This window comes from Jiangella aurantiaca (genome assembly GCF_004349105.1).
In the GTDB taxonomy this organism is placed as follows: Bacteria; Actinomycetota; Actinomycetes; order Jiangellales; family Jiangellaceae; genus Jiangella; species Jiangella aurantiaca.
Map to the genome: position 1 here is coordinate 1 of NZ_SMLB01000027.1, position 56,066 is coordinate 56,066.

Genomic DNA, 56,066 nt, shown 5'->3' on the forward strand with positions numbered 1-56,066 from the left:
CGGGGGTACTACGCGGGGGTGGCGGCGCTGATCGAGGGCCAAGGCGACCGGCTCACCGTCGACGCGCCGATCCTCATCCGCACCGCCTACCTGGAGTTGGACGGGACGGTGCGGGTTCCCGTCGGCGCGACGCTGGTGCGGCACTCCGTCGCCGGTCACGAGGTCGCCGAGACGCATGCGAAGGCGGCCGGGGTGCTCACGGCGCTCGCTGGGGAGAGCCGGATGCGACCGTCGCCGTCGTTTGCCGAGGACCCCGCGATCGCCGCCGCGCTGACCGCGCGCAACCGCACGCTGGCGCCGTTCTGGCTGCGCCCGCAGGGTGCGGACGCGGCGCGGCCGGCGCTGGCGGGGCGGTCGGTGCTGATCGTCGACGCCGAGGACCGGTGGACCGCGATGCTCGCCCACCTGCTGCGCCGGCTCGGCATGCGGGCGGAGGTCCAGCGCTGGGACGAGGCCGGTCCGGCGGCCGGCGACGTGTACGACCTGCTGCTGGCCGGACCCGGCCCCGGCGACCCACGCGACGTCGCCGACCCGCGCATCGCCCGGCTGCACGACGTCGTCCGCGCCCGGCTGGCCGCGCAGCGGCCGCTGCTCGCCGTCTGCCTCAGCCATCAGGTGCTCGCCGGCCAGCTCGGGCTGCCGGTCGGGCCGCTACCGCGGCCGTACCAGGGCACGCAGCGGCCGGTGCCGCTGTTCGGCCGCGAGACGCGGGTCGGGTTCTACAACACGTACGCCGCCCGGCTCGCCGACGTCCCGCCGGGCGTCGAGGCCGCTGCGCAGCCGGACACCGGCGAGGTGTTCGCACTGCGCGGTGCGGGGTTCGCGTCGGTGCAGTTCCACCTGGAGTCGATCCTGTCCACCGTAGGGATCGACCTGCTGGCGGACCTGGTGACGGACGTGCTCGCGCCGGTCCCCGATGGACGGGCGGTCCGCACCTGACCGATCTGGCCTAGGATCCGGGCATGGACGTCCCTGTCGTGACCGAAGAGCTGGTACGGCAGTTGCGGGACGGTTATCCCCACGCCGCCCTCGTCTACGCCGGCGGCGGCGTGCTGCGGGTCCGCCGGCCCCACGGCGGTGTCGTCGAGGGTGAGCACCTGTACAGCTCGCAGCGGCTGGACACCTGGCGGCCCGCCGCCGGCGGGGCGGCGCTGTCCGACAGCGAACATGCTGCGCGGTTGACCGAGCAGCTGACGCCGGTCATCGAGGAACTGGTCGCCCGCGAGCGGGCCGAGGTCATCCTCGGCCTGCTCAACTCGTACGTCGGGACGGACATCTGGGCCGACGTGATCGAGCAGCTGCCCGACCTCGACCGCCGCATCCCTCCCGAGTACCCGAGCTACGTCCGGTCCGCCTACGACCAGCGGCACCATGACGCCAACGCCACGACCGCCGAGTTCGTCGCCCTCGGCGAGCGGGTGACGTTCTCGCTGGACCGCCGCGAGAACCGCTGGCAGGCGGCCTACACCAAGCGCGGCTGACCCGCCTCAGCCCGGCGCCGAGCCCAGCCGCCGCTGCACCTCATCCTCACTGAGGTTCTCGGTCTGCTGCGAGACGATCCACTGGATGCCGAACGGGTCGCGGAGCCGGCCCTGGCGCAGGCCGTACGGCTGGTCGTCGACCGGGAAGACGACGGACGCACCGGCCTGCTCCAGGGCGGCCCCGACGGCGTACGCGTCGGCGACCTCCAGCGTGAACAGGGCGCCGGCGGCCGCGTCGTGCTCGTCGGCGTCCTTGATCGACAGCGTGCTGGCGCCGATCCGGAACTCGGCGTAGGCGACGTTGCCATGCGGTGCGGCGTGCCGGACGCCGGGTTCGGCGCCGAGCGCGCGGCGGTAGAAGTCGATCGCGGCATCGGCGCCGTCGACGACGAGCTTCGGGGTCACGGTGATCTCTCTCATGACCTCATGTGTACCCACCCTGGCGGTCGGCGATTGGTGATGCCGACGGTGGCGGACATGACCGTGATCGTGAGGGAGTTTTCCTGCTGTGACGGGCCTTCGGATCTGGCGATCGCGGGCCAGATCGCGTGATCGGCGCGGCGGTGCGTGGTCACGCCGTCGGCCGGGCAGCCCAGCCCGCCCGGCATCGTCGGTACGCGCCCGCACGACACCTCACCCGGGTGAGGGCCGTGACGGGGACCCATCGACGCGCCATATGGCGTTCAGGCGGGTGAGGTGTCCGCGCAGCGGGTGAGGACACCGGCGGGTGCCCGCGGTGGCCGCCCGGTCGGCGGCATGGTTGACGACGAGCTGCCCGGCGCGCCGGCCGGCGGAACAGCACGTCAGTCGTGCCGCCCCGTGACCGCCACTCGCGCGCCCAGCCCGATCATGGCGACGCCGCCGACGGCGCTGAAGTGGCCCAGCCGTCCCGGCGACCGGGCGAACCAGTCGCGCGCGGTGCCGGCGCCGACCGCCCAGCAGCTGTCCATGAGGAACGCCATCACCGTGAAGACGGCGCCGAACAGCAGCATCTGCACGCTCGGGTGCGCGCCGGCGGGGTCGACGAACTGCGGGAGGACGGCCGCGAAGAACACGATCACCTTGGGGTTCGTCAGTCCGACGACGAACGCCTCGCGCGCGGCGCGGCGGGCGCTGGTGAGGCGGACGGCGCCGGCCGCCGCGTCGGCGAACGACTTGCGGTGCCGGATCGCCTGAACACCCAGATAGACGAGGTACGCGGCGCCGGCGAACTTGAGCATGGTGAAGACGACGACGGACCGCTCGACGATCGCGCCGAGGCCGAACGCGACGGCGAGCGCCTGCAGGAGCGCGCCGACGGCGTTGCCGGCCGCCGACGCGACGCCACCGCGCCGGCCGAGCACCAGGGCCCGGCCGACGGTGAACAGCACGCTCGGGCCGGGGATCGCGATGAGGACGAACGAGCTGATGACGAACGCCAGCAGGTGCGTCGTCGAAATCATCGCGATCCCCTTCCCGTCAGCACGGGGGCGGCGGCGTCAGCGCGCGGCCGTGCCCTCGGTGTAGTCGTCGTCGCTGGACTTGACCCAGCTCATGAGCTTACGAAGCTCGCGGCCGGTGGCCTCGATCGGGTGCGCCTCGCCCTGGGCCCGCAGCCGCTTGAAGTCCGGCGCGCCGGCGTCCTGGTCGGCGATGAAGCCGGCCGCCCACGACCCGTCCTGGATCGCCGTCAGGGCGTCCTTCATGCGCTCCTTCACCGACGCGTCGATGATCTTCGGGCCGGTGGTGTAATCGCCGTACTCGGCGGTGTCGGAGACGCTCCAGCGCTGCTTGGCGATGCCGCCCTCGTACATGAGGTCGACGATCAGCTTGAGCTCGTGCAGCACCTCGAAGTAGGCGACCTCCGGCTGGTACCCGGCCTCGGTCATGACCTCGAAACCGGCCTGCACCAGGTGCGACACGCCGCCGCAGAGCACCGTCTGCTCACCGAACAGGTCGGTCTCCGTCTCCTCGGCGAACGTCGTCTTGATGCCGCCGGCGCGCAGCCCGCCGATGCCCTTCGCGTACGCGAGCGCCAGCGCCCACGCCGAGCCCGAAGCGTCCTGCTCGACCGCGACCAGCACCGGCACGCCGCGGCCGTCGGCGAACTCGCGCCGCACCAGGTGACCCGGGCCCTTCGGCGCGACCATGGCGACGTCGACGTTGGCCGGCGGCTTGATGTAGCCGAACCGGATGTTGAAGCCGTGGCCGAAGAAGAGCGCGTCACCCTCCTGCAGGTTCGGCTCGATGTCGTGGGCGTAGATGTGCCGCTGCACGTGGTCGGGCGCCAGGATCATGATGAGGTCCGCCTCGGCGGCCGCCTCGGCCGGCGTCACGACGCGCAGGCCCTCGGCCTCGGCCTTGGCGCGGCTCTTCGAGCCCTCCTGCAGGCCGACGCGGACGTCCACGCCGGAGTCGCGCAGGCTCAGCGCGTGCGCGTGGCCCTGGCTTCCATAGCCGATGACGGCGACGACCCGTCCCTGGATGACCGAGAGGTCGGCGTCGTCGTCGTAGTACATCTCTGCCACGAGGGCTTCTCCTTCTGAGTGCTGTGCGTACTTGTGGGCTCTACTATGCGACGCGGTCGACGGGGCGCAGCGCGCGGTCGGTGATGGAGCGCGATCCGCGTCCCACCGCCACCACGCCGGACTGCACGAGCTCGCGGATGCCGTACGGTTCCAGCACCTTGAGCAGCGCGCTCAGCTTGTCTGACGAGCCGGTCGCCTCGATGGTCACGGCGTCGGTGGCGACGTCGACGACCTTGGCGCGGAACAGCTCGACCGTCTGCAACACGTGCGGCCGGGTCTCGGGGTCGGTGCGCACCTTCACCAGCACCAGCTCCCGCTGGACCGACTGCCCGGGGTCGAGCTCGACGATCTTGAGGACGTTGACCAGCTTGTTGAGCTGCTTGGTGACCTGCTCCAGCGGCGAGTCCTCGACGTCGACGACGACGGTCATGCGGGACACCGCGGGGTGCTCCGTCGGCCCGACGGCGAGCGAGTCGATGTTGAACCCGCGGCGCGAGAACAGCGCTGCGATGCGCGCCAGCACGCCGGGTTTGTTTTCGACCAGCACCGACAGCGTGTGCTTACTCATCGTGTCCCCTCAGTCCTCGGATCGATCCCACTCGGGGGCCATGCCCCGGGCGATCTGGATCTCGTCGTTGCTGGTGCCGGCGGCGACCATCGGCCACACCATGGCGTCGCGGTGCACGCCGAAGTCGACAACGACCGGGCGGTCGTCGACGGCCATCGCCTTCTCGATGGTGGCGTCGACGTCTTCGGCGGTGTCGCAGCGCAGCCCGACGCAGCCGTAGGCCTCGGCCAGCTTGGCGAAGTCGGGGATGCGGCGGCTGCCGAGGTCGGTGTTGGAGTAGCGGCCGTCGTAGAACAGTGTCTGCCACTGCCGGACCATTCCGAGGCTCTCGTTGTTGATGACCGCGACCTTGATCGGGATGCCCTCGATGGCGCAGGTGGCCAGCTCCTGGTTGGTCATCTGGAAGCAGCCGTCGCCGTCGATGGCCCAGACGGTGGCGTCCGGGCGGCCGGCCTTCGCGCCCATCGCGGCCGGGACGGCGTACCCCATGGTTCCGGCGCCGCCGGAGTTCAGCCAGGTGTTCGGGTTCTCGTACGAGATGAACTGCGAGGCCCACATCTGGTGCTGGCCCACGCCGGCGACGTAGATGGCGTCGCTGCCGACGAGCTTGCCCAGCCGCTCGATCACGTACTGCGGCATCAACTCGCCGTTGTCGGCCGGCGTGTAGCCCAGCGGGAAGTTCTCGCGCCACTGGTCCAGCTGCCGCCACCAGCCGGTGAGGTCGGCCCGGGTGCCGGCGGCGAACTCGGCCTCGATGGCCGGGATCAGCTCGCCGATGACCTCCTTGCAGTCACCCACGATCGGGACGTCGGCGACGCGGTTCTTGGAGATCTCGGCGGGGTCGATGTCGGCGTGGATCACCGCGGCGTTCGGCGCGAACGACGACAGCTTGCCGGTGACGCGGTCGTCGAACCGGGCGCCCAGCGCGATCAGCAGGTCGGCCTTCTGCAGCGCCGTCACCGCCGCGACGGCGCCGTGCATGCCGGGCATGCCCAGGTGCTGCGGGTGGCTGTCCGGGAACGCGCCGCGCGCCGTCAGCGTCGTGACGACGGGGAACCCGGTCAATTTCGCCAGTTCCGACAGTTCTCTCCAAGCACGGGCGCGCAGGACGCCGCCACCGACGTAGAGCACCGGGCGCTTGGCCGACGCCATGAGCCGTGCCGCCTCGCGAACCTGCTTGGCGTGCGGACGGGTCACCGGGCGGTAGCCGGGCAGGTCCAGCTCGACCGGCCAGCGGAACGTCGTCATCGCCTGCATGGCGTCCTTGGCGACGTCGACGAGGACCGGCCCCGGCCGCCCCGTCGTCGCGATGTGGAACGCCTCGGCGATGGTCCGCGGGATCTCCGCCGGGTCGGTGACCAGGAAGTTGTGCTTGGTGATCGGCATCGTGATGCCGCGGATGTCGGCTTCCTGGAACGCGTCGGTGCCGATGGCCGCCGACGCGACCTGGCCGGTCACCGCGACCATCGGGACGGAGTCCATGTGCGCGTCGGCGATCGGCGTGACCAGGTTCGTCGCGCCCGGTCCCGACGTCGCCATGCAGACGCCCGGCTTCCCCGTCGCCAGCGCGTACCCCTCGGCCGCGTGCCCGGCGCCCTGCTCGTGCCGGACCAGGATGTGCCGGATCTGCTGGGAGTCGAACATCGGGTCATAGGCCGGGAGAATGGCGCCACCGGGAATGCCGAATACGGTGTCGACGCCGACCGCCTCGAGCGAGCGGATGAGGCTCGCGGCGCCCGTCATCGTCGTCCCGTTGTCCCTGGTGGGCTGTCCCTGCGGCATGGCCGGACCCTTCTGCTGAGAGCGTGCGGCCTGTGGGAGGCCGTCCGCTTCTGGTCGTTTCGTCCGCCTCGAGCTGTCCCGTGCAACAAAAAACCCCTCGGCCCTGGTGGGCTGACGAGGGGTAGCGCGTCGGCGAGGAACCGCCTACGCGCTAATGAAGTACGAGAATGCCGAAACGCACGAATGCACCGTCCCCCACCCGGAGGGCGCGCGTCAAGGCGGATGCCCGGATGTCTCACCATCCGGTACGGACGTCCGCATCCCGGTCGTGGCGGTGCTGGCCGCCAGATGCAGCCTGCCGACGCTAACCTGCGGCGATGACCGCCTATGCGGATCTGATCGATCGGGCCCAGGCCCTCCTCAACCGTCGCGAGGTCGACGGCCGCCTCAAGGGCGACGTGGCCGCGACCCTGGTCACCGACCGGGGCCAGACGTACTCCGGCGTCTGCCTCGACACGCCCTGCGGCACGGAGTTCTGCGCCGAGCAGGCCGCCGTCGCCGCAATGATCACTGCGGGCGAGTACCGAGTCGCCGCCATCGTGGCGGTCTGCCGGAGCAGCGCGGGCGAGCTGTTCGTCGTGCCGCCGTGCGGCCGTTGCCGAGAACTCCTCCGCCAGGTCGACGAGGGGAACCTCACCTCCGCCGTCGTGGTGGATGGCGAGCGGTCCATGCCATTGCGCGAGCTGCCCCCCTCCACGAATGGCCCGCGCCGATCCGCTGACGCCGCCCTCCGCCGGCACCTGATACGCCGCCTCTGTGCCGTCACCGACGTTGGCAGACTTTGCCAACACCACTAGCGTAGTGACATGAGCACCATGAATATCTCGCTGCCGGAACCGCTCAAGGCTTTCGTCGAGCAGCAGGTGGCCGAGCGTGGCTACGGCACCAGCAGCGAATACGTGCGCGAGCTGATCCGCAGGGACCAGGACCGCCAGCACCTGCGGGCTCTAATCGTGGAGGGCGCAGAGTCGGCACCGGCCGACGTCGCCGATGCCGCCTATTTCGAGCGGCTCCGTGCCCTGGCCCGTCAACCGGTGGACGAGTGAGCGACCGGCCGGTCCGCCTGCGCGAACGGGCGCGGTGGGACATCGAGGACGCGATCTCCTACTACCGGAAGGAGCACGCCCAGCAGAGCGCACTCGACTTCATCGACGCCCTCGAACGCGTCTACGCGATGATCGGTCGCCACCCGGGCGCCGGCTCCACGCGCTACGGCCACGAGCTGGGCCTTCCGGGACTCCGCACAGCTCCGGTCGAGCGCTTCCCCTACCTGGTCTTCTACGTCGAGCGCGAGGACCACCTCGATGTGTGGCGCGTTCTCCACACGAAACGGGACATCCCCGCGTCGTTCGGTGTTCACACCGGGTCGTAGTCGAACGCCGGGAGGCCGTCGAGGCTGGTGCGGTTCTTCTTCCGCCGGTACGCCTGCTGACCCTCGACGCCCTTGCGGTCCATGTGCGGCGGCAGCAGGTCGCGCTCGCCGGCGTAGTCCATGAGCGGGACGCCGTAGCCACAGGAGTCCGACACCCGGTGTACGTCGACGACGATGACGGCGCGGGCGCCGCGCTGCTCGGGGAAGTATCGGATGAACTCGGCAAATTCCTCCGAGTACAGCGTGACGAACCGGCCGGTCCCGTGCAGGCGGACGATGTTCGGCGGGCCGGTGAACGCGCAGAACATCAGTGTGATGCGGCCATTCTCGCGCAGGTGGGCGATGGTCTCGGCGCCGCTGGCGGTGTAGTCGAGATAGGCGACGGTGTGCTCGTCGAGCACGACGAACGACCCGCCGATGCCCTTCGGCGACACGTTGACGTGGCCGTCCGGTCCGGCCGGGGCCGTGGCGACGAAGAAGAGGTGCTGTGCCTCGATGAACTCCCGAAGCCGGCCGCTGATCGATTCATGAACCTTGCCCACGGTCGCACCTTACCGACCATGCCGGGGCAACGCAGCGACCGCGATCACAGACCGAGAACACTTCGCCTGACCAACGCGCTCCCGGTCAGCTCCGCCGCCGATCCGGACGCGACGATCCGGCCCTCCGCGAGCACGTAGCCGCGCGCCGACACCTCCAGCGCCCGCTCGACGTCCTGCTCGACCAGCAGCACGCTGACGCCGTCGGCGTTGATGGTGCGGATGGCGTCGAACACCTCGTCGACGACGACCGGCGCGAGGCCGAGCGACGGCTCGTCCATGAGCAGCAACCTCGGCTGCGCGAGCAGCGCCCGGCCGATCGCCAGCATCTGCTGCTCACCGCCGCTCAGGCTGCCGGCGAGCTGCGCCGACCGCTCGGCCAGCCGCGGGAACAGCTCGTGCACCCGGGCGAGCCCCGCGTCCAGACCGGAACGGGCACCCCGCCGGTAAGCCCCGAGCACGAGGTTGTCGTGCACGGACATCCGGGCGAACACCCTGCGCCCCTCGGGCACCAGAGCAACGCCGTGGTCACCAACGCGGTGGGCGGCAACCCGGGCGACGTCCACGCCGTCGACGGCGATGGTGCCGCGGGTCGACCGGTGTAACCCGGCGATCGCCTTGACCAGCGTCGACTTCCCCGCCCCGTTCGGGCCGACCAGGCAGACGACCTCACCGTCGGCCACGGAGAGGTCCACGCCCCACAGCGCCTGCGCCTGTAGGTACCAGGCCTCCAGGTCACGAACCTCGAGCATGGGCGTGCCTCCCCAGGTAGGCGCGGATGACGTCGGGATCGCTCATCACCGTGCGCGGGTCACCATCGGCCAGCAGACGACCCCGGTTCAGCACGACCACCCGGGTGGCCAGCTGGTTCACGACGCGCAGCAGGTGCTCGACGATGACGATGGTGATGCCCGACGCATGGATGCGCCGGACGACGGCGACCGCGGCGTCGATCTCGGCGGGGTTGAGGCCGGCGAGCGCCTCGTCGAGCAGCAGCACCTTGGGCTTCGTCGCGATCGCCCGCGCCATCTCCAGCAGCTGCCGCTCGTGCAGGTTGATCTCCGCGGGCCGCGCGCCCGCGAGGTGCCCGAGATGGACGATGTCGAGGCACTGCTCCGCCTCTTCGCGGGCGGCGGTCAGCGGCCGCGGCTGCCGGCCGAACATGATCGCCATCGCGACGTTGTCGCGGACGGTCATCGACTCGAACGGCTTGGGGATCTGGTGCGTCCGGCTGACGCCGACGTGCGCGATGCGGTGCGGCGCCAGCCCGACGATGTCGCGGCCGGCAACCGCCATCGTGCCGCTCGTCGGCCGCAACGCCCCGGACACCAGGTTGACCAGCGTCGTCTTGCCGGACCCGTTCGGGCCGACCAGCCCGACGAGCTCGCCCGCGCGGAGCTGGAGGCTGACGCCGTCGAGCGCCCGGACGCCGCCGAAGTACCGGCTGACCTCGCGGCACTCGACCAGCACCTCCCCCGGCTCTCCGTTGATCTTGGAGTTCTCGGGGAGTTGCTGCCCGGAATGCCCGGTTGATTCCCCGATTTCTCCAAGATCAACGTGGTCGGGGGCCGGCGGACGGCGCTCGGCGGACGCGGGCGCGTGGCCCGGCCAGAGCACGACGGCGACGGCGGCCAGTACGCCGGAGACGAACCAGTCCAGCGGCGTTCCCCACGCGTCCACGACCGCCAGCACCCCAGTCACGAGCACCAATGCCGCCACGGCCGGCCACGGCCGCCGCCACAGCCGCGCCTGCAACCCGTCCGGCGCCACGACCACCAGCACGGCGAGGATCGCGCCGAGCACGATGAGGTTCCAGCCCTCGAACCCGGACGCGGACAGCCGGTCCTGGATGAGCACGATGACGACGGCGCCGAGCACCGGGCCGAACCAATGCGTCCGCCCGCCGAGCACGCTCATGACGATGACGAACAGCGGGATCGTCAGGCCGAACACGCTCTCGACGGTGACGAAGCCGATCTGCAGCGCGAACAGGCTGCCGGCCGCGCCGCCGATCAGGCCCGTCACGGCGATGGCCAGCATCTTGTAGCGGAACGTCGCCACACCCAGGCCCTCGGCGACGTCCTCGGCGTCGCGGATGGACGCCAGCGCCCAGCCGAACCGGGTGTGCTGGATCGCGAACGCCGCCGCGACAGCCACGACGGCGACGAGCAGGTTGAGCAGGTAGAGGAAGTCCTGGAACTGACCCATCCACTCCGGGAACTCGGGCACCGGGACGACGACGCCCTGGCCGCCGTCGATCTCGCTGTTCACCCGCGCGAAGGCCGCCAGGATGAACGGGACCGCCAGGGTGAGCAGGGCGAAGATCTCGCCGCGGAACGAGCGCAGCCGGAACGCCAGCCCGCCCACGATCAGCGCCAGGACGGCCGAGAACACCGCCGCCACCGGCACCGTCAGGTAGAAGTCGACGCCGTGCCGGCCGCCGAGCACCGCCGTCGTGTACGCGCCGACGCCGACGAACGCGCCTTGCCCGAAGCTGAAGTAGCCGCTGTAGCCGGACAGCACGTTCCAGCTGGTCGCCTGCGCGACCCAGAACAGCGCCGTCGACGCCAGCACCAGGTAGAACATCGGCAGGCCGAGATCCTCGCGCCACACGGCCAACGCCGCCAGCGCCATGAACACCACCGCGAAGCCGCCGAGGCCGCGAGCGGCGATCACCGCGCACCTCGCACCGTCAGCAGCCCGTACGGCCGGAACAGCAGGGCGAGGATGATCGCCGAGAACAGCACCAGCGGCGACAGTGCCGGAGACCACGTCGCCGACACCACCGCCGACAGCGTCCCTACCAGTACCCCGGCCAGCAGCACGCCGCCGACCTGTCCGATCCCGCCCAGGATCACCACCGCGAACACCACCCCGATCCACTCGAACGGTGTCGACGGCGTCACGGCGTTGCCGAGCGCGAAGAGCATGCCGGCGACCGCGGCGGAGGCCGCCGACAGCCCCGCGAGCACCATGCCGAGCCGGCGGTGGTCGATGCCGAACGCCGACGCGACGGCGCGGTCCTCGGCGAACGCCCGCAGCGCCCGCCCCGCGAACGTGCGCCGCAACACCTGGTCGGCGGTGACCACGATGACCACCGCGAAGACGAAGGCGATCAGCGTCGGCGCCGGGAAGACGAACCGCCCGAGCGACACCGACTGCGTCGCGTACGGGTTGACGTCGCCGGGCATCCGCTGGAAGTCGGCGCTCCACACGTTGCTCACCGTCTGCATGACGATGATCAGCAGGCCGAAGCTGACCAGCAGCGACGCGAACTCCTCGACGCCGAGCCGGTCGAAGGCCCACTGCAGGCCCGCGCCGACGAGGAACATCAGCGGCACGGTCAGGACGATGGTCAGGATCGGGTCGATGCCCCACGACGTCGCCAGCTCGAAGGTCAGGTAGGCGCCCACGAGGATCAGTCCGAAGTGCGCCAGGTTGATGACCCGCAGCATGCCCCACGTCAGGGACAGGCCCGCGGCCATGACCGCGAACATGCCCCCGACCAGGGCACCGCTGAGCGCGGCCTGGAGTGTGGTCATGCGCGACTCCCTCGCGGCTCGAGGCTCAGCCGACCGGCGGCTGGAGCTGCGCAGCCGCGCGGTCGGCTGGCCAGACCATGACCCAGTCGCCGTTCTGGATCTGCTTCAGGCCCTGCGTGCTCGGCCAGAAGTTGTTGTCGTCCGGGTCGAACTCGAGGTGGCCGCTGAACGTGGTGTCAACGCCGTTCTCGTGCAGGTAGTCGCACATCGCCTGCTGGTCGGTCCCGCCGCTGCCCTCGACGGCGGCGACGAGGATCTCCCAGGCGTTCCACGACGCCGTGGCCTGCGTCTCGAACGCGGTGTACGGCAGCCCTTCGGCGGCGGCGCGGGACTGGAACTCGTCGACGATCGCCTGCGCCTCGGGCCCGGCCTGCTGGATCAGCGCGTCGTTCGGTTCGAAGATCGACACCGAGAGCAGCCCGTCGGCGACGTCGCCCAGGCCCAGCAGCGGGCCGGGCGCCGGGAACAGGCTGAACATCATCGGAGGCCGGTAGCCCAGTTGCTCCATGGCCTGCAACAGGTTGACGGGGTCGACGGCCAGGCCGCTGTTGAACACGAAGTCGGGGTCGGCGTCGCGGATCTGCTGCGCGATCGGCGCCCAGTCGGTGGTGTCCGGTGGGTATCTGATCTCGGCGACGACCTCGTAGCCGCGGTCCTCGGCGATCGAGACGGCGCCCGGGTCGCTGTCGTCGTCGGGCGAGCCCTGGGCGATGAAGTCGGTCGACCCGCCCTGGTTGATGACGAACGCGACCCGCTGCGGCGGCGCCGGCAGGCTTTCGAGCGCGTCGAAGACCTGGTCGGGGACGTACTCGTTGGGTGTCGGGCCGATGGACCAGGCCGGGAACTGGCACTCGTACGTCATGAGCGGCGCGAGCACGGCCGTGTGCTGCGGCATCGTGAGTCCGTGGCGCTCGGCGACGGCCATCGCCGAGATGATGTTGGGAGTGGCGTACGGCCCGATGATGAGGTCGACGCCCTCCTGGCCGATCAGCCGCTCGTACAGCGCCGTGACCTGCGCCTGGTCGGACTCGTCGTCCAGCACCAGCCACTCGACCGGCCGGCCGAGCAGCCCGCCGCTCTCGTTGAGCTGCTCGACGAACTGCTCGCCGGCGATCTGGTGGATGATGCCCGTCGGACCGAACGCGCCGGTCAGCGACAGAGTGGAGCCGACGACGATCGGGTCCCCGCTCGGCGCGCCGGTGTCGCCGCCCGGGCTCTCGACCGCGCCCGGCGCCGGCTCGGTGCTGGGCTCGTCGTCATCAGAGCAGGCGGCGGTGATGAACAGCGTCAACGCCACCGTGGCGGACAGGGCGGTCAGCGATCGGGTCCTCATGTCGGTGCTCCCTCCTCGTCACCGCACCCGCAGGGCGCCGGTGTCGTGGACGATCTCGCCGCCGACGACGGTGAGCACGGGGAGCGTGCGCCGCAGGTCGGCATCGGAGACGGTGAAGTAGTCGCGGTCGAGGACCAGGAGGTCGGCCAGTTTGCCCGGCTCGATGGAGCCCAGGCGGTCCTCGCGGGTCAGGTACCAGGCGTTGGCCCTGGTGTAGGCGTGCAGCGCTTCGTACCGGCTGAGCTGCTGGTCGCCGTTGATCGGCTGTCCCAGCACGTTGAGCCCGGTGGTCGCGTAGTGCAACGCGAACCACGGGTTGTGCGGCGCGATGTGCACGCCGTCCTCGTGCAGGCCGGCCGGGATGCCGCTGTCGACGATCATTCGGAACGGCGGCCCGACGGGGTTGGGTCCAGGGTTGCCCTGCAGCCAGCGGAAGCCCGACATCGAGACGCCGCAGTTCAGCGCCTTCAGCCGGGCCAGCAGCTCCGGCGTGGCCTCGTTGACGTGCTGGACGCCCCAGCGCAGGTCGGTGATGCCGAACTCCGCGTTCACCGCCTCGTACGCGTTCACCACCTGGGTCAGCGCGGCGAGGTTGCCGGGGCTGTTCTCGTTGCGCCAGCGGGCCCGGGCGACGAGCCGTTGCGCCTCGAACCAGACGGCGCCGGCCCCGATCGGCGCGGCCCACTCCCCGATCGCCCCGGTGCGGAACATGTCGTCGCCGAAGAACGGGAACTGGTGCTTGAGCCGTTCGCGCAGCTCCGGCAGCTGGTTCGGCAGGTCACCGAGTGCCGGGATGTTGCCCTGGTTGTGCAGGAAGTTCGTCTGCAGCCGGATGAACGCCCTGCGTTCTCGGTGCAGCGAGAGCCAGGCGTCGTACATGCGGTAGTGGTCCAGGCCCGACAGCGCCTGGGTCGGGATGAGCGGTCCCGGTGACGGCGGGAGCACCTGGTCCAGCACAGTGGTGACGCCGACCTGCGCGGAGAACGCCATGGCGTCCAAGGCGCTGCGCCGCTTGTCGTCGAACGTCTGCCGCACCCGCAGGTGGTAGAGCGCCGTGGTCGTCTGCAGGCCCGGGGCGATGGCGCCGTTCTCGGCGACGGCGACCGGCCCGGCCAGCGGCGACATGACGGTCTCGAAGAACTGCTTGCCCAGCGTGTTCGTCACCGACGGCCCGGCGAACGTCTGCAGCAGGAACACCGGCCGGTCCGGGACAGCCGCGTCGAGCTCGGCCAGGCTCGGCAGCCGCTGCTCCGCCCACTGCCGGGGGTGCCAGCCGCCGAGTGCGGTGATGAACTGTCCCTCCGGGACGTCGGGGCGGCGGGCGGCGAGCAGCTCCTGGACCTCGGCGATACTGCTCGCCAGCTCCAGCTGCGCCACGTGGTAGCCGGGCCGGTTGGCCAGGCTGACGAAGTGCGTGTGGCTCTCGATCAGGCCCGGCACGACGGTGCGGCCGCGCAGGTCGATGGACCGGCCGTTGCCGCCCGGGTTCGGGACCGTGTTCCCGACGGCGACGAACCGGCCGTCGCGGATGGCGACCGCCCGGGCGACCGTGCCGTGATCGTCCATCGTGTGGATGCGGCCGTTGGTGAGGACGAGGTCGGCGGCGGCGCCGGTGTCGCGGTTGGCGGCGAGCGCGCCCGTCAGGAGGCCGCGGCGGCTGATCCCGGTCATCGGGCCCACCTGCCCGGATCGTGGACGACGCGGCCGCCGACCACCGTGAACAGCGAGCGGAGCTGCTTGAGCTCCTCGTCCGGGACGGTGAAGTAGTCGCGGTCGAGGACGGCGAGGTCGGCGTGCTTGCCCACCTCGATGGAGCCCAGCTCGTCCTCCTCGCGGAGGAACCACCCGTTGTCACGGGTGTAGAGGCGCAGCACCTCGGGCCGGGTGAGCTGCTGGCCGTCGTTGATCAGGACGCCGCGCGCGTTGCGTCCGGTGGTGGCGTAGTACATGTGCAGCCACGGGTTCATCGGCGCGATCTGCATGCCGTCGGAGCTCATGCCGGCGTGGATGCCGCTGTCGGCGATCATCCGGAACGGCGGCCCGTTCTGTGCCGGCGAACCGGCGAGGTACCGCCAGCCGGTGAGCGAGAGGCCGCCGCCCAGCGCGTCGAGCCGGTCGACGTACTCCCGCGTGATGAACGGGACGTGCGCCACCACCCAGCGCAGGTCCGTGATCGGCGTCTCGGCATTCACCGCCTCGAACGCCTGGATCTCCTGCTGGAAGTCGGTGGCGCTGAGCGAGTGCACCTCGGCGCGCCAGCCGGCCGCGGCGACCTTGCGCGCCGCCGCGAGGAACGGACTGGCAGGCCCGGTGCCCTGGGCGATGAACTCGCCGATGCCGCCGGTGCGGGCGAGGTCGCCGCCGAAGAACGGGAACGCGTTGCGCAGCCGCGCCGCGAGCTCCGGCGTGCCCTGGTCGGACTCCATGTGCAAGAAGTTGATGCGCAGCCGCGCGTCCAGCCGGCGCTCCTCGAGCAGGCTGAGGAACGGCAGGTGCATCGTGAAGTTGTCCTCGTGGGCCGCGCCGTCCGACGGTGTGTTGGTGGCCTGGAACGCGCCCTGGTCGAGGTGGGTCGTCACGCCGAGGCTCAGCCCGTACGCGATGGCGTCGACGGTGCCGCGCTTGCGCTCGTCGGGCGTGAGCAGCGTCTGCCGCAGCGCCAGGGTCGCCCGGCCGGTCGGGTTGCCTGCGACGATGGACCCGTCATCGCCGACCGGGATGCCGAGGCCGGCGAAGAACGCCCGGCCTGCACTGTTCGTGGCGGACGGGCCGCTGAAGCTCTCAGACAGATAGACCGGGTGGTCCGGGACGGCCTCGTCCAGCTCGGCCCGGGTCGGCAGGCGCGGCGGCTGGTCCGGCGGGACCAGGTGGTTGCGGTGGAAGCCGCCGATCGTGGTGATCCACGCGCCGGCCGGCAGGTCCTTGGCCCGTAACGCGTAGGTCTCCTGGACGTCGGCGACGGAGTACGCGTTCTCCAGCGGCGTGTGGTGGCCGGGCCGATTGCCCATGAGCACGATGTGGTTGTGGTTGTCGATGATCCCGGGGATCGCCGTGCGGCCACGCAGGTTGACGACGTCGAACGGCCGCCCCTGCGCACGCATCGGCCCGTCGCCGACCGCGATGAACCGGCCGTTGCGGATCAGCACGTGCGACACGACGGTGTCGTTCGCGTCCATGGTGTGGATGCGCCCATTGACCAGCGCGAGGTCGGTGTCACCGCGGACGCCTGGGGTGGTCGTGGTGGTGGTCCCAGTAGATGTCGTCGTGTGCGCGGCGTGGGCGGCGTGCGCCCCCGCTCCCGCCATGGCTGCCGCGACTCCCGCAGCCGCTCCCGTCCGCAGCACCTCGCGCCGGGACGGTCCCGAACCTCGCTCGGCTCGGTGTTCATCCTCACTCATCAGCCGACACCGCCTTCCCACGGGTCGTTCCGATCTGCCCGGATCCGGGCAGCGGGTGGGACGCAGCTCTGGGCCAGGAGTGTAGGAGAACTGAACACTGCGTGCAATAGCGTTGTTCATCGCCCGTAACACGCGGTAAGGTACACAGCCCCGCTGACCGTTACGGCCGACGTGACATCGATGGCGACCTTGATCATCCGGGATCCGCTACATCGCGAGGATTTCTGGTGCTACCGCCAGCCAGAAGTTGACGATCATGGAGAAGGTGCCCTTTCGAGGCACTGGAAAGGGGCGTTTCACCGTGATCAACGTGACGGTGTGCGTTTGGTGTCCTGGGGCGTCGGGCTAGGCGCCTTCGGTTGACCAGATGGGTGGGAGCGCGTGAACACCCCTACTTCAGGTGAGCATTTCCGGCTCTTCTGCTGCTAGGCGTGGACGATCGCCGATGATCAACGCTGTCCACCAGCACCGACGCCACACCAAATCACGCCCACCGGGCTCGGGCGTGCCCGCACTTGCCCCGTCCCCCTGATAGCCGCCCGTTCTTAGCCGCGGAGGCGCGGGTCCGCGGCCAAGACAATCGGGCAGCAGGGGAACGACCAACGCCACGAACCCCCGGCCAACGTGTCACCCGCCCAACGAGATGCGACCACCGGGGAACGCGGCGGCGCCACCGACGACGCCGAACAAGCCACGTTCGACGCCCCAATCGTCGTCCACCGCGGCGAACCACAGACTAGAAGGACCCACGGAAGCAGCAGAAGAGAGCCATTTGGTCAGGCGGGGCGCTCGAGGACGAACCAGATGCCGACGGCCGGTTCGGTGCCGTCGTTGCGGTAGGCGTGCGGCATCGTCGAGTCGAAGGAGACGGAGTCGCCGGCGTGCAGGTGGTGTTCCTCGAACCCGAGAGTCAGCACCAGCTCACCGCTCAGGACGTGCCCGTACTCGGTGCCGGAATGCCGCATGAGCAGCCCGGAGCTCGACGACGACCCGCCCGGCTGGTAGGTGATGCGCAGGAAGTCGGTGTGGGCGTCGGGGACCTGGCCGAGCAGTTCCCAGGTGACGCCGGAGTCGAGCGTGAGCACCTCGCGTTCGGACGCCCGCACCACCGGGCCGACCCGCCGTCGGCTGGAGCCGAGGTGCCGCAGGGCGCTGATGGTCTCGGGGACCGACGCCGACGCCGGTTCCGCGGCCGCCTCGCTGGGCGCGACGGCGACGCCGGCCGGCGGCACGACCATGTCGACGCGGACGTCGCCGCCGCCTTGCCCGCCGCCGTCACCAGCAGGTTCGGCGCCGTCGACGGGCGCGAAGATGTCCTCGATCGAGATGCCCAGCGCCGTGGTGATCGCGTACAGCGTGCTGACCGACGGCTGGCTCTTGTCGGTCTCGATCTGGGAGATCAGGCTGGCCGAGACCCCGATCTCGCGCGCCAGGCCGCGGGCGCTGACGCCCTTGCGCATCCGCTCCTGGCGGATGCGCTCGCCGATCGGGGGCACTGCCGACGGACTCACGCGGTCTCCGTTCCCTGTTGACCATGGCTGAGCGCAGCTTACCGGGTTGACGCACGCGTCCGGCTCCGCTTCACTCGGATGGTAAGTGTAGTTGAACAGGTTCTCGCCGGAGCGGACTTCCCGGCGAGCCTGCCGAGGAGGTGCCTGCGCAATGCCGATACGCACCTACGGGCCCAACGCGGTCGACTGGGAAGAGCGCATCGACTTCGACCGGCTGCGCCGCGAACGCCTCGACCGGCTGCGCGCCGCGCTGGACCGCTCGGAGCTGGGCGCGCTGCTGGCCTTCGACTTCGCCAACATCCGGTACATGACGTCGACGCACATCGGGACGTGGGCGGTCGACAAGCTGATCCGGTTCGCGCTGCTCCCACGCGGCGGCGAGCCCATCGTGTGGGACTTCGGCTCCGCGGCCCGGCACCACCAGCTGTACAACCCGTGGCTCGACGGCACCAACCGCGCCCGGGCCGGCATCTCGACGCTGCGCGGCGCGTTCCATCCCAGCGCCGGCATCGCCGATGACGTCGCGGCGAAGATCGCCCGGGTGCTCGCCGACCACGGCTTGCAGAACGAGCCCGTCGGCATCGACGTCGCCGAGATGCCGGTCCTCGCGGCGCTGCAGGAGCAGAATCTCAGCGTCGTCGACGGCCAGCAGGTGTTCCTCGAGGCCCGCCGTATCAAGACGCCGGACGAGATCGCGCTGCTGGCGCACGCCGCGTCCATGGTCGACGCCGCGTACGACGAGCTGTACGGGTTCCTGCGGCCGGGCGTGCGCGAGAACGAGTGCGTCGGCGTCGTCAGCAAGGTCCTCTACGACCTCGGCAGCGAGTACGTCGAGGGCGTCAACGCGATCTCCGGCGAACGCTGCTCGCCACATCCCCACGTGTACAGCGACCGCATCGTCCGCCCCGGCGACCCCGCGTTCTTCGACATCCTGCACAGCTACAACGGCTACCGCACCTGCTACTACCGCACGTTCGCCGTCGGCAGCGCGTCGCCGGCCCAGCGCGACGCGTACACCCGCTGCCGCGAGTTCATCGACCACGCCATCGCCGAGGTCAAACCGGGCGCGACGACCGCGGACATCGTGTCGCTGTGGCCGCGGGCCGACGAGTTCGGCTTCCCCGACGAGGAGGCGGCGTTCGCGCTGCAGTACGGCCACGGCGTCGGGCTGTCGATCTGGGAGAAACCGATCTTCTCGCGGCTGGTGTCGCTGGACCATCCGGAGGTGCTCGAGGAGGGCATGGTCTTCGCGCTCGAGACGTACTGGCCGGCCGCCGACGGCTGGTCCGCCGCGCGCATCGAGGAGGAGGTCGTGGTGACGGCCGACGGCTGCGAGGTCATCACCAAGTTCCCGGCCGAGGAGCTGCTGGTCGCCGGCCGCAAGTACTGGACCGTCGGCGGCGAACTGAACTCGCTGCGCGAGTCGCAGTCGCACCTCAACACCAACGGGGCCACCCCATGACCGACACGACGACGGCGACCGGCCTGCTCGCCCTGCACGAGACCATGTCAGTCATCCGCCGGACGGAGAAGGCGGCGCACGACCTCTTCATGTCCGGCCTGGTCAAGGGGACGACGCACCTGGCCGCCGGGCACGAGGCGGTCGCCGTCGGGGCGCGTGCGGCGCTGCGCGACGGCGACTACGCGTTCGCCACCTACCGCGGCCATCACCACGCCATCGCCTGGGGCGCCACGCCCGAGGAGTGCCTGGCCGAGCTCATGCAGCGCTCCACCGGGCTGAACAAGGCCAAGGGCGGCTCGATGCACCTGACGAAGGCCGAGTCGGGCATGCTCGGCTCGTACGCGATCGTCGGCGCCCACCTGCCGATGGCCGTCGGGGCCGCGTGGTCGGCCCGGCTGCGCGGAACCGAGCAGGTGGCGGTCGCGTTCTTCGGCGACGGCGCCACGAACATCGGCGCGTTCCACGAGGCGCTCAACCTCGCCGCGGTCTGGCGGCTGCCGGTGCTGTTCGTCTGCGAGAACAACTTCTACATGGAATACACGCCGATCGGCGCGGTCACGGCCGCGGAGCACCCGGCGGCCGGCCGCGCCCAGTCGTACGGCCTCCCGGCCGAGGTCGTCGACGGCAACGACGTGGTGGCGGTGCGCGACGCCGTCGCCCGCGCGGCGGTGCGGGCCCGCGCGGGCGACGGACCCACCGTGCTCGAGGCGCACACCTACCGGCACTACGGGCACAGCCGCACCGACCCGGGGAAGTACCGGCCCGACGGCGAGCTGGAACGGTGGCTGGAACGCGACCCGCTGACAGTGTCGGCGCACCGGCTGCGCGAGGCCGGAACGAGCGGCGACGACATCGCGGCGGCCGAGCACCGCGCGGCCGCCGTCGTCGAGCGGGCCGTCGCGAACGCCAGGGCCGCCCCCGAGGCCGACCTGAGCGAGGCATTCACCGACGTGTGGGCGGACGGAGGTGCCGCATGGCGGACGTGACGACATCCCAGGACGTCGTGACCTACCGGGACTCGGTGGCCGAGGGGATCGCGCGCGAGATGCGCCGCGACCCGGCGGTCGTGTGCCTGGGCGAGGACATCGGCGCGGCCGGCGGCGTCTTCAAGACCACGGTCGGCCTGTTCGAGGAGTTCGGCCCGGAGCGCGTCTGGGACACCCCGATCTCCGAGCAGGCGATCGTCGGCGCGGCCATGGGCGCGGCGATGACCGGCATGCGCCCGGTCGCCGAGATCATGTTCAGCGACTTCCTGGCCTGCTGCTGGGACTACCTCGCCAACGAGATCCCGAAGGTCCGGTACATGACCGGCGGGCAGGTCACGGTGCCGCTGGTGATCCGGACGGCGAACGGCGGCGGGCTGGGCTTCGGCGCGCAGCACTCGCAGGCGGTGGAGAACTGGGTGCTGACCGTCCCCGGCCTGAAGATCGCCGCGCCGTCGACGCCCGCCGACGTCGTCGGCCTCCTGGCCAGCGCGATCCGCAGCGACGACCCCGTCGTGTTCTTCGAGCACAAGGGGCTGCTGGCGAGCAAGGGCGCACCGGCGCCCGACGGCCACGTGGTGCCGTTCGGCGAGGCGGCCGTGCTGCGCGAGGGCGACGACGTCACGCTGGTCGCGCTCGCGTCGACCGTGCCGCTGGCGCTCACCGCGGCGGAGCGGCTGGCGGCCGACGACAGCGTCGCGGCAGAGGTGCTGGACCTGCGCACGCTGATCCCCCTGGACGTCGCGGCCGTGCTGCGCTCCGTCGAGCGTACGTCGCGGCTGGTCGTCGTCGAGGAGAACCCCTACCAGGGCGGCTGGGGCGGCACCATCGTCTCCGTCGTCGCCGACGAGGGGTTCGAGCTGCTGGACGCGCCGGTCAAGCGCGTGGCGGGCGCCAACGTGCCGCTGCCGTTCGCCGACGCGCTGGAGGACCAGGTGATCCCCACCGTGGACAAGGTGGTCGACGCCGTCAGGAGCCTCACGAAGTACTGAACACCGCCCGCCATACATCGAGGACTGACGTCAGACCCTGCGGTCGGCTGCGACCGCCTCGCAACGAAGGGATGGTCCATGAGCACCCGACTCCTGCTCCGCAACGGCCACGTGATCAGCATGGATCCGGGCATCGGCGACCTCCCCGGTGCCGACATCCTCATCGAGGACGGCGCGATCGTCGCCGTCCAGCCGGGGCTTTCAGACGAGGTCGCCGATACCGAGACCATTGACGCGACCGGCCGCATCGTCGTGCCCGGCTTCGTCGACACCCACCGGCACACCTGGGAGACGGCGATCCGCACGTGCGCGCCGAACGCCACGCTGGACGACTACTTCGTCGAGGTCCTCGACACGTTCGCCCCGCTCTACCGGCCCGACGACGTCTACGCGAGCAACCTGGCCGGCGCGCTGGAGTGCCTGAACGCCGGCATCACGACGCTGGTCGACTGGTCGCACATCAACAACACCCCCGAGCACCCCGACGCCGCCATCGCCGGGCTGCAGGAGGCCGGGCTGCGCGCCCAGTACGCCTACGGCTCGGCGAACACGTCGCTGGCGAAGTATTGGTTCAACAGCGCCGAGGTCATCCCGGGTGACGACGTGCGCCGGGTCCGCAGCACGTACTTCTCCGGCGACGACGGCCTGCTCACCATGGGCCTGGCCACGCGCGGGCCGGGCTTCTGCCAGGACGACGTGGTGGCGTCGGAATGGAACCTCGCCCGCGAGCTGGGCATCCCGATCACCGTCCACGTCGCCATGGGGCGGCTGGCCGGCCGGTTCGCCATGGTCGAGCAACTGGACCGGCTCGGGCTGCTCGGTCCCGACACCACGTACGTGCACTGCTGCTACTTCAGCGACCACGAGTGGGGGCGGGTCCGCGACACCGGCGGCACCATCTCGATCGCCGCGCAGGTCGAGCTGCAGATGGGACACGGCTGGCCGCCGGTGGCGAAGAGCTACCAGTTCGAGCTCCCGCCCAGCCTGTCCGTCGATGTCGTCACGACAGTGCCGGGCGACATGTTCACGCAGATGCGGGCGGCGTTCGCTGGAGAGCGGGCGCGGATCAACGCGACCTGCTGGGAGGCCAACACCGGCGTCCCCGAGACCATGCCGACGGCCCGGCAGATGCTGGAGATGGCGACGATCAACGGCGCGCGGGTGGCCGGGCTGGACGGCCGCACCGGGTCGCTGACGCCGGGCAAGCGGGCCGACGTCGTGCTGATCGACGCGACGGCGCTCAACGTCGCCCCCGTCATCGACCCGGTCGCCGCGGTCGTGCTGGCCGCCGACGTCTCCAACGTCGAGACCGTCATCGTCGACGGCGTGGTCCGCAAGCGCGACGGGCGGCTGCTCGCCGACGCCGGCCGCGCCCGCGATCTGGTCGAGGCGGCCCGCGACCGGCTGCTCGCCGCGGCCGAGCGGCAGAGCCGGGCGGCAGCGGTATGACGGAGCGGCATCTGGTCCAGAGGGCGGCGCAGGCCGGGTTCGCGTCGCCCGCGGGCTGGGCCGCCGGCGCCACCGGCTACCGGCGGTGGACGGTCGTCGGCGAGCAGGCCGGCGCCGTCCACACCGGCTTCGGCGTGTGCGAGCTCGACCCCGGAGGGTCGGTACCGGCGCACGTCCACTCGTTCGAAGAGAGCTTCCACGTGCTCTCCGGGTCGGCGATCCTGACGACGCCGGACGGGTCGTACCGGGTGTCCGAGGGCGACTACGGCGTGCTGCCGGTCGCGCTGCCGCACGCATGGCGGGGCGACGGCGACCGGCCGGCGCGGTGGGCGGAGATGCAGGGGCCGATGCCGCGTGACGACTTCGACGGCGACACGTTCCTGGTGCCGCCGCTGGACGACGTGAGGCCCGTCGCCGACATCGATGTTCGAGACCCGCGCACGTACCGGTTCGGCACCATCCGGCCGGGGCACATGGATCCGGCCAAGCAGTCGCAGGACCTGCTCGCCGTCTCGGCCAGCATGCGCACCGCACTGCTCGTCTACGGCGGCATCAACGTCAAGCAGATGGTCGACAGCGACCTCGGCGCCGTCCTGACCACGATGTTCATGGTGCAGTACGACCCCGACGGCGCGACCACCCCGCACGATCACCCGTTCGAGGAGACCTATCTCATCCTGGAGGGGACGGTCGAGGCGTCGTTGGACGGCAAGACGTACCTGCTCGAGGCCGGCGACGTCGCCTGGGCCGGGGTCGGCTGCCCACACGCGTTCCGCAACGCCGGCGGCGGCACGCTGCGCTGGCTGGAGACGCAGGCGCCGGCGCCGCCGCCGCGATACTCGTACCGGTTCGCCCGCGACTGGAACTACCTGCGCGACGCCCTGGGAGGTTCGGCGTGACGGAGTCGAAGTCCATCGTGATCGTCGGCGGCACGTCCGGCATCGGGTTGGAGCTGGCCAAGCGCCGGGCGTCGGCGGGCGACGACGTCGTCATCACCGGCCGCGACGGCGACCGCTGCGGTTCGATCGCGGCCGGGATCGGGGCGCGCTGCCGGGGCCTGGCCGTCGAGCTGTCCGACCCGGCCGCCATCGGCGCCGCGCTGGAAGGTGTCGAGAAGGTCGACCACCTTGTCGTCGCCGCCATCGACCGCGACCAGAACACCGCCGTTGACTACGACGTCAGCCGCGCGCTGCGGCTGGTGACGCTGAAGCTGGTCGGGTACACCGAGGTCGTGCACACGCTGCTGCCGCGGATGGCGCCCGACGGCGCCGTCGTGCTGTTCGGCGGGCTGGCGAAGGACCGGCCGTACCCGGGGTCCACGACGGTGTCGACGATCAACGGTGGCGTCACGGGGCTGGTGCACACGCTGGCCGTCGAGCTGGCGCCGGTGCGGGTCAACGCCGTCCATCCGGGCATCGTCGGCGACAGCCCGTTCTGGAGCTCGAAGCCGCCCGAGGTGCTCGACGGCTACATCTCACGGACGCCGATCGGCCGGCTGGCGACCATGGCCGACGTCGCCGACGCAGTCGAGTTCCTGCTGCGCAACCCGGCGATGAACGGCGTCAACCTCAACGTGGACGGAGGCTGGATGCTGACGTGAGCGACGCGGTAGGAGTGATCGGCGCCGGGCGGATGGGCGCGGCCATGACGGCGCGGCTGCGCGAGGCCGGCGTCGACGTGGTGCTGTGGAACCGGACGGAGGCGCGGGCGGCCGGCGTGGCGGCGGCGACCGGCGCCCGGGTCGCGGCGACGGCGCGTGAGGCGGCCGCCGCGGGCCCCGTCGTGCTGGTCTCGCTGGCCGATGACGCCGCCTGCCGGGCCGCCTACGAAGGGCCTGACGGCGCCGCCGCGGGCGCCGGGCCGGGCACCGTCGTCGCCGACGCCAGCACGGTCGCGCCGCGCACCGCGGTCGAGCTGGCGGAGCTGGTCGCCGCGGGCGGCGGGGCGATGCTGGACACGCCGGTGTCCGGCAGCGTGCCGGTGGTCGAGCGCGGCGAGCTGACCGTCATGGCCGGCGGCGAGGCCGCCGATCTCGACCGCGCCCGGCCGGTGCTCGACCTGCTGGCCCGGCAGGTCTTCCACGTCGGCGGCCACGGCGCCGGCGCGACCATGAAGCTGGCCGTCAACGCGCTGGTGCACGCGCTCAATCAGGCGTTGTCCGAGGCGCTGGTGCTGGCCGAGCGGTCCGGCGTGTCCCGCGAGGCGGCGTACGAGGTGTTCGCGAACAGCGTCGCCGCCGGACCGTTCGTCCAGTACAAGCGAGCAGCGTTCGAGCGGCCCGACGAGGCGCCGGTCGCGTTCCGGCTCGACCTCGTCGGCAAGGACCTCGACCTCATCCTCGACCTCGCGGCGGCGTCCGGCGCCCCGATGCCGCAGGCCGTCACCAACCGCCGGGTCGTCGCGGACGCCGTCGCCGCCGGCCTGGGCGACGAGGACATGAGCGTGATCGCCAGACACCTGCGTGGCCGCGGCTGACCGTCCGTTACCGGCCGTACGCCACAAGGTTGATGATCATGGAGAAATCGGGGGTCCGCGGCGTCGGGAACCCCGGTTTCTCCATGATCAACGTGGCGATGTGGGTGGGTCGGGCGTCGTTGGCCGGGTCGGCGACACCCGGCGCACCCTAGTCGCAGACGGCGCCGTTGGCGGCCGAGCCGACCAGCTTGGCGTACTTCGCCAGCACGCCGCGCTCGTGCTTCGGCGCCGGCGGCGTCCAGGCCGCGCGGCGGCGGGCCAGCTCGTCGTCGTCGACCAGCAGCTCGAGCGTGCGGGCGGCGAGGTCGAGCCGGATGCGGTCGCCGTTCTGGACGAACGCGATGGGGCCGCCGTCGACCGCCTCGGGGGCGACGTGGCCGATGCACGGGCCCGTCGTGCCGCCGGAGAACCGGCCGTCGGTGACCAGCAGGACGTCCTTGCCGAGGCCGGCACCCTTGATGGCGCCGGTGACGGCCAGCATCTCGCGCATGCCGGGGCCACCCTTCGGGCCCTCGTAGCGGATGACGATGACGTCGTTCTTGTTCAGGTCGCCGGCGGCGACTGCATTCATAGCACCACTCTCACCGTCGAACACCTTGGCGGTGCCCTCGAAGACGTCGGTGTCGAAGCCGGCCGACTTCACGACGGCGCCCTCGGGCGCGAGCGAACCGTGCAGCACGGTGATGCCGCCGGTCTTGTGGATCGGGTCGCCCATGGCGTGGATGATCTTGCCGTCGACGTCCGGCGGGGCGATGTCGGCGAGGTTCTCGGCCAGAGTCCTGCCGGTGACGGTGAGCGCGTCGCCGTGCATGAGGCCGGCGTCGAGCAGCGCCTTCATGATGACCGGCACGCCGCCGACGCGGTCGACGTCGGTCATGACGTACCGCCCGAACGGCTTGACGTCGGCCAGGTGCGGGACGCGGTCACCGATGCGGTTGAAGTCGTCGAGCTCCAGCTTCACCCCGGCCTCGTGCGCGATGGCCATGAGGTGCAGGACGGCGTTCGTGGAGCCGCCGACCGCCATGACGACGGCGATGGCGTTCTCGAACGCCTCCTTCGTCATGATGTCGCGGGTGGTGATGCCGAGGCGGAGCAGGTTGACGACGGCCTCGCCGGACTTGCGGGCGTAGCCGTCGCGGCGGCGGTCGACGGCGGGCGGCGCGGCGCTGCCGGGCAGCGACATGCCGAGCGCCTCGGCGGCGCTGGCCATGGTGTTGGCGGTGTACATGCCACCGCAGGCGCCCTCGCCGGGACAGATGGCCCGCTCGATCTCGTCGACCTCCTCGCGGGTGATCAGCCCGCGGGCGCACGCGCCGACCGCCTCGAACGCGTCGATGATCGTGACCTCGCGGTCGCCCACCCGACCAGGCAGGATCGACCCCGCGTACAGGAACGTCGCGGCGACGTCGAGCCGCGCGGCCGCCATCAGCATGGCCGGCGCGGACTTGTCGCAGCCGGCCAGCAGCACCGCGCCGTCCAGCCGCTCGGCGCCGAACACCGTCTCGACGGAGTCGGCGATGACCTCGCGCGACACCAGCGAGTAGTGCATGCCCTCGTGGCCCATGGAGATGCCGTCGGACACCGAGATGGTGCCGAACTCGAGCGGGTACCCGCCGCCGGCGTGTACGCCTTCCTTCGACGCCTTGGCCAGGCGGTCGAGCGACAGGTTGCAGGGGGTGATCTCGTTCCAGGACGAGGCGACCCCGATCTGCGGCTTCTCCCAGTCGTCGTCGGTCATGCCGACGGCGCGCAGCATCCCACGGGCGGCGGCACGTTCGAGACCGTCGGTGACCGCCCGGGAGTGTGGCTTCAGGTCGGGCTTCGAGGGTGTCACGGTCATGCGGACACGCTAGTCCTGTCGTCCGGCAGGAAAGACGCGAGGTCCGAAATCCGGACGCGGTCATTTCACCGCGCCCGCGGTCAGCCCGGCGATGACCTGGCGCTGCAGCGCGACGAAGACGATGATCGGCACGAGCATGACGATCGTCGCGCCGGCGATCGCGCCGGTCACGTTGAAGCCGAACTGCGACCGGAACCCGGCCAGCGCGAGCTGGACGTTCTGGTGCTCCTGCGAGACGAGGAACAGGTTGGCGAAGAAGAACTCGTTCCAGATCTGCACGAAGGAGACGACGGCCACGGTGGCCAGCGCCGGCCGGGTCAGTGGCAGGACCACCCGGACCATCGTCGTGAAGTACCCCGCGCCGTCCATCGCCGCCGCCTCCTCGAGCTCCCGCGGCGTGGACAGGAGATAGGACCGGAGGACGACGAACGTGAACGGGAACTGCAGGGCGGCGTAGAAGATCACCATGCCGGCCCGGGAGTCGAACAGTCCCAGTTCGCGCATGATGAAGAACTCCGGCGTCGCCAGCCCCACGACCGGTATCGCCAGGGCGAGGGAGAACCCCGCCACCAGTGTGCTGCGGCCCCGGAACGCGTAGCGGGCCAGCGGATAGGCGGCGAGAAACGCGGCCGCGATCGCACCAGCCGAGCCGAGGGTCGCGTAGAGCAGTGTGTTGAGCACGTAGTGATGCAGCTCGATCTGGGTGAAGGCGTCGACGTAGCCCTGCAGCGTCACCGGGTCCGGCAGCACGCCGGCACCGGTGAAGACCTGCGTCCCCGTCTTGAGACTGGACACCATCACCCAGGCCGTCGGCGTCAGCGCCAGCAGCGTGACCACGGTGAGGAACCCGTAGGCCAGTGGTGCGGCGCGCCGCGAGATTCGAGGGCGGGCGGCGCTCATCGGCCCTCACCCACCCGGAACAGCCGGCGGACCGCCACGATCAGCACCATGCCGACCACGAGGATCGTGGATCCGACGGCGTTCGCGTACCCCCACTCACCGTTGAGGTAGGCGCGGTAGGCGTACAGGGCCAGGGTGGCCGTGGCGTTGTCCGGCCCGCCCGCGGTGAGGATGAACACCACGTCGAACATGCCGATGTCGACCAGCAGCCGGATGAGGATGACGGTGCCGATGACGGTACGCAGCAGCGGCAGCGTGATGTGCACGGCCTGGCGCCAGGACGACGCGCCGTCGATCTGCGCGGCCTCGTAGACCTCGTCCGGGATCGCCGCGATCTCGGCCATCACCAGGACCATCACGAAGCCGACGACGAACACGAAGGTGCCCGCGACCGCCCACCGCGCGGTCGTCGTGTCGAAGAGCCAGTCCCGGTCGCCGGGGAGGCCGAGCGCCGCGAGGGCGTTGTTCAGCAGGCCGGCTCTCGCGTTGTAGAACATCGAGAAGACGAGCGCGTAGGCGGCCCCGGAGATCACGAACGGCACGAAGATCACCGTCCGGAACGCCTCCCACCCCCGCGGGCGCAGCGCCAGCACCATGCCCGCCGCCACGCCGAGCGGCACCTGCACCGCGACCGCGGCGGCCGCGTAGAACAGCGTGTTGCCGAGAGCGGCGAAGAAGACCGGATCACTGAGCATCCGCCGGTAGTTCTCCAGCCCGGTCCAGGCCAGCTCCAGCCCGCCCCACCGGCTGAACGCGGTGACGAGCAGAACGCCGAGCGGCACCAGGAAGAACGTGGCGAACAGCGCGGCGCCGGGCAGCAGCGAGACGGCCACCGCCCGGCGTGCTCCGCGCGGGATCGGCGCGGCGCCCACCTCACCCGCCCGCCTGCGCCCGGGCATCGGCCGCGAGCCGGTCGAGGAACTCCGCCGCCGGCATCGAGCCGTCGACATAGGCGGGCCACAGGTTCCGCCAGGCCACGCCGAACCCGGCCGGGCCGTGCACGCGCACGTGCGGGTACCGGTGCGTCACCTCGGCCGCCTCCTCGGCAAGCCCGGTGGCCAGCGGCTCGAGTTCGGCGGCGGCCATGGCGTCCGGATCGACGGCGACCGGCGGACTGGCACCGGTCGCGGCCGCTTGGGCGAGCACCTCGTCCTGCGACGACACGAACCGCACGAACTCCCGGACCGCCGTGAGGGCGCGCTCGTCCGTGGCGCCGGACACCCAGCCGGCACCGGAGACGACGATCACCCCGCGCTCGCCCGCGGACCAGCCCGGTGCCGGCGCGAAGCCGGTCTTCTCATAGAGGCCGGGGCTCGCCGCATCGCCGGTCAGGTTGGTCTTGACGAACCAGGGCCCGTTGGCGATCGTCGCCGCCTGCTCGGACAGGTAGGCCGCAGCGGCGTTCTGGAACTCGCCGGAGAACGCGTCGGCGTTGACATAGCCGTCGACGTGCCACGATCGCAGCCGCTCGGTCGCCGCCACCACGGCGGGATCGTCGGCCCAGCCGTCCGCCGAGGTGATGCCGTCGATGAGGAAGTCCTCGCCGCCGCCGGTGCCGATGAGATGCACCCACATCAGCATCGTGGCCCAGTCACCGTCCAGCGCCAGCGCCGTCACCCCGTCGGCCCGCAGCCGCGCCGCCAACTGCTCGAACTCGTCCCACGTCGGCGGGAAGGCGTCGTAGCCCGCCCGTTCGAGCAGCTCGGCGTTGTAGAAGATGCCGATGGCGTCGCGCTGCTGCGGGATCGCCCAGATCTGGCCGTCCGGGCCACGCAGCGCGTCGAACACGTGGTCGTGGAAGGTTCCGGCCCACTCCTCGTCCGCGGCGAGATCGGGTGCGAAGTCGTGCAGTCGTCCGGTCTCCTGCAGCGCCCTGATCTCACCGGAGTTCAGCTGGAACAGGTCCGGCAGGTCGTCGGCCATCGCCAGCCGCTGGTAGTACTGCAGCCGGTCGTCGCTCGACCCGGCGTTGGGGTTCTCCAGCGTCTCGACCCGGTACGTCCCGGCGTAGCGCTCGTTGAACCGCTGGGCGGCCTCGTAGTTGTACTGCAGGAACGGGTCGGTCGGGCTCTGCTGGCAGGTGGCGCAGGTGATCACCACCTCGCCGGAGTCGGAGCTCGACGACTCCGCTCCCGCACCGCAGCCGGCCAAGATCACCAGGGCCGCCGCGAAGCCGGCGAGCACGGAAGAGCCGCGATCGTGCATGACGTCATCTCCTTCGATGAACGACGGACGGTGGGGCGCTGTCAGTAACCGGCGATCGACGGCCAGTGCCGCTCGATACCGGCCCGGTCCAGCTCGCCGGCGAACTCGGCGAACAGCGCGCGGTCGGCGCGCACGCCCCGCGGCGCCACCTTCCGCTGGGCGCAGAACGCGACCACGTGAGCGGCCACCTCGCCGACGTTCCACTCCACGAGGGGCATGCGGTAGGCGCCGTTGGTGATGTGCGTGCTGCCGATGTTCTTGGCGCCGGGCAGCAGGTTGTCCACCCGCACGGGAAGCAACGCGCCCAGCGGCAGCTCGAACGGGCAGCAGCCGATGTCGATGTACGGGTCGCCGCCGGTGGACGGGTGCAGGTCGATGCGGTACATCCCGATGCCGACGCTGTCGCGGTGGCGGACCGCACCGGCCGCGCCGCGCACCGCGAGCGAGAGCTCCTGCTCGACGATCGTGTGCTCGGCCCGAATCCGGCGCGACTCCCGGATGTACGGCGTCTTCGCCAGCCCGTCTGCGGTGTCGCCGACGACGTCCGCGCGCAACCGCAGCCCGGGCCAGCCGGTGCCGCCGTCCGGGCGCGGCGCCTCCGTCTGCAGCCAGTAGAGGAGCGACCGGCTGAGCCGCCGCGCCGCGGCGGAGTGCTCCGCGGCGTCCGGGACGCCGAACACCGGGCCACCCCAGTAGTCCATCTGCGGCCAGTTCACCAGGGTGATGTCGCTGGGATAGGCGCCGGGCCGGAAGTGCCGGCGCGCCGCGATGCGCCGGAACGTCCACAGGTTGCGGTCCAGCGACCGCACCCGCTGGTCGTTGTAGTCGGGGCCGATCGTCGCCGGGTCGTCGTCCGGGTTGGGCCAGAACTGGTGCTGGACGGGCTGCCGCGTCTTCGGGTGCGGAGCCACGAACGACAGCTGCCCCTTCGGCCAGTCGATCGCCCGGGCGGCCGCGAACTCCTCGTACCCCTCCGGCCGGTCGATCGTGTGGTCCTCGCCGTCGCGATGGTCCAGGGCGAAGCAGACCGACACCGGCTGCATGTTGAGCGGATCGGCGACATCGGACGCGTGCGGCTCGCCGGTCTCGGCAGCGGACTCCGACCCGGTGACGTGCTCGACGCCGGCCAGCGGCAGCAGGTCGCCGGTCTCGCTGGCGTCGATCACCCAGTCGGCCCGGACCACCGTGGTGCCGCCGGTGCGCCGGTCGAGCAGGGTCACGGCCTCGACACGGTCGCCGTCGGTGTGCGCCTCGACCGGCTCGTGCTCGTACAGCACCCGCAGGCGGCCCGATCCTCGCCACGGCGCGAGCAGCGACTCGAGGACGGCGACGGTGACCCGCGGCTCGTGGCACAGACCGGAGACCTTCGCGCCGCCCGGGTTGAACGTGCGGATCTCGCGGGCGGCGTCGGTGAGCGGGTAGTGCCGGCGGTAGTAGTCGCGGACGGCGTCGCGGTACTGCCGATAGGTGGCCGTGCAGCCGAACTGCTCGATCCACACGTGCTCGTCGGGTGGCACGGCCTGCGCCGTGAGCACGCCACCGAGCCAGTCCGTCGGCTCCGTCAGCACCACCGTGAGGCCTCGGCGGGCGGCCGTCAGCGCGGCCGCGACCCCGCCCACGCCGCCGCCGATCACCAGGACATGTGTCTCGACTTCGTTCATCTCCATATGAGAGCAGGTCCATGACCTTGATTAACATGGCTGCAATGGGCAGCTCTGTATCTGAGATTGATGACCGCGCGCGGCGGATGCGCATCGCGCACGCCACGGCGCGCGAGATCGTCCAGCCGGCCGGCTCACGCATCGGACCGCGGCACCAGCACGAGATCCACCTGATCCTCATCCACTCCGGATCCATCGAGTTGACCGTCGACGCCCAGCCGCCCCGCCACGTGCCCGCGGGTCAGCTGTGTCTGCTGCTGCCCGGCCACACCAACGAGATCGTCGTCGACCGCGCCGCCGACACCCGCCAGACGCTGATCCGCGGCCGGCTCGAGAACGTCACCGAGCAGATGCGCGGCTGGCTGGAGTCGCTGCGCCCGACCCGGCCGCTCTCCTCGGCGCTGACCTACCTCGCCCGCGAGGCGGTCGTCACGGAGCAGACCCGGCTCACGGCCGACGGCGCATTGCTCGACGCCCTCGCCACGGCGCTGCTCTGGCGGTTCGTCGCGGAGTTCCGCAACCTGCCGGCCGCGCTGCCGGCGCCGATCGAGGCCGCCCGGCTCTACATCCACACGCACGTCGCCGATCCGATCACGCTCGACGACATCGCCCGCGCGGCGTCGGTGACGCCGGCGCACCTGATCCGGCTGTTCCGCACGCACATGAACACCACTCCGGTGCGCTACCTGTGGGATCGGCGCATCTCGCTGGGGGTCGAGCTGCTCACCTCGACCGGCCTGCCCGTGGGCTCGGTCGCCGCCCGGTGCGGTTTCAAGACCAGCTTCCACTTCGCCCGCAAGGTCAGGGACGTCACAGGGCTGCCGCCGTCGGCGCTGCGCGAGTCGCACTGGCGGGCGTGACCGACGGCCCGGGTCCGATACTGGTCCCATGCGACGGCGTTCGGAGCGGCAGTGGCCGGGGCTGCGGTCGGTGTACTGCTGGAGCCCGCCCACCGGCGTCGTCACCGTCAGCGGCGCGCAGCAGATCGGCGTCTCGTTCGCCGAGCACCACGGCGTCGTCACCGAGTCCGGCGGCCGGCGGCACCGGTTCGACATCCGGCCCGGCGACGTGTTCGCGAACGGGTGGTCGCCGGTGTACTGGAGCGAGGTCACCCGGCCCGACGAGCTGGTCGAGATCTACCCCGGCGACGAGCTGCTGCGCGCCGCGGCGGGGTCGTCGCGGACGCCGGAGATCGAGCCGCTGCGCGGGGTGCGCGACGCCGTCGTGCTCGGGACGGCGTCGATCCTCAAGCGCGCCCACCTCGGCCTCGTCCACGTCGACAGCATCCGGGTCAGCGAGCTCGCGCACCGGCTGGCCGAGCATGTCGTCGGGCACTACGCCGGCATCGCGCCACCGCGGCGGGCGGTCACCGGGCGGCTGGACCGCGTCCTGCTGGACCGCGTCGCCGACGTCGTCGAGGCGCGGCTGAGCGACCCGCTCACCGTCGACGACCTCGCCGCCGCCGCGACGCTGAGCCCGTTCCACTTCGCTCGCGCCTTCAAGGCGTCGACCGGCCTGGCGCCGCACGAGTACGTCACGTCGCTGCGCATGGAGCGGGCCAAGTCGCTGCTGCTGACCAGCCGGTTGAGCGTGCCTGAGATCGCCTACGCGGTGGGCCTGTCGAACGTCAGCCACTTCCGCCGCACGTTCCGCCGGCACACCGGCTTCCTGCCGTCCGACCTGCGTCCGAGCGAGAACCGCAGGATCCGATCCTCCTCCGCCGCTCCGCGTTTGACAGGCTGAACGGCATGACCGATGCGCAAGCCGCCAATGCCGTGACCGCTCTGCTCCATGCCGTCGACACGCTGGACTGGGACGGTGTGGTGGCCGTCCTCGCCGGCGACGTCGGGCTCGACTACACGTCGCTGTGGGGTGGGTCGGCCGAGACGGTGGCCGCGGCGGAGGTCGTGGAGCGGTGGCGTGGGCTGCTGCCCGGCTTCGACGCGACGCAGCACCTGACGGGGCCGGTGCAGACGAGCCCGGCTCCGGGCGGTGACGGCGTGCGGTGCGTGACGACGGTGCGCGGCTACCACCACCTCGCCGACGGCGACCGCAGCGACACCTGGATGATCGCCGGCTGGTACGACATCCGCGTCCTGGACGGCCGGATCGCGGCCATCACGCTGCACGCCTTGTACGAGGAGGGCGACCGCGCCCTGACCGAGGTCGCGACGGCCCGCTGCGCCGCCGGTGCCGGTGGGCGAGTCGCGGCGTGACAGACGCCGCACCCGTCGCCGCCGTCACCGGGGGCAATCGCGGGATCGGCCTGGAGGTGTGCCGCCGGTTGGCCGCCCGCGGCCACACCGTCGTGCTGACGGCGCGCGATCCCGCGGCGGCGCGGGCCGAGGCGGGGCGCCTGGCCGGCGCCGTCGTCCCGTTCGGTCTCGACGTCACCAGCGTGTCCGACGCCTCGGCCTTGGCCGACTATCTGCGCGCCGAGTTCGGGCGGCTGGACGTGCTGGTCAACAACGCCGCCATCCACTACGACACCTGGCAGCGTGCTGCGTCCGCCGACCTCGACGTCGTCCGCGAGGCGGCCGAGACCAACGTCTACGGCCCCTGGCGGCTGGCGATGACGCTGCTGCCGTTGCTCCGCGCCAGCTCGCATCCGCGGATCGTCAACGTGTCGAGCGAGGGCGGGTCCCTGGCGAGCATGGGCGGCGGCACGCCCGCGTACAGCATGACGAAGGCCGCGCTCAACGCGGTGACCCGGATGCTCGCGACCGAGCTGCGCCGCGACGGGATCCTGGTCAACTCGATCTGCCCGGGCTGGGTCGCCACTGACATGGGCGGACCCGGCGGCCGGCCCGTCGATGCGGGTGCGGCCGGCATCGTCTGGGCCGCCACCCTGCCCGACGACGGTCCCACCGGCGGCTTCTTCCGCGACGGTCGCCCGGTGCCCTGGTGACTTCACCGGCCGTTCACGTCGGCGCCGGACTGCGTGGGTACGGTGCGCCGCATGACCGTAACGTCCCGTCCGTCCCGCCGCTCGTTGGTCACCGGCACGCTCGCCGGCCTGGGCCTCGCCGCCGCCGGTGAGCGCGTTGCCGCCGCGCCGCGGGCGCCGCGCATCCTCGTCGCCACGAACGAGCCGTGGGGCACCTACCACGTGCGGCCACTGCTGCCGGAGATCGCGCGGCGCGGCTGGGATGTCCGGCAGCTGGTCCCGGACCGGTCGCAGATCGCGCCCGGCGAGACCGTCCCGGTCGTCACGCCTGACGACGAGCCGGCGGCCGACCTGCTCGTCGTGACCGGCGCGACGGACTGGCCGGCCGACTGCGCCGCCGCGTTCGGCCGGCACACGCCGCTGGCCGCGTCGTCGCTGGCCTACCTCAACGCCGCCGAGGCACCGCGGGCGCACGAGTTCGAGCGCCGGCAGCGGCTGGTCACGTCGTCGTCCGCCGCGGAAGGCCGGTCGTTCGCCGGGCACCTCGGCACCCGCCGCCGGGTCCGCGTCGTCGGCTCGCCGCAGACCGACGCGCTGCCCACGCCTGCGCCGGAGCCGGACACCGTCCTCGTCCTCACCAGCGTCACCTACGCCGACCAGACCGGTGGCGCCGCGCCCGGCACCCAGCTGCTGCTCGACGCCGCGGCGGCGCTCCAGGCGGCTGGCAAGCACATCGTCGTCGGCCTGCACCCGCGCGAGAACCCGGCGCTGTGGAGCCGGTACGAGATCAGCCCGGTCCCGTCCCTGCAGGCGTCGGCGCGGGCCGAGGTCGCGATCGGCATCCCGGGGACGGTGTTCCCGCTCATCGCCGCCGCCGGCGTGCCCGTCGTCGGCTGCGTCGACCCGCGCCTGGTCGTACCGGACTACCTGCTGGCGGTGTGCTCGTCGCTGATCGGCACCGCCGCCGAGGCGCTGCCCGCGGTCGAGACGGCCGCACTGCCGGACCCGGGCGTCCTCGAGGACGTCGTCGGCCCGATCGGCGGATCGGCCGCGCGGCTGCTCGACACCTGGGGCCGGGCCGCCCGCCCGCGCCACGACTGACGTCGTCGCGTACAAGATTGCAATCCGACAGTGCAATCCTTTTCCGACATCGCCTCGTAGAGGTGGATCGAGGGCTCGTACTCGACCACCCATGGAGGCAAGCGTGGAGACGACAGCAGGAACGCCGGAGGGCGTGAGCCGGCGCGGGTTTCTCACCAGGGTCGGCGCGGTCGGCGGAGCGACTGCGTTGTACGGGACGATGGAGGCGCTCGGCCTGATCGCCTCGCCGGCACACGCCGCGGAGGAGGCCGGTGACTTCGTGCCGCTGGGCCCCGGCGACCTGCCGGCCGCGGCCAACGGGACGAAGGTCGTGATCCTGGGCGCGGGGACGGCCGGGCTCACCGTCGCGTACGAGCTGGGTAAGGCCGGCTACGACTGCCACGTGCTGGAGGCGCGGTCGAAGCCCGGCGGGCGCGCGATGACCATCCGCCGCGGCGACCGCCTCACCGACACCGACGGCGTCACGCAGGTCTGCACGTTCGACGACGGGCACTACTACAACGCCGGCCCGTCACGGATCCCGAGCCACCACCTGACCATCGACTACTGCCGCGAGCTCGGCGTCGAGCTGGAACCGATGGTCAACGCGAACGCCCAGGGCTTCTACTACCACGAGAACACCGCGACGGTGGACTACGGAGAGCTGGCCAGTACCCGGGTGACGCACCGGCAGGCCAAGGCGGACGTCTACGGCTACATCTCCGAGCTGCTCGTCGCGGCCACCGACCAGGGCGCCCTCGACCAGTTGCTCAGCGCCAACGACGCCGAACGGCTGGTCGGGCTGGCCAACAGCCTCGGCGGACTGACCGGCGGCAAGTACGTCGGCAACAACCGGCGCGGCTACCGCGAACCACCTGGTGCCGGCGACCAGCCGGGCACCGTCGCCGGGCCGCCGCCGTCGATGTCGGCCGTGCTGCAGTCGCAGCTCGGCACCCGGTTCGCCTTCGAGTTCGGCTTCGACCAGGCGATGATGATGTGGCAGCCGGTCGGCGGCATGGACCAGATCAGCGCCGCGCTGGCGTCGGCCATCGGCGGGCGCCGCCGCATCACGTACGACGCGCCGGTCACAGGAATCGACAACACTCCCGACGGGGTGCGCGTCACGTACCGGTCCAACGGCCGCACCCGTGTGCTGGACGCCGACTACTGCGTCGTGACGATCCCGCCGATGGTGCTCAAGAGCATCCCGTCGAACTTCTCACCGGCCACGAAGGACGCGCTCGCCGTCCCGGTGGGTGCCAACAGCGGCCGCATGGGCATCCAGTTCAAGCGCCGGTTCTGGGAGGAGGACTTCGACATCTACGGCGGTGTCACGCACACCAACCTCGACGTGTCCGGCATCTACTACCCGTCGTACGGCTACTTCTCCCGCAAGGGAGTGCTGGTCGGCTACTACTCCGGCGCCTACACGAACCTGCCGGTCGCCGAGCGCGAGACGCGAGCACTGGCGCAGGGCGCGAAGATCCACGGCGACGTGTACCACCGCGAGTTCGACAACTCGTTCTCCGTCGCCTGGCCGAAGGAGCCGCACAGCCTCGGCGCCTGGGTGAGCTGGCCGGGCGGACGGGGCGCGGCCTACCAGCATCTGCTGCAGGCGGACGGCAACACGTACTTCGCCGGCGACCACCTCAGCTACTACACCGCCTGGCAGAACGGCGCGTTCCTGTCGGCCCGGAAGGTCGTGTCGGACCTGCACGCCCGCGTGGCGGCGACCGCGTCCTGACGCGCTTGGGGTCAGGAGACCCCGACCGTGAGGATGACCAGCGAGTCCTGGTCGGCGACGAGGTCGTGACGTTCCGGCGGCGCGTCGACCAGGACCCCCGCGGCGACGGCGATGGCTCGCTCGCGCGTGTGCAGGGTGACGTGGCCCTGCAGGCACTGCACCGTCGCGTCGCCGGGACTCTGGTGCTCGTTCATGCGCGTCCCGGCGGTGAGCGCGATGAGGGTCTGGCGCAGCCGCGTGCCGCTGTGCAGGGTCCGTGACGCCCGGCCGGCGGACGACACCCGTGCCTCGTCGAGCTGGCCGGCGCCCATCGTCAGCAACGTCATATCGTCCGCCGTACCCGCTGCCGCGCCGGGGAAACGGCGCCGGTGGGCGTGCGTGCCGGTCATGGAGCCTCCCGTCGGTCAGGTCGCGGCCTAGGTCTCGGTGACGATCACCTCGACGCCGGCCGCGCGGAACCGCTCGACCTCGCCGGGCGGCGCACCGTCGTCGGTTACCAGTGTCCACGACGGGGGCATGCGGGCCCACGCGTGGAACGGACGCCGGCCGAGCTTGCTGGCGTCGGCCAGCACGTACACCCGCTCGGCGCGTGCCATCATCATCTCCTTGAGGCGGGTCTGCTCGAGGTTGGCCTCGCAGATCCCGTTCTCGACGGTGACCGCGTCGGCGCCGAGGAACGCGCGGTCGGCGGTGATGCGCTCGAGCGCGGCCTCGGCGAACGGCCCGACCAGACCCTGGCTGATGTGGCGCAGCCGCCCACCCAGGCACAATACGTCCACACCGTCGGCGTCGGCCAGCTCGTTGAGCACGGTGAGCCCGATGGTGACGACCGTGAGCTGGTCGCGATCGCGCAGTTCGCGGGCGAGTTGCCCGGTGGTGGTGCCGGCGTCGAGCAGGACGGTCTCGCCGCGGCCGATCTGCCCGGCCGCCCACGCGGCGATGGCCTGCTTCTGCCGGAACCCCTCGCGCGACCGCTGACCCAGCGACGCCTCGAACACGAGACCGTGCGCCATGGCGCCGCCGTAGGTGCGGGCGAGCTGGCCCTGCGACGTGAGCAGCGCGAGGTCGCGCCGGATGGTCGACTCGGTGACGCCGAAGTGGAGCGCCAGTTGGCCGACGCCGGCCCGCCCGTCGGTCCACGCCATGTCGACGATGGCCCGGCGCCGGTCACGTGCGGTCAGCCGGTCGCTCATGCCCACCTCACTCGCTACGGGCTCGGCGCGAGCGCTGCCGCCTGGCGCAGAGCCTCGATCATGCTACCGGCGTCGGCCCGTCCGGTGCCTGCGATGTCGAAAGCGGTGCCGTGGTCGACGGACGTGCGGATGACCGGCAGCCCGACGCTGATGTTCACGCCCGTCTCGAGGCCGAGCACCTTCACCGGTCCGTGCCCCTGGTCGTGGTACATCGCGACGATGAGATCGTAGTCGCCGCGGCTGGCGAGGTAGAACGCGGTGTCGGCAGGCAACGGACCCTGCACGTCGAGGCCGTCGGCGCGGCACCGCTCGACCGCCGGGACGATCTTCTCCGCCTCCTCGCCGCGGCCGAACAGCCCGTTCTCGCCGGCGTGCGGATTGATGCCGCACACCCCGAGCCGCGGCCGGGCCAGCCCGGCGTGGCGCAGCGTCGCGTCGCCGCGCCGGATGGTCCGCTCGACCAGCGCGTCGTCGATGCGCTCGATGGCGTCGACCAGCCCGATGTGCGTGGTGACGTGGATGACCTTCACCGTCGGCGTCGACAGCATCATCGACACCTCGTCGACACCGCACAGCTCGGCCAGCAGCTCGGTGTGCCCGGGATACGGATGACCGCCGGCGTGCAGGGCCTCCTTGTTCAGCGGCGCGGTGCAGATGGCCTGCACCCGCCCGGCGACGGCCAGCTCGCTGGCCACCTTCACGTACTGGTACGCCGCGTCGCCGGCGACCGCCGAGAGCTCGCCGTACGGCAGGTCGGCCGGCAGCAGCCCGAGGTCGATCACGTCGATCGTGCCCGGCTCGGAGGCGGCCGCCTCCGGCCCGTCGACCGCCCGCAGCTCGACGTCGACGCCGGTGATGTGGGCGGCGTCGCCCAACCGCCTGAGATCGCCGACGACCACCGGCCGGCACAACGACCGCACCTCCGGGTCGGCGAGCGCCCGCACGACGACCTCGGGGCCGACGCCGGCGCCGTCGCCCATGGTGACGGCGACCAGTGGTGTCTTCATGTGTCCTCCTCGTGCGGGCTGTGCTCGGCGTGCACGTGCCATCGGGTGCTGGCGAGTCGCTGGGCGATGCGCACCAGCACGCGCGGATCGCCGAACGCGCCGGGCTTGGTGACGACGACCCTGCCGCCGCGCGCGGTGCTGACGACGACGCCGTCGTCCCACGCTTCGCGCACGCGCAGCTCGCCGACGCCGAGAGCGGCGAGGACGGCCCGCGCGGTCTCACCACCCGTGAGCACCAGCCCCGGATGGTCGCGCGCCGCCGGCTCGACCACCCGGGCCAGCGCCGCGACGACGTCCGGCGATCGCGCCGCCCCGCCGGCATCGGTCAGCTGGACGACGGCCGTGCGCCCGGCCGTTCGGGCGGCGACGTCGTGCGCCGTGGCGGCGGGGTCGGCGAGCTGATCGGGGTCGAGCTCCACCACGGTGGCGACGTGCGCGGCCAGCCACGCCAGCTGCTCACGCGCCGCCGGTGCCGCCGTCCCGACGACGAACAGGATCGGGCCGACCGGCGGCGGTGCGGGCAGGCCGCCGCCCTCCGTGCCATGCGGTGGGTCCGCCGCAGCTACCTGCGCGCGGGCAAGGGCAAGCGCCAGCCCAGCGGAGCCGGCCCAGCGGACTGTCCGTCCCGACCGCGCCACCAGCCGGCCGGCCCCGACGACGCGGTCGAGGTCGCCCTCGGTCTCGGCGTCACACACCGGCACCCGGCCGCCCTCCGCCGCCGCCCAGAGCGCCGCAGCCAGCTCGTCCACGCCGCCACGCACTGCCGGCAGCGGCACCACGGACACCGGCAGCGGCGCCAGAGCCTCGGCCACCGACGCAGGCGCGGGTCGCGGCTCGGCGGCCCAGGCGGCCGACCGCTCGAGCGGCACGCCGTCGACCAGGACCGCTCCCCCGATCACGGTCCGGCCCAGCGCGGGCAGCGCCGGCGCTACTACGAGCAGCCCGCCGGGCTCGCGCACCTCGGCCAGTTCGGCGGCCAGCGGCCCACGCAGCGTGGAGTCGATCTTCTTGACCACGACGCCACTGGGCGGCAGCAGGGCGAGCGCCGTCCGGCACCGCTCGGCGGCGAGCTCGGGGCCGACATAGCGTGAATCGGTGTCCACCGCGGTCACGCCGGCATCGAGCGATGTGCGCACCGAGCGCAGAGCATCCAGATCGACGATGCGCGGAGTGCGCAGCACGAACGCCGCCGCCGCCTCGGCCGCACCGGTCAGGTCGTCGGCGATCAGCACCACGGGGACATCCACTAACACACTCCTTCCTGCACAGACGTGGCGAGCCACGCTCCACCGGCCCGACCGGCACGACTCTTGCCGGCACGAATGAACGCTACGTTACTTGCGCGTTTCGCGCAAAAGTGCAAGTGTGACCCACACAACTTCGCGGACCCCCCGGAGGTGACGATGAACGGCAGCGCACAGCAGCGCCGCGGCCTCAGCCGCCGCGACCTGCTGCGGGCCGGCTTCGCGGCCGGCGCCGGCATCGCGCTCGGCCCGGCGCTCGTGGCCTGTGCCGGCCCGACCGGCACGTCCGGCGCCGGCACGCTGACGCTGGCGCTGAACCGGTCGCTGGTCAGCCTGGACAACAAGCTCAACCAGTTCGACGCGCACGTCACCGTCCAGAGGGCGGTGCGGCAGGCGCTCACGCGCATCGGCGACGGCATGCGGGCCGAGCCGGTGCTGGCCGCGAGCTTCGAGCTCGCTTCTCCGACGGCCTGGCGAGTGCGGCTCCGGCCCGAGGCGGTGTACTCCGACGGCACGCCGGTCACCGTCGCCGACGTCGCCACGGCGCTGGAGATGTACCAGCAGGTCGAGGCGTCGTTCGTCGGCAACCAGTTCCCGGAGTGGCCGGGGGTGCGACAGCTCGACGACCGCACGTTCGACCTCGTCACGCAGCAGCCGCTGGTCGGGCTCGACTCCCTCATGAGCAACATCCTCGTCACCCCGGCGGCGGCCAACCTGCCCGAGGAACTGTCCGACGGCGTCGGCAGCGGGCCGTACGTCGTCGCCCAGGCCGACCGCGGCACCGGCGACTACACACTGGTCGCGAACCCCGACTACTGGGGGCCGGCGCCGGGGGTGGAACGGGTGCGCATCCGGTTCCTGCCCGAGGAGACCAGCCGGGTGCTGGCGCTGCGCAGCGGCGAGGTCGACGTCATCGACTCCATCACGCCCGACTCCGCGGAGCAGCTCGACGGCCTGCCCGGCATCAACCTGCTGCAGGCTCAGGGCACCCGCCTCGTGCAGCTGTTCTACAACTTCCGCAAGCCGCCGGAGCACCCGCTGTCGAAGACGTCGGTCCGGCAGGCGCTGAGCCTGGCCATCGACGGCGAGAGCATCGTGCGCGACGTCCTCCTCGACAGCGTCACGCCGACGAACGGCGTCGTCCCGCTCAGCCTGGACGGCGCGGTCGAGGTCGGGACGTTCGAGTTCGACCCGCGCAAGGCCCGCCAGATGCTCGACGCCGAAGGGGTCGACGACCTCGAGCTGACGGTCATCTGGGAGTCCGGTGAGTTCGCCGGCGACGCCTATGTCATGGAGGCGGTCGCGCAGATGCTCGGTGACATCGGCGTCCGGGTGCACCTGCGTCAGTTCGAGCCGGGCGGCGACCTCCCCACGTGGCGGCAGGGCCGCGGCGGCGACTTCGACATCATCGGCAACGGCTACGGCAACCAGACCGGCTTGGCGCTGACCAGCCTCCAGGGCCTGTTCGGCGGCACCCCCGAGATGGAGACGACCGGCGACGCGTTCATGGGCTTCGTCTACGACGACATCGCCGGCGGCATCGGGGCGGCCGCCGCCGAGACCGACGGCCAGCGGCGGGTGGTGCTGCTCGAGGACGTCCAGCGGTCCATCTGGGACCTCTGGCCGGCCATGTGGGCGTTCACGCAGGACGTCCTGCTCGCGCACCGCGACACCGTGAGCGGCCTCGACCTGCTGCCCATCAACTCCTACGACCTCGCCGCTGTGCGGCTCGAGGAGGGGTGATCATGGCGCGTTACCTGGCGCTGCGGGTGGCGCAGAGCCTGTTCACGGTGTTCCTCATCGTCTCGACGGTGTTCGTGCTGGTCCGCCTGGCACCTGGCGACCCGGCCGCGGCCGTCGGCGGTCCGACGGCGACGACGGAGGACCTGCAGGCCATCCGCGAGGAGCTCGGCCTGGTCGGCTCCATCTCGCAGCAGTACTGGCACTTCATCACCGGGCTGGTGCAGGGTGACCTCGGCCTGTCCTACTCGTTCCGCCAGCCGGCCCTCGACGTCGTGCTCGACCGGCTGCCGTACACCATCACGCTGGCCGGTGCGGCCATCCTGCTGACGGCGCTCATCGCCATCCCGCTGGGCATCTTCACCGCCCGCCGGGCCAACAGCGGCTGGGACGTCGGCGCCAACATCGGCACCATCGCGGGGCAGTCGATGCCGGAGTTCTGGACCGGCATCATGCTGCTCACGCTGCTCGCGGTGGTGGTGCCGATCTTCCCGGCGTCCGGGTTCACCTCGTGGTCCGGGCTGGTGCTGCCGGCGGTCACCATCGCGCTGCTGCAGATCGCGCTGATCTCCCGGCTGGTACACCGCGAGATGGCCGGCAACCTCGCCGCGCCGTACGTGACGGTGGCCCGCTCGCGCGGCGTCGCGGAACGGGCACTGACGTGGCGCTACGCGTTCGCCAACTCGTCCATCCCAGTGGTGACGGCGCTCGGCACCCGGTTCGCGGCCATGCTCAACGGCGTCGTCGTGGTCGAGGTGGTGTTCGCCTGGCCCGGCATCGGCTCGCTGGTCGTCCGGGCGCTGGAGACCCGTGACTACCCCCTGATCCAGGCCACCGTGCTGGTGACCAGTCTGCTGGCCATCGGCGTCCAGTTGCTCGTCGATCTCCTGTACCCGCTGTTCGATCCGCGGGTGCGCGTCGGAAAGGCGGTGTCGCGATGACGACGCAGACACAGGCCGCCCGCTCGAGCGCCGTCACGGCCGACCGGCTCAGGTCCTCGGCGGCGGCGCTGCGCCGCCGGGCCAGCCGGCTCAAGATCGTGCTCGGCGCGGTGCTGGCTGGCGTCGTCGTCGTGCCGATCCTGCTGGCCAACGTCCTGCCGCTGCCCGACCCGCTGGAGCAGGACCTCTCCCAGCGCCGGTTGCCGCCGCTCACCGATGGCCACCTCTTCGGCACCGACCAGCTCGGCCGCGACCTGCTGTCGCGCATCCTGCACGGCGGCCAGGTGTCGCTGACCATCGGCGTGCTGGCGGTCCTGGTGTCCGGCGTGGTCGGCGTCATCGCCGGCGCCGCGGCCGGCTACTACGGGCGCTGGGTCGACGCTGTCGTGTCCCGGCTGCTGGAAGCGCAGATGTCGGTGCCGCTGCTGCTCCTGCTGCTGCTCGTGGTGGCGCTGTTCGGCCCGTCCATCACCGTCATCACGCTGGTCATCGCGTTCGCGCAATGGCCTGAGCCGGCGCGGCTCACCCGGGCCATGGTGCTGGTCGAGCGGGAGAAGCCGTACGTCGCCGCGGCGCGGGTCCTCGGCCTGCGGCGGGCGGCCGTGCTGGTGCGCCACGTGGTGCCGAACATCGTCAACCAGGTGGTCGTCGTCATGCTTCTTCTCCTCGCCCAGGCGGTGCTGCTGGAGAGCGCGCTGAGCTTCCTCGGCGCCGGGGTCGAGCGGCCGCACCCGACGTGGGGCCGCATCATCTCCGACGGGCAGGGCTACATCACCACCTCGTGGTGGCTGGTCACGCTCACCGGCCTGGTCATCGTGCTGCTGGTGGTCGGGGTCAACCTGCTCGGCGACGGGCTGCGCGACCGCGTGTCCCGGTCCCGTTCGGCGAAGGGAGAGGCGCAATGACGCTCCTCGACGTCCAGGATCTGCAGGTCGACCTGATGACGGCCGGGGGCGTGGTCCGCGCGGTCGACGGCGTCTCGTTCACCGTCGGCCGGTCCGAGACCGTCACGCTGATCGGCGAATCCGGCAGCGGCAAGTCGACCACCGCCATGGCCGTCCAGGCGCTGCTGCCACGCAACCTCGCCGTCGTGTCCGGGCGTTGCCTCATCGACGGCGTCGACGTGGTCGCCCGGCCGGCCGAAGCGGCGAGGCTGCGCGGGCGGACCATCGCGATGATCCCGCAGGACCCGATGACGGCGCTCAGCCCGGTGTCGACGATCGGCCGGCAGCTCGGCGAGGTGCTGGTCCGCAAGGATTCCGGACTGTCCCGGGCCGCCCGTCGCGACCACGCCGCCGAGCTGCTCGACGCCGTCCGCATCACCGAGCCCCGCCGCCGGCTCGACGCCTACCCGCACCAACTTTCCGGCGGCATGCTGCAACGGGTGCTCATCGCGATGGCGCTGGCCATCGACCCGCACCTGCTGGTCGCCGACGAGCCCACCAGTGCGCTCGACGTCACGGTGCAGGCCGGCATCCTCGACCTGCTGATGGACCTGCAGGACCGCACGTCCGCCGGCATCCTGATGATCACCCACGACATCGGCGTGGCCCGGCTCGTCAGCGACCGCGTCCACGTCATGCGCGACGGCCGGTTCGTCGAAAGCGGCGAGGTCGAGGCCGTCGTCGGCGCACCGCAGCAGGACTACACCCGCCGGCTGCTCGACGCCGTGCCGCGGCTGGGCGCATGGGAAGGAGCCTGAGAGATGAGCAGTATGAGTGATCCGATTCTCTCCGTGCGCGACCTGGCCGTCGAGTTCACCACCCACGGACACCGCAACCGGGTCGTCGACGGCGTCGGGTTCGACCTCGCTGCCGGCCGCACGCTGGCGGTCGTCGGCGAGTCCGGCTGCGGGAAGTCCACGCTGGCCAGAACGCTCGTCCGGCTGGAGACCCCGGCCGCCGGGTCGATCCGATACGCCGGTCGCGACCTCGCGACGCTGACGGACAAGGAGCTGCGGCCGCTGCGCGGCGACATCCAGATGATCTTCCAGGATCCGTACGGCTCGCTCGACCCGCACCTCACGGCGGCCGGCGTCGTCGCCGAGCCGCTCCGGCTGCGCGGGGTCACCGACCGCCGCGAACGCCGCCGGCGGGCCGTCGAGCTGCTCGAACGGGTCGGCTTGAAACCCGAGCACGCCGACCGGCGCCCGCCCGAGTTCTCCGGCGGGCAGCGCCAGCGCATCGGCATCGCCCGGGCGCTGGCCAGCCGGCCGAAGATCCTCATCTGCGACGAGGCCACCAGCGCCCTCGACGTCTCGGTGCAGGCGCAGGTGCTCGACCTGCTGCGCGAGCTGCAGGAGCAGGAGGGCATCGCGTACCTGTTCATCTCGCACAACCTCGGCGTGGTCCGCGAGATCAGCCAGGAGGTCGCCGTCATGTCGCAGGGCCGGTTCGTCGAGCACGGCCCGACCGAGGAGGTGCTGTCCCGGCCGCGACACGACTACACCCGCCGGCTGCGGCGCGCCGCCCTCGACCCGGCGCTCATCACCGGCCGCAAGCCGCGGCTGTTCGCCCCCGCGGCCAACGCGGGAGCCGCGACATGACCATTCCCCGCGCCGTCCTCGGCACCATGACGTTCGGCGACACCGTCGACCGCGACACCGCGGCCGGCATGCTCGACCTCGCCCGCGACGCCGGGGTCACCGAGATCGACACCGCCAATGCCTACGCCGGCGGCGCCACCGAGGAGATGCTCGGCGAGCTGCTCGCCCAGCGGCCGGGGCAATTCACCGTCGCGACGAAGGCCGGTATCCCCCATACCGACGCCGGCGACGCGCCGCCGCTGTCGCCTGGGGCGGTCCGGGCCGGTCTCGAGGGCAGCCTTCGCCGGCTCCGGCTCGACCACGTCGACCTGTTCTACCTGCACCAGCCCGACCCGGCGACGCCGCTGGCCGACACCGTCGCCGAGGTCGTGGCCCTTGCCGACGAGGGGTTGATCGGGCGCGTGGGCGTGTCCAACTTCGCCGCCTGGCAGATCGCCGAGTTGCGGCACCTGTTCGCCGCCGCCGGCCTGCCCGGCCCGGTCGTCGCGCAGCAGCTCTACAACCTCGTCGCTCGCCGCATCGACGACGAGTACGTCGCGTTCGCGCTGGCCAGCGGCATCGAGACGATGGTGTACAACCCGCTCGGCGGCGGGCTGCTGTCCGGGCGGTACACGTTCGAGGCCGCGCCCGCCGAGGGCCGTTTCGCCACGTCGCAGCTCTCCCCGATGTACCGCGAGCGCTACTGGGACCCGCGGATGTTCGACGCGGTCGGCGCGCTGTCGGCCATCGCGGCCGACGCCGGCGTGTCGCTGCCCGAGTTGGCGCTGCGCTGGCTGGCGTCACGGCCGGTGGTCGGGTCGGTGCTGCTGGGTGCGTCGAAGCCGGAGCACCTGACGGCGAACCTCGCGGCTCTGGCCCGCGGGCCGCTCCCCGCCGACGTCGTGGAACGCTGCGACGATGTGGGCCGGCAGCTGCGCGGCCCGATGCCCGCCTACAACCGCTGAGAGTCTGGAGTGCCGCCTGTGACCACCTCCGCCGCGTTCGACGCCGTCGGCCGGATCCGCCGCCGGGAGCGCTCCGTCGGCTACTGGATCGCCACCGACAACCCGGTCGGCACCGAGCGCATCGCCCGGCTCGGCTACGACTACGTCGGCATCGACGCCCAGCACGGCCTGATCGACTACAAGGGCTGGCTGGCGGCGCTCCTGGCGATCGAGGCAGGCGGCCGCAGCGCGGGCCTGGTCCGGGTGCCGGCCAACGACCTCACGTACATCGGGCAGGCGCTCGACGCCGGCGCGCACGGCGTCATCGTCCCGCTGGTCGACACCGCGGAGCAGGCGGCCGCGGCGGTGCGGGCCTGCCGCTACCCACCGGAGGGCGGCCGCAGCTACGGCCCCATGCGGGCCGGGCTGCGCATCGGGCCGGCGCCGGCCGAGGCCGACGCGCACGTGCTCTGCGTGGTGATGATCGAGACGCTGACCGCGCTGGACAACGTCGAGGCCATCGTGGCGACGCCGGGCCTCGACGGCGTGTATGTGGGGCCGTCGGACCTCACCCTGGCGCTCGGCGGCGCGTCGTCCACCGATCCGGCGGTCGCCGAGAAGCTGGACGAGGCGGCCGGAAGAGTCGCCGCCGCTGCGGCGGCGCAGGGTATCGCGGCCGGCATACACTCCCCCGACGGCGCGACCGCCCAGCGACGGCTGACGGACGGGTTCACATTCGCGACGGTCAGCTCCGACCTCGTGCACCTCGAACAGGCCGCGGCCGCACACCTGGCGGCGGCGCGGGGGTGACGATCGCATGGAGTCGATCGACGACGCGCTGGTCACCGGGCGGCGCGGGCTGCGCACCCGGCCCGGCACGCTTCTGCTCGGGCCCACCGGAGCCCGGCTCTGGGCCGACTTCCTGGAGGAGCGGCCCGGCTTCGTCGGCGCGATCGACCTCGTCCACAAACTCAACATCCCGCTGCTGTTCACGGTCACCGGCGTCGAGTTGCCGGCGCCGTGGGAGGCGCGCTGGCGGCCGAGCCGGCTGACGGTCTGGGCATCGGCGTTCGGCGCCGGGGCAGGGGCGTCCGGGGCGGGCGTGGAGTTCGCCGAGGACAAGTTCGTCACCTGGGACGACTGTGCGGTGTCGCGGCAGGTGTGGACGAACCGGGGTTCGGCTCCGGTGACGCTGCGGCTCGAGGTCGACCGGTCCTGGATCGGCGCCGCTGGGTTTGGCTCGCGGCCGGTCGAACGGCACGGGTTCACGGTGCTCGCGCTGGTGCGGCCGTCGGTTGAGGCGCTGTGGGACGGTCTCACGGTCGGCCCGGGTGAGCGGGCCGACGTCGTCGTCGCGGCGGCGCTCGGACTCGCGGAGACGGACGGCCGCGACGACCTGGAGCGCCGGCTGGACGGCGTGCTAGCCGGGTCGGAGGACGGCGCTCTGACCGGCGCAGCGGACCGTCCGGCGGACGCGGCGGACCGGCGCGACGGCCGCCCGGCTGTCGTCGGGAGTACCCCAGCGAAGCTGCCACCCAGCCCCGTCACCCATCGGCAGGAGCGGAGCTATCAGCGGTGGTTCGACCCCGTGCCGTCGTTCAGCTGCAGCGATCCGGTGCTGAACCGCACCTGGGCGTACCGCTGGTTCCTGCTGCGGCACAACCTCGCCGCCCCGGGCGTCGGCGGGCTGCCGGATGCGCTGTTCTACGAGGGCCGCGCGCACAAGATGAGCAAGACGCCGTGGGACCCGGCCGGCTGGGAGTTCAGCAAGCTCATCCCGCTGTCCAGCCCGATGCACCTGCTCGAGGCGCGCTGGCATCCGGATCCGTCGCTCGGGGCCGGCCTGTGGCGCACGCTCCGGGCGGCCCAGGGCGACGACGGCCTGTACCGCAGCCGGACGGTCGCCGACGAGGTCCACGCATACGCGAACTTCCTGGGCTGGGCCAGCTACCAGTACGCCCTGGTGCACCGCGACGTCGACGGCGCGGCGGCGATGCGCGACTCGCTGGCGGCGCAGGTCCGCGGCGAACGGGCCGCGCTCACGACCGGCGGCGACGAACTGCCGGTCGAGACCGAGCACATCCTGACCGGCAAGGAGTATCAGCCCAGCTACTGGGCCTTCCACGACTACCCTGCCGACCCGCGCGACCGGTCCGGGTACACGCCGCTGAAACGGGTCGACCGCGCGATCTATCACTATCGCAACGCCCGCGGTGTCGCCGGGCTGACGCGGCTGCTGGGCGACGGGGACGGCGTCGCCGCGGAGTTCGATGCGCTGGCCGACGCCGTGGCGGCCGACGTGCTGGCGAAGCAGTGGGATCCCGGCACCGGGTTCTTCTACGACCTGCACCATCGCACCGACCAAAAGGCGATGGTCCGCAACGTCGTGGGGTTCTATCCGTACTGGGCCGGCGTCGTCGGCGACGAGCACCTGCCGGGCTTCGAGGCGGCGCTGCGGCTGTTCGGCACCGGCGCGCCGCTGCCGTCCACCGCGCCGGACTGCCCCGTCTACAGTCCCACCGGCGACTGGCGCGGCGCGTTCGTCAAGGGCCGCAACGGCTGCTCCTGGAACGGCCCGACCTGGCCGTACACCAACAGCGTGGTCATCGACGGCGTCGGCGCGACCAGCCGGCGGTTCGGCCACCGCTACGACGCCGAGTTCGGCCGGCTGCTGCGCTCGTACGCCCTGCTGCACTTCCAGCAGCGCGACGGCCGCACCCCGTACCTCGTCGAGCACTACAACAGCGAGACCGGCGAGCCGATCAGCGACGAGGTCGACTACCTGCACTCCTACGTCATCGACCTGCTGGTCCGGTACGTCGCGGGGCTCGAGGCCGGGCCCGAGGTCGTCGCTGTCGACCCGCTGGACGTCGGGCTGGCGTGGTTCGCACTCAGCGGCGTGCGAGTCGCCGGGCACACCGTCGACGTCGCGTTCGACCGCGATCGCGGGCTGCGGGTCGCGCTCGACGGCGTCCAGGTCGCCGCGGCGCGCGGGCTCGCCGCGCTCACCGTCCCGCTGAGCTGACGCAGACTGGCGCCGCGTCACGCGATCGTCGCGGCGCGGACGCAGAGCACGTCGGGCAGGTGCCGGATGACCTCGGCCCAGGTCTCGCCCTCGTCGGCGCTGGCGTAGACCGAGCCGTCGCGGGTGCCCACGTACACGCCGGCCGCGCCGTCGACGTCGTCCACGCACATCGCGTCGCGCAGGACGACCCCGTAGAAGCCGCCAGGCAGCCCGTCGGCCGACCGCGACCACGTCGTGCCGGCGTCGTCGGTGCGCCAGACCTGCAGCTGCCGGTCCGGCGGGGTGCGCTCGCCGTCGGCGATGAGCGGTGCGACCCAGGCGGTCTCGCCGCGGTGCGGGTGCGCGACGATCGGGAAGCCGAAGTCGGCCGGCAGCCCTCCGTCGATCGGCTGCCACGTCGCGCCGCCGTCGCCGGACCGGTAGACGCCGCCGTGGTTCTGCGCGTAGAGGCGGTCCGGGTCGGTCGCGTCGCGCGACACCTTGTGTACGCACTGCCCGTACTCCGGCGGCTCGCCCGGCAGGAAGTCGGTGCGGATGCCGGTGTTCGACGGCGTCCAACCGGCGGCACCGTCGTCGGTGACGTAGACGCCGCCGGTCGACATCGCGACGAGCACCCGCTGGTCGTCAGTAGGATGCGGCAGAACGGTATGAATGGCCTGGCCGCCGAAGCCGGGCTCCCACGTCGGCCGGTGCGGGTGGTTCCACAGCGACTCGACCAGCGCGAACGTCTCGCCCCCGTCGTCGGAGCGCCAGAGCGCCGACGGCTGCGAGCCGGCCCAGACGACGCCCGGCCGGGCCGCGGTGTCGGGGCGCAGCTGCCACACGGCTTCGACGGACGCGCCTGCCTCCGCCGGGAACCGGATGCCGCTGCCGTCGGCCGCCTCCGTCCAGGTCGCGCCCAAGTCGTCGGACCATGAGACGCCCGGCCCCCAGTGCGAGCTGCTCGCACCCACCAGCAGGCGCGGCCGGTCGCCGCGGGTGTCGATGGCGCACGCGGCGACGGAGTTCATCAGGAAGTGCGGTCCGTCGACCGACCACGTCCGGCGGTCGGCGCTGCGCAGCAGCCACAAACCCTTCTTCGTGCCCACGGCGAGCAAGACCTCGTTCATGGCGATCGCCTCCCGCCGCATTACGCTACGCCGGACGGCGCCGGCCGGTCAGGCGAGTACGCGCTCGGCCAGCACCGTGAGGCCGTCGGCGATCTGCCGCGACGACAGACCGGCGTCGCGCTGGTAGCGGTACAGCTCCGGCGCGAGCGGGGCCAACAGCAGGTCCACCAGCGCGGCGCGGCCCTCGGCGATACCGGCGGCCGTCAGCAGCGAGCCCACGTGGGCGCGCCAGAACCCGTACGCGCCGGTCCCGAACCGGCGCGCCCCGGTCTCGCCGGCCAGGGCGAGATGTCCGTGCTGCTCGAGGAGATCGGTCACCGCCCGGTAGAACGTTGCCAGCCGCTCGGCCGGCGGCGCGCCCGGCCCCAGCGGCGGCGGCCCGGCGATCAGCTGCTCCTGGAGAGCGCGCTCGTGATCGTCGAGCAGCGCGACCGCGATGGCCTCGCGGCTGGGATAGCGGCGGTAGAGCGTCCCCTTGCCGACGCCGGCGGCCCGGGCGATGTCCTCCATGGTCACCGTCTCGGCCGGGCGGTCGCGGAAGAGCTCGGCGGCGGCGGCCAGCACGCGGGCGCGGTTCTTGGCCGCATCGGCGCGTTCTCCCTGCTCACGCACGGCGGTCATCCTACCGGAATAGGTGGACGTCGCGTCCAGTTATAACCGGACGCCACGTCCACCTATGCGCTTGGGTGAGCCACCATGGAGGTCGCACTCGTCATCCTCACCGTCCTGGTCGGAGCGCTGCTGACAGCGCAGGCCACCGCGAACGTCCAGCTCAACGGCGCTCTGGGAAATCCGGCAGCGGCCGCGGCCCTGCAGCTGGCGATCGCCGGCGGGTTGCTGGTCGTCGTCGCGGCGGCCACCGGCGAGCTGCCCGCGCTGGCCGAGGTGGGGTCGGTTCCGGCGTGGGAGCTGCTCGGCGGGCTGGGCAGCGCGTTGTACATCGGCGCCGGGATCGTGCTGTTCCCCCGGCTCGGCGCGCTGACCAGCATGGGCCTGTTCGTCACCGGGCAGCTGGCGGGGTCGGTCGTGCTGGACGGCTTCGGCCTGCTCGGTCTGGAGCAGCGGACGCCGTCGATCCTCGTGGTCCTCGGTGCGCTGGCGGTCGCCTACGGGATCGCGGCCATCGTCCGGACCGGGCGGCGGGCGACCGCGGTGACGGCGCCCGCCGCTCGGTCGCGGACCTGGCTGTACGCGCTCGGGCTGGCCGCCGGGGCGGGACTGCCGGTGCAGGCCGCCGTCAACGCACGGCTGCGGTCCGAGCTCGACGCGCCTTTCGGCGCTGCCGCGGTCAGCTTCGGGATCGCTCTGACCGCGATGGTCGTCGTCCTGGCCGTCGCGCTGGCCGCTGGCGCGCCCCGTCCCCGTCCGGCCGGGCTGCGGCGGGTGCCGTGGTGGGGCTGGGCCGGAGGTCTCGTCGGCGCCGGCTATGTGACGACGACGCTGATCGCGGTCGTCGAGATCGGCGCGGCGCCGACGATCGCGCTGACGGTCGCCGGACAGCAGATCGCGTCGGCCGTCGCCGATCACCGCGGCCTGCTGCGCCTGCCCCGCCGCCCACTCACCGTCACCCGGCTGACCGGCGTGACGACGCTGGTGGCCGGGGCGGCGCTGATCCAGCTTGGTTAGCCCACGGCCGACCGCATGGTTCCAGGCGGCAGCGAGTCTCACAAGGGAGAGGAAGCTAGCCGGAGGCGCCCGGGCCGAGCACGACGTTGGCCAGCGGCTCGCCCGCCGCGAGCCGCGTCAGCTGCGACTGCACCAGCCGCCTGGCCCGCGGCAGGAACGCCGACGACAGCCCGCCGACGTGCGGCGAGATCAGCGCGCCGGGCAGCGTCCACAGCGGGTGGCCGGGCGGCAGCGGCTCGGGGTCGGTGACGTCCATGGCGGCGCGGATGCGGCCCGACCCAACCTCGGCGACCAGTGCGTCGGTGTCGACGATCGGCCCGCGGGCGACGTTGACCAGCACGGCGCCGTCGCGCATCCGGCCCAGGAAGTCTGCGTCGACCATGCCGCGGGTCTCGTCGGTCAGTGGCAGGATGAGGATGACGACGTCGGCTCGGCCGAGCAGCTCCGGCAGCGCGTCGAAGCCGGCGACGCCCTCGCGCGCCGTCCGGGCGACCTTGAGCACGTCGCACTCGAACGGCTGCAGCCGCGTCTCGACGGCCCGGCCGATCGCGCCGTAGCCGACGATGAGCACCGTCCGGTCGGCCAGCGACTCGTACCAGCCCTGCAGCCACTCCCCCGTCGGCGCGGCCCGGACGAACGCCGGGATCCCGCGCAGCGTCGCCAGCGTCAGGGTCACCGCGAGCTCGGCCGTGCTGGCGTCGTGCACGCCGCGCGCGTTGCAGAGCGTGAGCCCGTCGCGCACGTACGGCAGGACGTGCTCGTAGCCGGCGGTGAGCGTCTGGACGGCGCGCAGCTTCGGCAGGCGGTCGAGCAGCTCGACGGCCGCCGGCGAGAAGCCGTACGGGAGGACGTAGTACTCGACCCGGTCCAGCACATCCTGCGGAGGGATGTCCGTTGTGTCGGCACTGGTCAGCATGTCCGGCCCGCTGCTCGCGGTCGGCTCGCCGGCCCAGACGTGCACGTCGAGGCCGGTCGGCACCGCCAGCGAGTCGGCGGAGAACGGGATGAGGACGTCCACCATGGTCCTCGAACCTACCGTTCCGCGCGTGACACGATGGGCGGGTGTCCATCCGGCGGATGATCGTGGTCGTCGCGGCGCTGACCGTGGTGGGCGGGTCCTGCTCGGAGCCGGGGTCGGACGGGGAGGCATCGCCGCCTGGGTCGGCCTCGTCGCCTGGTGCGTCGCCGTCGTCGCCCGGTGCGCCGTCGTCGCCCGGTGCGCCGTCGTCGCTGTCGCCGGGGACGTCGTCGCCGTCGTCGCCCGCCGCGCAGCCCGGACCTGTCACGCCGTCGGCGGTGGAAGAGATCGTCACCGGGCTGGCCGCGCCGTGGAGCATCGCGTTCGTGCCCGGCAGCGACGGGCAGGCGCTGGTGACGCAGCGCGACGAGGGCACGATCGTGCTGGTCGACACGACCGGTGCGGTGACGCCGGTCGGCGCGGTCCCCGGGGTCGAAGGGACCGGCGAGGGCGGGCTGCTGGGCCTCGCCTTCGACCCGGCGTCGCCGGCCGACCTGTACATCTACGCGACGATGGGCTCGCAGAACGTGGTGCAGCGGACGACGTACGCGTCTGGTGCGCTGGGTTCGTTCGAGGTCGTCCTCGACGGGATCCCCGCGGGGACGCGGCACGACGGCGGGCGGCTGGCGTTCGGTCCGGACGGGATGCTGTACATCTCGACCGGCGAGAGCGGCAACGCCGACGACGCGCAGGATCTCGGCAGCCTGGGCGGGAAGATCCTGCGGATCACGCCTGACGGGAGCGTGCCGGACGACAACCCGTTCGACGGGTCGCCGATCTGGTCCTACGGTCACCGCAACGTCGAGGGCCTGGCCTTCGACGACGAGGGGCGGCTGTGGGCGTCGGAGTTCGGCGACCGGGATGCCGACGAGCTCAACCTCATCGTCGCCGGTGCGAACTACGGCTGGCCGTTCGTCGAGGGGGTCGGTGGCGCGCCCGACTACGTCGACCCTGTGGTCGAGTGGCGACCGACCTCCGAGTCATCGCCGAGCGGAATCGCGTACGTGCGCGACACGATCTTCGTCGCGGCGTTGCGGGGTGAGCGGCTGTGGCAGGTGCCGCTGTCCTCCGGCGGGGATGCCGGCGAGCCGGCGGCGTTCGTTGCGGACTACGGACGGCTGCGCGACGCCGTCGTCGCCCCCGACGGGACGCTGTGGGTGCTGACGAACAATACCGACGGCAGAGGCGACCCCCGCACCGGCGACGACCGGATCCTGCGGCTGACGCTGACCCCGTAGGCTTCTTTGGCCTGGTGAGGGGACGTTTCGGGCGTTCGCGGTCAGGGTGGTCCCCGGGCCCGGAATCAGGGGACGATCGTCACCGAGTCGGAGCCGCTGGAGATCGATTCGGTTCTAGCGTTGGGGGCATGGCCAACGAGACGATGCCGGCGGGGAGCGGGCCGGGTGTTGCTGGGGCTGATGTTGGCGGGCGGGGTCTTGGCGGGCCGGGCGTGCGGCGGCGGCCGGTGCGGCGCGGGCTGTCGTTCGCCGGGTTCGCCGCGGTGGCGTTCGCGGGCCTGACCGCGGTGTCGTGGATCACCCACTCCCACGACTCGGTGACCGTCTCCGAGCGCGTCGACCGCGTCGAGATCGACGTCTCCTCCGGCCGCGTCGAGATCGTAGGGTCGCCGTCGGACGAGACCCGGCTCGACTTCTCAGTGAAGTCCGGCTGGAGCCGCGACGGCGGGATCGAGCACTCCGTGTCCGGCGGCGTGCTGCGGGTGACCGGCGGGTGCGACTCCGGCGTGTTCGGCATCTGGTGCGAGTCCGATGTGACGATCACCGTTCCGGCGTCGGCGACGGTCACAGCCGACGCGTCCGCCGGGACCGTGGTGGTGTCGGGGCTTTCCGGCGAAACGTCGCTGGAGTCGGACGCGGGCTCGATCGAGGTGTCGGACCAGCGCGGTCCCCTGACCGCCCACTCCGACGCCGGTTCGGTGCGCGTCACTGGCCTGGACGCCGACGTCGCCAAGGTGACGTCGAGC

The 56,066-nt window shown here is 72.0% G+C and carries 54 protein-coding genes (1 of these 54 running past the window's edge); 29 read left to right on the forward strand and 25 right to left on the reverse strand.

Annotated features, from left to right (window positions below; translation table 11 throughout):
* Both E1262_RS18300 and E1262_RS18305 read left to right on the forward strand, forming a co-directional pair.
* The coding region (locus tag E1262_RS18300; RefSeq protein ID WP_203453996.1) for an anthranilate synthase family protein at window positions 1–939 on the forward strand (939 nt) is incomplete at its 5' end.
* A gap of 23 nt (window positions 940–962) precedes the next feature.
* Complete coding sequence (locus E1262_RS18305; protein WP_132104578.1) at window positions 963–1,481, forward strand: hypothetical protein; 519 nt, start codon at window positions 963–965, stop codon at window positions 1,479–1,481.
* A 6-nt stretch (window positions 1,482–1,487) separates the two neighbouring features.
* Here the strand turns inward: E1262_RS18305 and E1262_RS18310 are convergent, their stop codons facing one another.
* From E1262_RS18310 to E1262_RS18330, 5 genes are all read right to left on the reverse strand, one after another.
* Window positions 1,488–1,901 (reverse strand): VOC family protein, encoded by a 414-nt coding sequence (locus E1262_RS18310; protein ID WP_132104579.1) that lies wholly within the window; start codon window positions 1,899–1,901, stop codon window positions 1,488–1,490.
* Between the two features lie 383 nt (window positions 1,902–2,284).
* Complete coding sequence (locus tag E1262_RS18315) at window positions 2,285–2,923, reverse strand: LysE family translocator (RefSeq protein ID WP_132104580.1); 639 nt, start codon at window positions 2,921–2,923, stop codon at window positions 2,285–2,287.
* 36 nt (window positions 2,924–2,959) lie between these two features.
* Window positions 2,960–3,988, reverse strand: coding sequence for a ketol-acid reductoisomerase (gene ilvC / locus E1262_RS18320; RefSeq protein ID WP_132104581.1), 1,029 nt, complete (start codon window positions 3,986–3,988; stop codon window positions 2,960–2,962).
* 43 nt (window positions 3,989–4,031) lie between these two features.
* Window positions 4,032–4,556 carry an acetolactate synthase small subunit gene (gene ilvN / locus E1262_RS18325; protein ID WP_119658601.1) on the reverse strand — a complete coding sequence of 175 codons (525 nt, stop codon included), beginning with the start codon at window positions 4,554–4,556 and terminating at the stop codon, window positions 4,032–4,034.
* Window positions 4,557–4,565: 9 nt separating this feature from the next.
* A complete protein-coding gene (locus E1262_RS18330) occupies window positions 4,566–6,338 on the reverse strand; it encodes an acetolactate synthase large subunit (RefSeq protein ID WP_132104582.1) in 1,773 nt (590 codons plus the stop codon).
* 317 nt (window positions 6,339–6,655) lie between these two features.
* Here E1262_RS18330 and E1262_RS18335 point away from each other — a divergent pair, with 317 nt between their 5' ends.
* From E1262_RS18335 to E1262_RS18345, 3 genes are read left to right on the forward strand one after another with little or no spacing between them, the layout of a single operon-like run.
* On the forward strand, window positions 6,656–7,135 hold the full coding sequence (locus E1262_RS18335) for a cytidine deaminase family protein (protein ID WP_203453997.1): 480 nt from the start codon (window positions 6,656–6,658) through the stop codon (window positions 7,133–7,135).
* Between the two features lie 9 nt (window positions 7,136–7,144).
* Window positions 7,145–7,384: a type II toxin-antitoxin system ParD family antitoxin gene (locus E1262_RS18340; protein WP_132104583.1), complete on the forward strand. Its 240-nt coding sequence runs from the start codon at window positions 7,145–7,147 to the stop codon at window positions 7,382–7,384.
* On the forward strand, window positions 7,381–7,710 hold the full coding sequence (locus tag E1262_RS18345) for a type II toxin-antitoxin system RelE/ParE family toxin (protein WP_132104584.1): 330 nt from the start codon (window positions 7,381–7,383) through the stop codon (window positions 7,708–7,710). The genes E1262_RS18340 and E1262_RS18345 overlap by 4 nt, the downstream gene beginning before the upstream one ends.
* Here E1262_RS18345 and E1262_RS18350 read toward each other — a convergent pair.
* From E1262_RS18350 to E1262_RS18385, 8 genes are all read right to left on the reverse strand, one after another.
* A complete protein-coding gene (locus E1262_RS18350; RefSeq protein WP_132104585.1) occupies window positions 7,695–8,252 on the reverse strand; it encodes a pyridoxamine 5'-phosphate oxidase family protein in 558 nt (185 codons plus the stop codon). The genes E1262_RS18345 and E1262_RS18350 overlap by 16 nt on opposite strands.
* A 44-nt stretch (window positions 8,253–8,296) precedes the next feature.
* Window positions 8,297–9,001, reverse strand: a complete 705-nt coding sequence (locus tag E1262_RS18355) for an ABC transporter ATP-binding protein (protein WP_132104586.1) — start codon at window positions 8,999–9,001, stop codon at window positions 8,297–8,299.
* Entirely contained in the window at window positions 8,985–10,925 is a 1,941-nt protein-coding gene (locus E1262_RS18360; RefSeq protein WP_132104587.1) for a branched-chain amino acid ABC transporter ATP-binding protein/permease, read from the reverse strand. Before E1262_RS18360 ends, E1262_RS18355 begins: the two co-directional genes overlap by 17 nt.
* Window positions 10,922–11,791, reverse strand: a complete 870-nt coding sequence (locus E1262_RS18365; protein ID WP_132104588.1) for a branched-chain amino acid ABC transporter permease — start codon at window positions 11,789–11,791, stop codon at window positions 10,922–10,924. Before E1262_RS18365 ends, E1262_RS18360 begins: the two co-directional genes overlap by 4 nt.
* Before the next feature lie 25 nt (window positions 11,792–11,816).
* Window positions 11,817–13,124, reverse strand: coding sequence for an amino acid ABC transporter substrate-binding protein (locus E1262_RS18370; protein WP_132104589.1), 1,308 nt, complete (start codon window positions 13,122–13,124; stop codon window positions 11,817–11,819).
* A gap of 18 nt (window positions 13,125–13,142) precedes the next feature.
* Entirely contained in the window at window positions 13,143–14,795 is a 1,653-nt protein-coding gene (locus E1262_RS18375) for an amidohydrolase (protein ID WP_132104590.1), read from the reverse strand.
* On the reverse strand, window positions 14,792–16,429 hold the full coding sequence (locus tag E1262_RS18380; RefSeq protein WP_162605975.1) for an amidohydrolase: 1,638 nt from the start codon (window positions 16,427–16,429) through the stop codon (window positions 14,792–14,794). Before E1262_RS18380 ends, E1262_RS18375 begins: the two co-directional genes overlap by 4 nt.
* 869 nt (window positions 16,430–17,298) lie before the next feature.
* Complete coding sequence (locus tag E1262_RS18385) at window positions 17,299–18,033, reverse strand: helix-turn-helix domain-containing protein (RefSeq protein WP_132104592.1); 735 nt, start codon at window positions 18,031–18,033, stop codon at window positions 17,299–17,301.
* Between the two features lie 151 nt (window positions 18,034–18,184).
* Between E1262_RS18385 and E1262_RS18390 the strand changes: the two genes are divergently transcribed.
* The 7 genes from E1262_RS18390 to E1262_RS18420 all read left to right on the forward strand — a co-directional run bounded on the left by E1262_RS18390 (window position 18,185) and on the right by E1262_RS18420 (window position 25,394).
* The gene (locus E1262_RS18390) at window positions 18,185–19,495 is read left to right on the forward strand and encodes a M24 family metallopeptidase (protein ID WP_132104593.1); all 1,311 of its coding nucleotides are present in this window, start codon (window positions 18,185–18,187) and stop codon (window positions 19,493–19,495) included.
* Entirely contained in the window at window positions 19,492–20,481 is a 990-nt protein-coding gene (locus tag E1262_RS18395) for a thiamine pyrophosphate-dependent dehydrogenase E1 component subunit alpha (RefSeq protein WP_132104594.1), read from the forward strand. Before E1262_RS18390 ends, E1262_RS18395 begins: the two co-directional genes overlap by 4 nt.
* Window positions 20,469–21,470 (forward strand): alpha-ketoacid dehydrogenase subunit beta, encoded by a 1,002-nt coding sequence (locus E1262_RS18400; RefSeq protein ID WP_132104595.1) that lies wholly within the window; start codon window positions 20,469–20,471, stop codon window positions 21,468–21,470. The genes E1262_RS18395 and E1262_RS18400 overlap by 13 nt, the downstream gene beginning before the upstream one ends.
* 78 nt (window positions 21,471–21,548) lie before the next feature.
* On the forward strand, window positions 21,549–22,919 hold the full coding sequence (locus E1262_RS18405; RefSeq protein ID WP_132104596.1) for an amidohydrolase family protein: 1,371 nt from the start codon (window positions 21,549–21,551) through the stop codon (window positions 22,917–22,919).
* Window positions 22,916–23,818 carry a cupin domain-containing protein gene (locus E1262_RS18410; RefSeq protein ID WP_132104597.1) on the forward strand — a complete coding sequence of 301 codons (903 nt, stop codon included), beginning with the start codon at window positions 22,916–22,918 and terminating at the stop codon, window positions 23,816–23,818. The genes E1262_RS18405 and E1262_RS18410 overlap by 4 nt, the downstream gene beginning before the upstream one ends.
* Window positions 23,815–24,519, forward strand: a complete 705-nt coding sequence (locus E1262_RS18415; RefSeq protein ID WP_132104598.1) for an SDR family NAD(P)-dependent oxidoreductase — start codon at window positions 23,815–23,817, stop codon at window positions 24,517–24,519. Before E1262_RS18410 ends, E1262_RS18415 begins: the two co-directional genes overlap by 4 nt.
* The gene (locus tag E1262_RS18420) at window positions 24,516–25,394 is read left to right on the forward strand and encodes an NAD(P)-dependent oxidoreductase (RefSeq protein ID WP_203453999.1); all 879 of its coding nucleotides are present in this window, start codon (window positions 24,516–24,518) and stop codon (window positions 25,392–25,394) included. Before E1262_RS18415 ends, E1262_RS18420 begins: the two co-directional genes overlap by 4 nt.
* A 148-nt stretch (window positions 25,395–25,542) precedes the next feature.
* Here E1262_RS18420 and ilvD read toward each other — a convergent pair whose 3' ends face one another.
* Genes ilvD through E1262_RS18445 form a run of 5 tightly spaced genes read right to left on the reverse strand, consistent with a single transcriptional unit; the run spans window position 25,543 to window position 32,000 of the window.
* Window positions 25,543–27,234: a dihydroxy-acid dehydratase gene (gene ilvD, locus E1262_RS18425; RefSeq protein WP_132104599.1), complete on the reverse strand. Its 1,692-nt coding sequence runs from the start codon at window positions 27,232–27,234 to the stop codon at window positions 25,543–25,545.
* Window positions 27,235–27,294: 60 nt separating this feature from the next.
* Entirely contained in the window at window positions 27,295–28,134 is an 840-nt protein-coding gene (locus E1262_RS18430) for a carbohydrate ABC transporter permease (protein ID WP_132104600.1), read from the reverse strand.
* Window positions 28,131–29,033 carry a carbohydrate ABC transporter permease gene (locus tag E1262_RS18435; RefSeq protein ID WP_162605976.1) on the reverse strand — a complete coding sequence of 301 codons (903 nt, stop codon included), beginning with the start codon at window positions 29,031–29,033 and terminating at the stop codon, window positions 28,131–28,133. Before E1262_RS18435 ends, E1262_RS18430 begins: the two co-directional genes overlap by 4 nt.
* Entirely contained in the window at window positions 29,008–30,339 is a 1,332-nt protein-coding gene (locus tag E1262_RS18440; RefSeq protein ID WP_132104602.1) for an ABC transporter substrate-binding protein, read from the reverse strand. Before E1262_RS18440 ends, E1262_RS18435 begins: the two co-directional genes overlap by 26 nt.
* A gap of 41 nt (window positions 30,340–30,380) precedes the next feature.
* A complete protein-coding gene (locus E1262_RS18445; protein ID WP_132104603.1) occupies window positions 30,381–32,000 on the reverse strand; it encodes an FAD-dependent oxidoreductase in 1,620 nt (539 codons plus the stop codon).
* 86 nt (window positions 32,001–32,086) lie between these two features.
* On the opposite strand from E1262_RS18445, the gene E1262_RS18450 reads away from it, so the two are divergent.
* The 6 genes from E1262_RS18450 to E1262_RS18475 all read left to right on the forward strand — a co-directional run bounded on the left by E1262_RS18450 (window position 32,087) and on the right by E1262_RS18475 (window position 37,711).
* Entirely contained in the window at window positions 32,087–32,860 is a 774-nt protein-coding gene (locus tag E1262_RS18450) for a helix-turn-helix domain-containing protein (protein ID WP_203454000.1), read from the forward strand.
* A 28-nt stretch (window positions 32,861–32,888) separates the two neighbouring features.
* Window positions 32,889–33,743: a helix-turn-helix domain-containing protein gene (locus E1262_RS18455; RefSeq protein ID WP_132104605.1), complete on the forward strand. Its 855-nt coding sequence runs from the start codon at window positions 32,889–32,891 to the stop codon at window positions 33,741–33,743.
* A gap of 5 nt (window positions 33,744–33,748) precedes the next feature.
* Window positions 33,749–34,216 carry a nuclear transport factor 2 family protein gene (locus E1262_RS18460; RefSeq protein WP_132104606.1) on the forward strand — a complete coding sequence of 156 codons (468 nt, stop codon included), beginning with the start codon at window positions 33,749–33,751 and terminating at the stop codon, window positions 34,214–34,216.
* Window positions 34,213–34,908, forward strand: coding sequence for an SDR family oxidoreductase (locus E1262_RS18465; RefSeq protein WP_132104607.1), 696 nt, complete (start codon window positions 34,213–34,215; stop codon window positions 34,906–34,908). Before E1262_RS18460 ends, E1262_RS18465 begins: the two co-directional genes overlap by 4 nt.
* A 51-nt stretch (window positions 34,909–34,959) precedes the next feature.
* Window positions 34,960–35,988 carry a hypothetical protein gene (locus E1262_RS18470; RefSeq protein WP_132104608.1) on the forward strand — a complete coding sequence of 343 codons (1,029 nt, stop codon included), beginning with the start codon at window positions 34,960–34,962 and terminating at the stop codon, window positions 35,986–35,988.
* Window positions 35,989–36,091: 103 nt separating this feature from the next.
* Window positions 36,092–37,711, forward strand: coding sequence for a flavin monoamine oxidase family protein (locus E1262_RS18475; protein ID WP_203454001.1), 1,620 nt, complete (start codon window positions 36,092–36,094; stop codon window positions 37,709–37,711).
* 11 nt (window positions 37,712–37,722) lie between these two features.
* On the opposite strand, the gene E1262_RS18480 is transcribed toward E1262_RS18475, so the two are convergent.
* The 4 genes from E1262_RS18480 to E1262_RS18495 form a co-directional block, all read right to left on the reverse strand.
* A complete protein-coding gene (locus E1262_RS18480) occupies window positions 37,723–38,037 on the reverse strand; it encodes a cupin domain-containing protein (RefSeq protein ID WP_132104610.1) in 315 nt (104 codons plus the stop codon).
* A gap of 90 nt (window positions 38,038–38,127) precedes the next feature.
* On the reverse strand, window positions 38,128–38,904 hold the full coding sequence (locus E1262_RS18485) for a DeoR/GlpR family DNA-binding transcription regulator (protein WP_203454002.1): 777 nt from the start codon (window positions 38,902–38,904) through the stop codon (window positions 38,128–38,130).
* A 14-nt stretch (window positions 38,905–38,918) separates the two neighbouring features.
* A complete protein-coding gene (pdxA, locus tag E1262_RS18490) occupies window positions 38,919–39,911 on the reverse strand; it encodes a 4-hydroxythreonine-4-phosphate dehydrogenase PdxA (RefSeq protein ID WP_132104611.1) in 993 nt (330 codons plus the stop codon).
* Complete coding sequence (locus E1262_RS18495) at window positions 39,908–41,158, reverse strand: four-carbon acid sugar kinase family protein (protein WP_162605978.1); 1,251 nt, start codon at window positions 41,156–41,158, stop codon at window positions 39,908–39,910. The genes pdxA and E1262_RS18495 overlap by 4 nt, the downstream gene beginning before the upstream one ends.
* A gap of 156 nt (window positions 41,159–41,314) precedes the next feature.
* Here E1262_RS18495 and E1262_RS18500 point away from each other — a divergent pair, with 156 nt between their 5' ends.
* From E1262_RS18500 to E1262_RS18535, 8 genes are read left to right on the forward strand one after another with little or no spacing between them, the layout of a single operon-like run.
* The gene (locus E1262_RS18500; RefSeq protein ID WP_132104613.1) at window positions 41,315–42,898 is read left to right on the forward strand and encodes an ABC transporter substrate-binding protein; all 1,584 of its coding nucleotides are present in this window, start codon (window positions 41,315–41,317) and stop codon (window positions 42,896–42,898) included.
* Window positions 42,899–42,900: 2 nt separating this feature from the next.
* Window positions 42,901–43,836 (forward strand): ABC transporter permease, encoded by a 936-nt coding sequence (locus E1262_RS18505; RefSeq protein ID WP_132104614.1) that lies wholly within the window; start codon window positions 42,901–42,903, stop codon window positions 43,834–43,836.
* Complete coding sequence (locus tag E1262_RS18510) at window positions 43,833–44,741, forward strand: ABC transporter permease (protein WP_132104615.1); 909 nt, start codon at window positions 43,833–43,835, stop codon at window positions 44,739–44,741. The genes E1262_RS18505 and E1262_RS18510 overlap by 4 nt, the downstream gene beginning before the upstream one ends.
* Complete coding sequence (locus tag E1262_RS18515; protein ID WP_132104616.1) at window positions 44,738–45,538, forward strand: ABC transporter ATP-binding protein; 801 nt, start codon at window positions 44,738–44,740, stop codon at window positions 45,536–45,538. The genes E1262_RS18510 and E1262_RS18515 overlap by 4 nt, the downstream gene beginning before the upstream one ends.
* A 12-nt stretch (window positions 45,539–45,550) precedes the next feature.
* Window positions 45,551–46,381 (forward strand): ATP-binding cassette domain-containing protein, encoded by an 831-nt coding sequence (locus E1262_RS18520; RefSeq protein ID WP_132104617.1) that lies wholly within the window; start codon window positions 45,551–45,553, stop codon window positions 46,379–46,381.
* Window positions 46,378–47,325, forward strand: a complete 948-nt coding sequence (locus tag E1262_RS18525; RefSeq protein WP_132104618.1) for an aldo/keto reductase — start codon at window positions 46,378–46,380, stop codon at window positions 47,323–47,325. The genes E1262_RS18520 and E1262_RS18525 overlap by 4 nt, the downstream gene beginning before the upstream one ends.
* A gap of 18 nt (window positions 47,326–47,343) precedes the next feature.
* Window positions 47,344–48,114, forward strand: a complete 771-nt coding sequence (locus tag E1262_RS18530; protein WP_132104619.1) for an HpcH/HpaI aldolase family protein — start codon at window positions 47,344–47,346, stop codon at window positions 48,112–48,114.
* Window positions 48,115–48,121: 7 nt separating this feature from the next.
* On the forward strand, window positions 48,122–50,329 hold the full coding sequence (locus E1262_RS18535; protein WP_132104620.1) for an MGH1-like glycoside hydrolase domain-containing protein: 2,208 nt from the start codon (window positions 48,122–48,124) through the stop codon (window positions 50,327–50,329).
* Between the two features lie 17 nt (window positions 50,330–50,346).
* On the opposite strand, the gene E1262_RS18540 is transcribed toward E1262_RS18535, so the two are convergent.
* Window positions 50,347–51,438, reverse strand: coding sequence for a WD40/YVTN/BNR-like repeat-containing protein (locus tag E1262_RS18540; RefSeq protein ID WP_203454003.1), 1,092 nt, complete (start codon window positions 51,436–51,438; stop codon window positions 50,347–50,349).
* A gap of 48 nt (window positions 51,439–51,486) precedes the next feature.
* Window positions 51,487–52,059: a TetR/AcrR family transcriptional regulator gene (locus E1262_RS18545; protein WP_132104622.1), complete on the reverse strand. Its 573-nt coding sequence runs from the start codon at window positions 52,057–52,059 to the stop codon at window positions 51,487–51,489.
* Window positions 52,060–52,134: 75 nt separating this feature from the next.
* On the opposite strand from E1262_RS18545, the gene E1262_RS18550 reads away from it, so the two are divergent.
* The gene (locus E1262_RS18550) at window positions 52,135–53,064 is read left to right on the forward strand and encodes a DMT family transporter (RefSeq protein ID WP_132104623.1); all 930 of its coding nucleotides are present in this window, start codon (window positions 52,135–52,137) and stop codon (window positions 53,062–53,064) included.
* 55 nt (window positions 53,065–53,119) lie between these two features.
* Here the strand turns inward: E1262_RS18550 and E1262_RS18555 are convergent, their stop codons facing one another.
* Window positions 53,120–54,085, reverse strand: coding sequence for a 2-hydroxyacid dehydrogenase (locus E1262_RS18555; RefSeq protein WP_132104624.1), 966 nt, complete (start codon window positions 54,083–54,085; stop codon window positions 53,120–53,122).
* A gap of 41 nt (window positions 54,086–54,126) precedes the next feature.
* Here E1262_RS18555 and E1262_RS18560 point away from each other — a divergent pair, with 41 nt between their 5' ends.
* Together E1262_RS18560 and E1262_RS18565 are read left to right on the forward strand one after the other, a co-directional pair.
* The gene (locus E1262_RS18560; RefSeq protein WP_203454004.1) at window positions 54,127–55,320 is read left to right on the forward strand and encodes a PQQ-dependent sugar dehydrogenase; all 1,194 of its coding nucleotides are present in this window, start codon (window positions 54,127–54,129) and stop codon (window positions 55,318–55,320) included.
* A gap of 128 nt (window positions 55,321–55,448) precedes the next feature.
* On the forward strand, window positions 55,449–56,066 hold the 5' portion of the coding sequence (locus tag E1262_RS18565) for a DUF4097 family beta strand repeat-containing protein (RefSeq protein ID WP_132104625.1). It continues 225 nt past the right edge of the window; only the first 618 of its 843 coding nucleotides appear in the window; its start codon is at window positions 55,449–55,451; its stop codon lies off the right edge, out of view.

What these genes read in the sequence shown, in the direction of transcription:
- E1262_RS18375 (WP_132104590.1), bottom strand. Translation starts at nt 14,795, where the DNA reads ATGACCGGGATCAGCCGCCGCGGCCTCCTGACGGGCGCGCTCGCCGCC.
- E1262_RS18355 (WP_132104586.1), bottom strand. Translation starts at nt 9,001, where the DNA reads ATGCTCGAGGTTCGTGACCTGGAGGCCTGGTACCTACAGGCGCAGGCG.
- E1262_RS18460 (WP_132104606.1), top strand. Translation starts at nt 33,749, where the DNA reads ATGACCGATGCGCAAGCCGCCAATGCCGTGACCGCTCTGCTCCATGCC.
- E1262_RS18395 (WP_132104594.1), top strand. Translation starts at nt 19,492, where the DNA reads ATGACCGACACGACGACGGCGACCGGCCTGCTCGCCCTGCACGAGACC.
- E1262_RS18505 (WP_132104614.1), top strand. Translation starts at nt 42,901, where the DNA reads ATGGCGCGTTACCTGGCGCTGCGGGTGGCGCAGAGCCTGTTCACGGTG.
- E1262_RS18435 (WP_162605976.1), bottom strand. Translation starts at nt 29,033, where the DNA reads ATGCCCGGGCGCAGGCGGGCGGGTGAGGTGGGCGCCGCGCCGATCCCG.
- E1262_RS18555 (WP_132104624.1), bottom strand. Translation starts at nt 54,085, where the DNA reads ATGGTGGACGTCCTCATCCCGTTCTCCGCCGACTCGCTGGCGGTGCCG.
- E1262_RS18500 (WP_132104613.1), top strand. Translation starts at nt 41,315, where the DNA reads ATGAACGGCAGCGCACAGCAGCGCCGCGGCCTCAGCCGCCGCGACCTG.
- E1262_RS18305 (WP_132104578.1), top strand. Translation starts at nt 963, where the DNA reads ATGGACGTCCCTGTCGTGACCGAAGAGCTGGTACGGCAGTTGCGGGAC.
- E1262_RS18330 (WP_132104582.1), bottom strand. Translation starts at nt 6,338, where the DNA reads ATGCCGCAGGGACAGCCCACCAGGGACAACGGGACGACGATGACGGGC.
- E1262_RS18380 (WP_162605975.1), bottom strand. Translation starts at nt 16,429, where the DNA reads ATGGCGGGAGCGGGGGCGCACGCCGCCCACGCCGCGCACACGACGACA.
- E1262_RS18315 (WP_132104580.1), bottom strand. Translation starts at nt 2,923, where the DNA reads ATGATTTCGACGACGCACCTGCTGGCGTTCGTCATCAGCTCGTTCGTC.
- E1262_RS18440 (WP_132104602.1), bottom strand. Translation starts at nt 30,339, where the DNA reads ATGCACGATCGCGGCTCTTCCGTGCTCGCCGGCTTCGCGGCGGCCCTG.
- pdxA (WP_132104611.1), bottom strand. Translation starts at nt 39,911, where the DNA reads ATGAAGACACCACTGGTCGCCGTCACCATGGGCGACGGCGCCGGCGTC.
- E1262_RS18510 (WP_132104615.1), top strand. Translation starts at nt 43,833, where the DNA reads ATGACGACGCAGACACAGGCCGCCCGCTCGAGCGCCGTCACGGCCGAC.
- E1262_RS18370 (WP_132104589.1), bottom strand. Translation starts at nt 13,124, where the DNA reads ATGAGGACCCGATCGCTGACCGCCCTGTCCGCCACGGTGGCGTTGACG.
- E1262_RS18485 (WP_203454002.1), bottom strand. Translation starts at nt 38,904, where the DNA reads ATGAGCGACCGGCTGACCGCACGTGACCGGCGCCGGGCCATCGTCGAC.
- E1262_RS18430 (WP_132104600.1), bottom strand. Translation starts at nt 28,134, where the DNA reads ATGAGCGCCGCCCGCCCTCGAATCTCGCGGCGCGCCGCACCACTGGCC.
- E1262_RS18410 (WP_132104597.1), top strand. Translation starts at nt 22,916, where the DNA reads ATGACGGAGCGGCATCTGGTCCAGAGGGCGGCGCAGGCCGGGTTCGCG.
- E1262_RS18340 (WP_132104583.1), top strand. Translation starts at nt 7,145, where the DNA reads ATGAGCACCATGAATATCTCGCTGCCGGAACCGCTCAAGGCTTTCGTC.
- E1262_RS18515 (WP_132104616.1), top strand. Translation starts at nt 44,738, where the DNA reads ATGACGCTCCTCGACGTCCAGGATCTGCAGGTCGACCTGATGACGGCC.
- E1262_RS18540 (WP_203454003.1), bottom strand. Translation starts at nt 51,438, where the DNA reads ATGAACGAGGTCTTGCTCGCCGTGGGCACGAAGAAGGGTTTGTGGCTG.
- E1262_RS18480 (WP_132104610.1), bottom strand. Translation starts at nt 38,037, where the DNA reads ATGACGTTGCTGACGATGGGCGCCGGCCAGCTCGACGAGGCACGGGTG.
- E1262_RS18520 (WP_132104617.1), top strand. Translation starts at nt 45,551, where the DNA reads ATGAGTGATCCGATTCTCTCCGTGCGCGACCTGGCCGTCGAGTTCACC.
- ilvD (WP_132104599.1), bottom strand. Translation starts at nt 27,234, where the DNA reads ATGACCGTGACACCCTCGAAGCCCGACCTGAAGCCACACTCCCGGGCG.
- E1262_RS18365 (WP_132104588.1), bottom strand. Translation starts at nt 11,791, where the DNA reads ATGACCACACTCCAGGCCGCGCTCAGCGGTGCCCTGGTCGGGGGCATG.
- E1262_RS18455 (WP_132104605.1), top strand. Translation starts at nt 32,889, where the DNA reads ATGCGACGGCGTTCGGAGCGGCAGTGGCCGGGGCTGCGGTCGGTGTAC.
- E1262_RS18470 (WP_132104608.1), top strand. Translation starts at nt 34,960, where the DNA reads ATGACCGTAACGTCCCGTCCGTCCCGCCGCTCGTTGGTCACCGGCACG.
- E1262_RS18535 (WP_132104620.1), top strand. Translation starts at nt 48,122, where the DNA reads ATGGAGTCGATCGACGACGCGCTGGTCACCGGGCGGCGCGGGCTGCGC.
- E1262_RS18405 (WP_132104596.1), top strand. Translation starts at nt 21,549, where the DNA reads ATGAGCACCCGACTCCTGCTCCGCAACGGCCACGTGATCAGCATGGAT.
- E1262_RS18445 (WP_132104603.1), bottom strand. Translation starts at nt 32,000, where the DNA reads ATGAACGAAGTCGAGACACATGTCCTGGTGATCGGCGGCGGCGTGGGC.
- E1262_RS18525 (WP_132104618.1), top strand. Translation starts at nt 46,378, where the DNA reads ATGACCATTCCCCGCGCCGTCCTCGGCACCATGACGTTCGGCGACACC.
- E1262_RS18310 (WP_132104579.1), bottom strand. Translation starts at nt 1,901, where the DNA reads ATGAGAGAGATCACCGTGACCCCGAAGCTCGTCGTCGACGGCGCCGAT.
- ilvN (WP_119658601.1), bottom strand. Translation starts at nt 4,556, where the DNA reads ATGAGTAAGCACACGCTGTCGGTGCTGGTCGAAAACAAACCCGGCGTG.
- E1262_RS18450 (WP_203454000.1), top strand. Translation starts at nt 32,087, where the DNA reads ATGCGCATCGCGCACGCCACGGCGCGCGAGATCGTCCAGCCGGCCGGC.
- E1262_RS18545 (WP_132104622.1), bottom strand. Translation starts at nt 52,059, where the DNA reads ATGACCGCCGTGCGTGAGCAGGGAGAACGCGCCGATGCGGCCAAGAAC.
- E1262_RS18400 (WP_132104595.1), top strand. Translation starts at nt 20,469, where the DNA reads ATGGCGGACGTGACGACATCCCAGGACGTCGTGACCTACCGGGACTCG.
- E1262_RS18550 (WP_132104623.1), top strand. Translation starts at nt 52,135, where the DNA reads ATGGAGGTCGCACTCGTCATCCTCACCGTCCTGGTCGGAGCGCTGCTG.
- E1262_RS18335 (WP_203453997.1), top strand. Translation starts at nt 6,656, where the DNA reads ATGACCGCCTATGCGGATCTGATCGATCGGGCCCAGGCCCTCCTCAAC.
- E1262_RS18390 (WP_132104593.1), top strand. Translation starts at nt 18,185, where the DNA reads ATGCCGATACGCACCTACGGGCCCAACGCGGTCGACTGGGAAGAGCGC.